50 protein-coding genes (1 of these 50 cut by a window edge) are annotated in these 56,938 nt (G+C 63.8%); 24 read left to right on the top strand and 26 right to left on the bottom strand.

Features of this window, described 5'->3' with window-relative positions; genetic code table 11:
* The 10 genes from ACV1FX_RS36385 to ACV1FX_RS36340 form a co-directional block, all read right to left on the bottom strand.
* Positions 1-854 carry the 5' portion of an HlyD family type I secretion periplasmic adaptor subunit gene (locus ACV1FX_RS36385; protein ID WP_473122353.1) on the bottom strand. 484 nt of this gene lie to the left of the window's left edge, so the window shows 854 of its 1,338 coding nt (coding positions 1-854); the start codon lies at positions 852-854; its stop codon lies beyond the left edge, outside the window.
* Positions 851-2,602: a type I secretion system permease/ATPase gene (locus tag ACV1FX_RS36380; protein ID WP_473122352.1), complete on the bottom strand. Its 1,752-nt coding sequence runs from the start codon at positions 2,600-2,602 to the stop codon at positions 851-853. The genes ACV1FX_RS36385 and ACV1FX_RS36380 overlap by 4 nt, the downstream gene beginning before the upstream one ends.
* Positions 2,603-2,837: 235 nt before the next feature.
* Complete coding sequence (locus ACV1FX_RS36375; protein ID WP_027521372.1) at positions 2,838-3,107, bottom strand: GlsB/YeaQ/YmgE family stress response membrane protein; 270 nt, start codon at positions 3,105-3,107, stop codon at positions 2,838-2,840.
* 340 nt (positions 3,108-3,447) lie between these two features.
* Entirely contained in the window at positions 3,448-4,425 is a 978-nt protein-coding gene (locus tag ACV1FX_RS36370) for an ABC transporter ATP-binding protein (RefSeq protein ID WP_473122351.1), read from the bottom strand.
* On the bottom strand, positions 4,422-5,837 hold the full coding sequence (locus ACV1FX_RS36365) for an amidase (protein WP_473122350.1): 1,416 nt from the start codon (positions 5,835-5,837) through the stop codon (positions 4,422-4,424). Before ACV1FX_RS36365 ends, ACV1FX_RS36370 begins: the two co-directional genes overlap by 4 nt.
* Positions 5,834-6,031, bottom strand: coding sequence for a hypothetical protein (locus ACV1FX_RS36360; RefSeq protein WP_473122349.1), 198 nt, complete (start codon positions 6,029-6,031; stop codon positions 5,834-5,836). Before ACV1FX_RS36360 ends, ACV1FX_RS36365 begins: the two co-directional genes overlap by 4 nt.
* Positions 6,028-7,089 (bottom strand): ABC transporter ATP-binding protein, encoded by a 1,062-nt coding sequence (locus ACV1FX_RS36355; RefSeq protein WP_473122348.1) that lies wholly within the window; start codon positions 7,087-7,089, stop codon positions 6,028-6,030. Before ACV1FX_RS36355 ends, ACV1FX_RS36360 begins: the two co-directional genes overlap by 4 nt.
* A gap of 3 nt (positions 7,090-7,092) precedes the next feature.
* The gene (locus ACV1FX_RS36350) at positions 7,093-7,995 is read right to left on the bottom strand and encodes an ABC transporter permease (RefSeq protein ID WP_473122347.1); all 903 of its coding nucleotides are present in this window, start codon (positions 7,993-7,995) and stop codon (positions 7,093-7,095) included.
* 216 nt (positions 7,996-8,211) lie between these two features.
* Positions 8,212-9,165, bottom strand: coding sequence for an ABC transporter permease (locus tag ACV1FX_RS36345; protein WP_473122346.1), 954 nt, complete (start codon positions 9,163-9,165; stop codon positions 8,212-8,214).
* A 197-nt stretch (positions 9,166-9,362) separates the two neighbouring features.
* Positions 9,363-11,021: an ABC transporter substrate-binding protein gene (locus tag ACV1FX_RS36340; RefSeq protein WP_473122345.1), complete on the bottom strand. Its 1,659-nt coding sequence runs from the start codon at positions 11,019-11,021 to the stop codon at positions 9,363-9,365.
* Positions 11,022-11,221: 200 nt separating this feature from the next.
* Between ACV1FX_RS36340 and ACV1FX_RS36335 the strand changes: the two genes are divergently transcribed.
* On the top strand, positions 11,222-12,817 hold the full coding sequence (locus tag ACV1FX_RS36335; protein ID WP_473122344.1) for an ABC transporter substrate-binding protein: 1,596 nt from the start codon (positions 11,222-11,224) through the stop codon (positions 12,815-12,817).
* Between the two features lie 216 nt (positions 12,818-13,033).
* Here ACV1FX_RS36335 and ACV1FX_RS36330 read toward each other — a convergent pair whose 3' ends face one another.
* Both ACV1FX_RS36330 and ACV1FX_RS36325 read right to left on the bottom strand, forming a co-directional pair.
* Positions 13,034-15,262, bottom strand: coding sequence for a CHASE2 domain-containing protein (locus tag ACV1FX_RS36330; RefSeq protein ID WP_473122343.1), 2,229 nt, complete (start codon positions 15,260-15,262; stop codon positions 13,034-13,036).
* 124 nt (positions 15,263-15,386) lie between these two features.
* Positions 15,387-22,475, bottom strand: coding sequence for a FecR domain-containing protein (locus ACV1FX_RS36325; protein WP_473122342.1), 7,089 nt, complete (start codon positions 22,473-22,475; stop codon positions 15,387-15,389).
* Between the two features lie 626 nt (positions 22,476-23,101).
* Between ACV1FX_RS36325 and ACV1FX_RS36320 the strand changes: the two genes are divergently transcribed.
* From ACV1FX_RS36320 to ACV1FX_RS36310, 3 genes are all read left to right on the top strand, one after another.
* Positions 23,102-23,854 (top strand): transglutaminase-like cysteine peptidase, encoded by a 753-nt coding sequence (locus ACV1FX_RS36320; protein ID WP_473122341.1) that lies wholly within the window; start codon positions 23,102-23,104, stop codon positions 23,852-23,854.
* Between the two features lie 87 nt (positions 23,855-23,941).
* On the top strand, positions 23,942-25,072 hold the full coding sequence (locus tag ACV1FX_RS36315) for a lysozyme inhibitor LprI family protein (protein WP_473122340.1): 1,131 nt from the start codon (positions 23,942-23,944) through the stop codon (positions 25,070-25,072).
* A gap of 201 nt (positions 25,073-25,273) precedes the next feature.
* Positions 25,274-25,564 carry a hypothetical protein gene (locus ACV1FX_RS36310; RefSeq protein ID WP_473122339.1) on the top strand — a complete coding sequence of 97 codons (291 nt, stop codon included), beginning with the start codon at positions 25,274-25,276 and terminating at the stop codon, positions 25,562-25,564.
* A gap of 31 nt (positions 25,565-25,595) precedes the next feature.
* Here the strand turns inward: ACV1FX_RS36310 and ACV1FX_RS36305 are convergent, their stop codons facing one another.
* The gene (locus tag ACV1FX_RS36305) at positions 25,596-25,817 is read right to left on the bottom strand and encodes a hypothetical protein (RefSeq protein ID WP_473122338.1); all 222 of its coding nucleotides are present in this window, start codon (positions 25,815-25,817) and stop codon (positions 25,596-25,598) included.
* A 211-nt stretch (positions 25,818-26,028) separates the two neighbouring features.
* On the opposite strand from ACV1FX_RS36305, the gene ACV1FX_RS36300 reads away from it, so the two are divergent.
* Genes ACV1FX_RS36300 through ACV1FX_RS36285 form a run of 4 tightly spaced genes read left to right on the top strand, consistent with a single transcriptional unit; the run spans position 26,029 to position 28,194 of the window.
* A complete protein-coding gene (locus ACV1FX_RS36300) occupies positions 26,029-26,508 on the top strand; it encodes a hypothetical protein (RefSeq protein ID WP_473122337.1) in 480 nt (159 codons plus the stop codon).
* Positions 26,505-27,227 (top strand): hypothetical protein, encoded by a 723-nt coding sequence (locus ACV1FX_RS36295; protein ID WP_473122336.1) that lies wholly within the window; start codon positions 26,505-26,507, stop codon positions 27,225-27,227. The genes ACV1FX_RS36300 and ACV1FX_RS36295 overlap by 4 nt, the downstream gene beginning before the upstream one ends.
* Positions 27,228-27,273: 46 nt before the next feature.
* Positions 27,274-27,711 carry a hypothetical protein gene (locus ACV1FX_RS36290; RefSeq protein ID WP_473122335.1) on the top strand — a complete coding sequence of 146 codons (438 nt, stop codon included), beginning with the start codon at positions 27,274-27,276 and terminating at the stop codon, positions 27,709-27,711.
* A gap of 48 nt (positions 27,712-27,759) precedes the next feature.
* Positions 27,760-28,194 carry a hypothetical protein gene (locus ACV1FX_RS36285; protein WP_473122334.1) on the top strand — a complete coding sequence of 145 codons (435 nt, stop codon included), beginning with the start codon at positions 27,760-27,762 and terminating at the stop codon, positions 28,192-28,194.
* On the opposite strand, the gene ACV1FX_RS36280 is transcribed toward ACV1FX_RS36285, so the two are convergent.
* Positions 28,181-28,507 carry a hypothetical protein gene (locus ACV1FX_RS36280; RefSeq protein ID WP_473122333.1) on the bottom strand — a complete coding sequence of 109 codons (327 nt, stop codon included), beginning with the start codon at positions 28,505-28,507 and terminating at the stop codon, positions 28,181-28,183. The genes ACV1FX_RS36285 and ACV1FX_RS36280 overlap by 14 nt on opposite strands.
* Before the next feature lie 61 nt (positions 28,508-28,568).
* Here ACV1FX_RS36280 and ACV1FX_RS36275 point away from each other — a divergent pair, with 61 nt between their 5' ends.
* Positions 28,569-28,751 carry a hypothetical protein gene (locus ACV1FX_RS36275; RefSeq protein ID WP_473122332.1) on the top strand — a complete coding sequence of 61 codons (183 nt, stop codon included), beginning with the start codon at positions 28,569-28,571 and terminating at the stop codon, positions 28,749-28,751.
* A gap of 287 nt (positions 28,752-29,038) precedes the next feature.
* Here ACV1FX_RS36275 and ACV1FX_RS36270 read toward each other — a convergent pair whose 3' ends face one another.
* The 6 genes from ACV1FX_RS36270 to ACV1FX_RS36245 form a co-directional block, all read right to left on the bottom strand.
* Positions 29,039-30,238 carry an ABC transporter substrate-binding protein gene (locus ACV1FX_RS36270; RefSeq protein WP_473122331.1) on the bottom strand — a complete coding sequence of 400 codons (1,200 nt, stop codon included), beginning with the start codon at positions 30,236-30,238 and terminating at the stop codon, positions 29,039-29,041.
* Positions 30,239-30,363: 125 nt separating this feature from the next.
* Positions 30,364-32,202: an AMP-dependent synthetase/ligase gene (locus tag ACV1FX_RS36265; protein WP_473122330.1), complete on the bottom strand. Its 1,839-nt coding sequence runs from the start codon at positions 32,200-32,202 to the stop codon at positions 30,364-30,366.
* A gap of 80 nt (positions 32,203-32,282) precedes the next feature.
* Complete coding sequence (locus tag ACV1FX_RS36260) at positions 32,283-33,071, bottom strand: ABC transporter ATP-binding protein (protein WP_473122329.1); 789 nt, start codon at positions 33,069-33,071, stop codon at positions 32,283-32,285.
* Positions 33,072-33,075: 4 nt separating this feature from the next.
* Positions 33,076-33,834 carry an ABC transporter ATP-binding protein gene (locus ACV1FX_RS36255; RefSeq protein WP_473122328.1) on the bottom strand — a complete coding sequence of 253 codons (759 nt, stop codon included), beginning with the start codon at positions 33,832-33,834 and terminating at the stop codon, positions 33,076-33,078.
* On the bottom strand, positions 33,831-34,982 hold the full coding sequence (locus ACV1FX_RS36250; RefSeq protein WP_473122327.1) for a branched-chain amino acid ABC transporter permease: 1,152 nt from the start codon (positions 34,980-34,982) through the stop codon (positions 33,831-33,833). Before ACV1FX_RS36250 ends, ACV1FX_RS36255 begins: the two co-directional genes overlap by 4 nt.
* Positions 34,983-34,987: 5 nt before the next feature.
* Positions 34,988-35,863, bottom strand: coding sequence for a branched-chain amino acid ABC transporter permease (locus ACV1FX_RS36245; protein ID WP_473122326.1), 876 nt, complete (start codon positions 35,861-35,863; stop codon positions 34,988-34,990).
* A gap of 265 nt (positions 35,864-36,128) precedes the next feature.
* Here ACV1FX_RS36245 and ACV1FX_RS36240 point away from each other — a divergent pair, with 265 nt between their 5' ends.
* The 5 genes from ACV1FX_RS36240 (at position 36,129) to ACV1FX_RS36220 (ending at position 40,911) form a co-directional block, all read left to right on the top strand.
* Positions 36,129-36,881: an ABC transporter ATP-binding protein gene (locus ACV1FX_RS36240; RefSeq protein WP_473122356.1), complete on the top strand. Its 753-nt coding sequence runs from the start codon at positions 36,129-36,131 to the stop codon at positions 36,879-36,881.
* Entirely contained in the window at positions 36,878-38,401 is a 1,524-nt protein-coding gene (locus ACV1FX_RS36235) for a permease (protein ID WP_473122325.1), read from the top strand. Before ACV1FX_RS36240 ends, ACV1FX_RS36235 begins: the two co-directional genes overlap by 4 nt.
* A gap of 92 nt (positions 38,402-38,493) precedes the next feature.
* Positions 38,494-39,306, top strand: a complete 813-nt coding sequence (locus tag ACV1FX_RS36230; protein ID WP_473122324.1) for an MBL fold metallo-hydrolase — start codon at positions 38,494-38,496, stop codon at positions 39,304-39,306.
* A 72-nt stretch (positions 39,307-39,378) separates the two neighbouring features.
* Positions 39,379-40,323 carry an EamA family transporter gene (locus ACV1FX_RS36225; RefSeq protein WP_473122323.1) on the top strand — a complete coding sequence of 315 codons (945 nt, stop codon included), beginning with the start codon at positions 39,379-39,381 and terminating at the stop codon, positions 40,321-40,323.
* A 72-nt stretch (positions 40,324-40,395) separates the two neighbouring features.
* Positions 40,396-40,911 carry a hypothetical protein gene (locus ACV1FX_RS36220; protein ID WP_473122322.1) on the top strand — a complete coding sequence of 172 codons (516 nt, stop codon included), beginning with the start codon at positions 40,396-40,398 and terminating at the stop codon, positions 40,909-40,911.
* Between the two features lie 148 nt (positions 40,912-41,059).
* On the opposite strand, the gene ACV1FX_RS36215 is transcribed toward ACV1FX_RS36220, so the two are convergent.
* Positions 41,060-41,515, bottom strand: coding sequence for a cupin domain-containing protein (locus tag ACV1FX_RS36215; protein WP_473122321.1), 456 nt, complete (start codon positions 41,513-41,515; stop codon positions 41,060-41,062).
* A gap of 239 nt (positions 41,516-41,754) precedes the next feature.
* On the opposite strand from ACV1FX_RS36215, the gene ACV1FX_RS36210 reads away from it, so the two are divergent.
* Positions 41,755-42,315, top strand: coding sequence for a hypothetical protein (locus ACV1FX_RS36210; RefSeq protein WP_473122320.1), 561 nt, complete (start codon positions 41,755-41,757; stop codon positions 42,313-42,315).
* Positions 42,316-42,408: 93 nt separating this feature from the next.
* Here ACV1FX_RS36210 and ACV1FX_RS36205 read toward each other — a convergent pair whose 3' ends face one another.
* Positions 42,409-43,665 carry an aminopeptidase gene (locus ACV1FX_RS36205; protein ID WP_473122319.1) on the bottom strand — a complete coding sequence of 419 codons (1,257 nt, stop codon included), beginning with the start codon at positions 43,663-43,665 and terminating at the stop codon, positions 42,409-42,411.
* Positions 43,666-43,982: 317 nt separating this feature from the next.
* Between ACV1FX_RS36205 and ACV1FX_RS36200 the strand changes: the two genes are divergently transcribed.
* Positions 43,983-44,372: a BA14K family protein gene (locus ACV1FX_RS36200; RefSeq protein WP_473122318.1), complete on the top strand. Its 390-nt coding sequence runs from the start codon at positions 43,983-43,985 to the stop codon at positions 44,370-44,372.
* 257 nt (positions 44,373-44,629) lie between these two features.
* Positions 44,630-46,192 (top strand): winged helix-turn-helix domain-containing tetratricopeptide repeat protein, encoded by a 1,563-nt coding sequence (locus ACV1FX_RS36195; RefSeq protein WP_473122317.1) that lies wholly within the window; start codon positions 44,630-44,632, stop codon positions 46,190-46,192.
* Between the two features lie 228 nt (positions 46,193-46,420).
* On the opposite strand, the gene ACV1FX_RS36190 is transcribed toward ACV1FX_RS36195, so the two are convergent.
* Entirely contained in the window at positions 46,421-46,843 is a 423-nt protein-coding gene (locus ACV1FX_RS36190) for a GFA family protein (protein WP_473122316.1), read from the bottom strand.
* A gap of 47 nt (positions 46,844-46,890) precedes the next feature.
* Positions 46,891-47,679: a methanethiol S-methyltransferase gene (gene mddA, locus ACV1FX_RS36185; protein ID WP_473122315.1), complete on the bottom strand. Its 789-nt coding sequence runs from the start codon at positions 47,677-47,679 to the stop codon at positions 46,891-46,893.
* Between the two features lie 133 nt (positions 47,680-47,812).
* Here mddA and ACV1FX_RS36180 point away from each other — a divergent pair, with 133 nt between their 5' ends.
* Entirely contained in the window at positions 47,813-49,354 is a 1,542-nt protein-coding gene (locus tag ACV1FX_RS36180; RefSeq protein WP_473122314.1) for a winged helix-turn-helix domain-containing tetratricopeptide repeat protein, read from the top strand.
* A gap of 25 nt (positions 49,355-49,379) precedes the next feature.
* Here ACV1FX_RS36180 and ACV1FX_RS36175 read toward each other — a convergent pair whose 3' ends face one another.
* Complete coding sequence (locus tag ACV1FX_RS36175) at positions 49,380-49,721, bottom strand: hypothetical protein (protein WP_473122313.1); 342 nt, start codon at positions 49,719-49,721, stop codon at positions 49,380-49,382.
* A gap of 52 nt (positions 49,722-49,773) precedes the next feature.
* A complete protein-coding gene (locus tag ACV1FX_RS36170) occupies positions 49,774-50,499 on the bottom strand; it encodes an ArsR/SmtB family transcription factor (RefSeq protein WP_473122312.1) in 726 nt (241 codons plus the stop codon).
* Between the two features lie 116 nt (positions 50,500-50,615).
* Here ACV1FX_RS36170 and ACV1FX_RS36165 point away from each other — a divergent pair, with 116 nt between their 5' ends.
* The 6 genes from ACV1FX_RS36165 to ACV1FX_RS36140 all read left to right on the top strand — a co-directional run.
* On the top strand, positions 50,616-51,020 hold the full coding sequence (locus tag ACV1FX_RS36165) for a RidA family protein (protein ID WP_473122311.1): 405 nt from the start codon (positions 50,616-50,618) through the stop codon (positions 51,018-51,020).
* Between the two features lie 75 nt (positions 51,021-51,095).
* Positions 51,096-51,416, top strand: a complete 321-nt coding sequence (locus ACV1FX_RS36160; protein ID WP_473122310.1) for a hypothetical protein — start codon at positions 51,096-51,098, stop codon at positions 51,414-51,416.
* Positions 51,417-51,640: 224 nt separating this feature from the next.
* The gene (locus tag ACV1FX_RS36155) at positions 51,641-52,372 is read left to right on the top strand and encodes an outer membrane protein (protein ID WP_473122309.1); all 732 of its coding nucleotides are present in this window, start codon (positions 51,641-51,643) and stop codon (positions 52,370-52,372) included.
* A gap of 165 nt (positions 52,373-52,537) precedes the next feature.
* On the top strand, positions 52,538-54,679 hold the full coding sequence (locus tag ACV1FX_RS36150) for a methyl-accepting chemotaxis protein (protein WP_473122308.1): 2,142 nt from the start codon (positions 52,538-52,540) through the stop codon (positions 54,677-54,679).
* 200 nt (positions 54,680-54,879) lie between these two features.
* Positions 54,880-55,941 carry an MBL fold metallo-hydrolase gene (locus ACV1FX_RS36145; RefSeq protein WP_473122307.1) on the top strand — a complete coding sequence of 354 codons (1,062 nt, stop codon included), beginning with the start codon at positions 54,880-54,882 and terminating at the stop codon, positions 55,939-55,941.
* 279 nt (positions 55,942-56,220) lie between these two features.
* Positions 56,221-56,938: aminotransferase class I/II-fold pyridoxal phosphate-dependent enzyme (locus ACV1FX_RS36140; RefSeq protein WP_473122306.1), on the top strand; the 718-nt coding region annotated here is incomplete at its 3' end.

Here is a 56,938-nt window from a genome sequence, read left to right as displayed (position 1 = left end):
TTGCGCTCGATCAGCTCGCCGATCTTGTCGTTGGTCTCGCGCAAATCCTTGGAGACCTCGCTCACCATGTCCTTGTCGACCTGGATGATCTGCAACTCGGTCTCGGTGATCTTGCCCTTGGCCTGCGCGCGTGAGGCGATGTATTGCGCGCGCTCGCCGTTGAGGCGGGCCGAGTCGCGCTCCAGCGTGGTCAGGCGCGAGAGCTGCACCAGGTGCTTGTCATAGAGATCGCGGACGCCGGTGAGCTCCTGCTGTACCAGCGCGATCTCCTTGTCCTTGGCGGTCTCCTGCGCCTTCAAACCCTCGATCTCCTCGTTGAGCTGCTGGATGCGCTCACGAAGCTGCGCCTTCTGTCCGGCGCGGCCATTGACGCGGACGTCGAACAATTTGCCTTCACTGGCGAGCAGCGTCGCCGCGTCGGCGTCGTTGGCGCGGTCGACCAGCCCCTGCGGGAATTCGATCTTTGCAAGACCGCGCTGCTCGGCCTGGAGCCGCGCCGCGCGCGCCTGGGCGGCGTCGAGGTTCTTGGTGACGATGGCGAGGTTCGCCTTGGTGACGGTGTCGTCAAGCCGCACGACGATATCGCCGGCCTTGACCAGGTCGCCGTCGCGGGCACGCACCTCGCCGACCACGCCGCCGGTCGGATGCTGCACCTTCTTGACGTTGGATTCGACGACGATCTGCCCCGGCGCGATCAGCGCACCGGAGATCAGCACGGTCGAAGCCCAGCCGCCGAGCCCGCCGCCGAGCAGCAGCACGATCCCAAGACCGAGCAGCAGGTGAAACCTGATCGACTGCCGCACGCTTCGCTTCTTTGCCGCGGGCTTGGCACCCGCCATCGTCATCGTGCTCATGGTTTGGCCACTCCGCCTTCGCTGACGATCTTGATCGGCGGCGCCGGCGGGGCGACGCGCGGCTGGAGCACCTGCGCGAGCACCTGCTCCTTCGGTCCGAAGGCCTGCATGCGGCCATCGCGCAGCACCAGGATCTGGTCGACCGCCTCGACGCCGATCGGTCGATGCGCCACGACAACGACGATCGCCCCGCGCTCGCGCGCGGCGCGGATCGCGCGCGTCAAGGCCTCGTCGCCTTCGGTGTCGAGGTTGGAGTTGGGCTCGTCGAGCACGATCAGGAACGGATTGCCGTAGAGCGCGCGCGCCAGCGCCACGCGCTGCGCCTGGCCGGCGGACAACGCCGCACCCTGCTCGCCGACCTGGGTGTTGTAACCCTCGCGCATCTTGATGATCATCTCGTGCACGCCGGCCTCTTTGGCCGCGGCGATGATGGCATCAGAGGTCGCGTCGGGATCAAACCGGCTGATGTTCTGCGCGATGCTGCCCGCGAACAGCTCGACGTCCTGCGGCAAATAGCCGATGTGGCGGCCGAGCACGTCGGAGGCCCACTGATCGAGCGCCGCGCCGTCGAGCCGCACCTTGCCGCGCACCGGCTGCCAGACGCCGACCAGCGCGCGGATAAGCGACGACTTGCCGGAACCGCTCGGGCCGATCACGCCGAGGCCCATCCCGGCACTGACCACGAATGTCACGTCCTGCACGATGATGCGCTGATCGCCCGGCGGCACGATGCTGACGCCTTCGACCGCGAGGCGGCTCGAGGGCGCCTGCAACTGGGTCGGCAACGACTGGGCCGGAATCTGCTCCATCAGTCGGCTGAGCCGGTGCCAGCTCTGCCGTGCGGCGACAAAGGACTTCCAGTGGGCGATCGCCAGATCGACCGGCGCGAGCGCGCGCGCCGAGAGAATCGAGCCCGCGATGATGATGCCGGCGGTCGCCTCCTGATGAATGACGAGAGAGGCGCCGACCGCGAGCACGGCCGATTGCAGCATCATGCGCAGAACTTTTGCAATGGCACCGAGACCGCCGGCGACATCGCTGGCGCGCTGATTGCCGGCGAGATATTTTTCGTTGGCCTCGCTCCAGCGCTGGTTGAGCCGGCCGGCCATGCCCATCGCGACCAGCACCTCGGCATTGCGGCGGCTGGAAGTGGCGAGATCGTTGCGCTGTGCGGCGAGGCTCGTCGCCTCGCGCGCGGGGCGGCGGGACATGAACTCCGTCACCAGCGTGAGACCAACCAGAATGATCGCACCGACCAAAGCCGTGACGCCGATCAGCCAATGGAAAGCAAAGCAGATGGCGAGATAGAGCGGCAGCCACGGCAGGTCGAAGAACGCGCTCGGTCCCATGCTGCCGAGGAAGGAACGGACGTTGTCGAGGTCGCGCAGCGGCTGGAGGCCTTCGTTGCGGCTGCCGACCAGAAGAGGCAGGCGCACGATCGTGTCGAACACGCGCTTGTTGAGGGCCTCGTCGAGCGACGTGCCGATACGGCCGAGGATGCGGCCGCGAATCAGGTCCAGAACGCCTTGCGCGATGTAGAGACCGCCGGCCAGGATGATCAGGCCGACCAGCGTCGGGATGCTGCGGCTCGGCAGCACCCGGTCGTAGACCTCCAGCATGAAAATCGACCCGGTCAGATAGAGCAGGTTGATCATGCAGCTCATCAAGCCGACGCCGAGGAACGCAGCGCGGCAGGCGCGCAAGGCGTCGCCGAGCTCGGAACGGCGTAAGCCGGGAACCGCTGCCATCAGTCGCTTCTCATCGGATGAGGGGAAAAACCCCTGATTTCAAAAGCTGAATTTCGGGTACTCGCCCCGGATTAATATCGCGTTTGTGGCTATCGTCCAATGCACGACAGTCAATCAACAATCTGGCTCAAAACCTCCAGCGGCCGCGCTGCGGCGCAAATCCACAAATTCCACAGCTTTTCCGGCTGCCGCGCTGAATTTGTCATCGCGGCAGCCGGTTTTTCGGAGCGAACCGCTAGAGCCGCCCGCCGCCGCGCACCAGGCGGACCACCAGAAGCAGAATGATAGCGCCGATCGCGGAGTAGATGATCTCCGAGACCAGTCCGACGCCGAGATGGATGCCGAGCCTCGGGAACAGGAAGCTCGCGACAAACGCGCCGGCGATGCCGATCACGATGTCGCCGATAATGCCGAACCCGCTTCCGCGTACCACCTTGCCAGCAAGCCAGCCGGCAACCAGGCCGACGAACAGGATGACGATGAGGCTTTGGCCAGAAATGTACATAAGTTGAAGTCCCTCTCCGTGAATGGGGGCGCATGGAACCCTGCGGGGGATGAATGGGAACTGAATGCCCTTTCGCCTCTCCCCAGGAGGCAACACCCCGCCAAAAGGTCGAAAACACCCCAATGCAAAGTAGAATTGGCCCGGCGGGGCGTCGCCCGGTGGATCGCGGCAACTGCCTGCTGACATAGAGGGTTTTTGAAGTGAGGGCGCACCCCTCTCTCATTTCCCCCTTGCGGGGAGAGGGGTCGCGGGCGCCGGCGTTCGTGGCTCCCCCTTCCCCCGCAAGGAGGGAGCGCAGTATGCATGTGGCTGCTCGTCAACTCACACCGGCAGCGGCTAGCTACGAAGGAACCGTCGCTGATTCGGCCAGCACGCACCGCGCCGCCCTGCCCGGTCCTACTTCCACATTCGCAGGCAACTGCGCCAGGCATTGCGGCTGGGCGACGGCGCAGCGGGGGGCGAAGGAGCAGTTGTGCGGCTTCTCTGCGAGCGAGGGCGGGGTGCCGGGGATGGTCTCGAGGCGCTGCCCCCGCTTGGCGCCGTGGATGGTCGAGGCGAGCAGGCCCTTGGCATAGGGGTGCATCGGCGCGCGTACGATGTCGCGCAAGGCCCCCTGCTCCACGATCTGGCCGGCATACATCACCGCGACACGGTCGCAGATCTCGATCGCCACGCCGATGTCGTGGGTGACGAAAATGACGGACATGCCGAACTCGCGTTGCAGCTCGCGCAGCAGCAAGAGAATCTGGATCTGCACGGTGGCATCAAGCGCGGTGGTCGGCTCGTCCGCCAGCAGGATTTTCGGCCGGCAGGCGAGCGCCAGCGCGATCATCGCGCGCTGGCGCATGCCGCCGGACATCTCATGCGGATAGGCGTCCAACCGGCGCTTTGCGGAGGGGATGCGCACGACCTCGAGCATCTCAAGCGCGCGCGCCCTGCCCTCCGCATAGCTTTTGCCTTCGTGACGCACCACGCTCTCGGCGATCTGGGCCCCGATGGTGTAGACCGGATCGAGCGCCAGCGCTGGCTCCTGGAAAATCATCGACACCGTCTGGCCGCGGAACGCGGAAAGCTCCTCGTCGCTCATCGCGAGCACGTCGCGGCCCATGACGTTGACGGCGCCCGAGATCTGCGTGCGCTTTCTCGGCAACAGCCGCATCAGCGCTCGCAGCGTCACGCTCTTGCCCGAGCCGGACTCGCCGAGCAGGCCCAGCACCTCACCGTCACCGAGCGAGAGATCGAGATCGTTCACGGCAAAGACCGTGCGCTCACCGGTGAAGCGGATGTTGAGGCCTGATATCTCGACGAGCTTTGTCATGACGGCAGCTTCGGCACCCTGGCGTGATAGTCGGTCGCGCGCTGGAACGCGGCGCCGATGGTGAGAAGGGTCGCTTCATCAAAGGCGCGGCCGATGAGCTGCATGCCGACCGGCAAGCCGCTGCTGGTAAAGCCCGATGGCACGACCAGCGACGGCAGGCCGAGATAGTTCACCGGACGGGTGAACAGCGTCACGCGCTGCAACAGCACCGGCGCATTTGCGCCGCCACCGACATCGCTCTCCGCGATCGTCGGCGCCGATATCGGCGATACCGGCGCGATCACCGCATCGACGCCGGCGGTTGCCGCATGATGGGCAGCCAGCGCAGGCCCGCGCCAGCGCATCGCTTCGAGATAGGTGATGGCGGGAACCGCAAGCCCGTTCTGGAGCCGCATCAACACCTGCGCACCATAGTCCTGCGGACGCTCGATCAGCCAGCGCTTGTGGAAGGCTGCGGCCTCGACCGCCAGAACGAGCTGGCTCGCTGCCGACAATTGGCGCTGATCCGGCAACTCGACCTTGACGATGTCGGCGCCCTCGCGCTTGAGCACAGCGATGGTCTCGTCGAGCACGCGCGCCACTTCGCCGTCGAGATCGTCGACATAGAAGGATGCGGGCACGCCGATCTTGAGGCCCTTCAGCGAGCCTTTTGTCGCGGCAACGTAATCCGTCACCGGCTCGGCGCTCGCGGTCGGATCCTCAGGATCAGGTCCCGCCATCAGCGCGAGCAGCAGCGCGCAATCTTCCGCTGTCTGCGCCAGCGGGCCGACTGTGTCGAGCGATTGCGACAACGGCATCGCGCCGGCGCGGCTGATGCGGCCCCAGGTCACCTTCAAGCCGGTAACGCCGCAGAAATTCGCGGGCATGCGGATCGAGCCGCCGGTGTCGGAGCCGAGCGCGGCGAAGGTCAGCCGCGCCGCGACCGCCGAGCCCGAGCCCGACGAGGAGCCGCCGGTGATGTGCGCGACGTTCCAGGGATTGCGCACCGGACCATAATGGCTGTTGTGGCCGGTCGGCCCATAGGCGAACTCGGCCATCTGCAGCGTACCGAGCCGGACCTGGCCGGCATCCTTCAGGCGCTGCAGCGCCGTCGATGTCGTGGTGGCGACATAGTCGCGGCGGATCAGCGAGCCGCAGGTCGCGATCTTGCCCGCGTCGTAATACATGTCCTTGTGCGCGAGCGGTACGCCGTGCAGGGGACCGCGCACCTCGCCTTTGGCAAGCGACGCATCGGCCTCTTCCGCCGCCTTCAGCGCGGCCTCGGCTTCGACAGCCATGAAGGCGTTGAGATGCGGTTGCCACTGCGCGATGCGATGCAACAGCGCGCGCGTCACCTCATGCGAGGACACCTGCTTCATCGCGATCGCGCGCGCGATCTCGGTCAGCGACATCAATGCGGGTTCGGTGCTCATGCCGGAACCTTGATGGTTTGCGCAATCACGAAAAGCGCAGGCTCCAGGTCCATCGGCAGCGTGCCGGCGATGGTCGCAAAGCCGTCGAATACCGGACCCATCGAGTTGGCGATGCGGGTTGCGGTCTCCTCGTCCACCGGCACTCCGGCCGTGTCCGCCATGGCCTTGATGTCTTTTGCAGTCGGTTTTGTCATGCTGCTCCCTCTTGCGGCGCGCGGCTGTGGCCCGATCGCGGGATCGCCATATAGCACGCGGCCTCGTGGCCCATTGTATCGAGCGCAGTGAGCTTTGGCGTGGCTTTTGCGCAGAGCGGCTCCGCGAACGGACAGCGGGTGTGGAAACGGCAGCCGGACGGCGGATCGATCGGGTTGGGCGGATCGCCCGAGATCGGCGGCGTCACGGTGCGCTGGTCGGGATCGGAGGACGGCATCGCCGCCAGCAGCGCGCGCGTATAGGGATGGGCGGGCGCGTCCCAGACCGCATCGACCGGGCCGAGCTCGACGACCTCGCCGAGATACATCACCAGCACGCGATCCGAGATGTACCGCACCACGTTGAGGTCGTGGCTGATGAACAGATAGGTCAGGCCGAACTCGCGCTTGAGGTCGGCAAGCAGGTTGAGCACCTGCGCCTCGACCGACTTGTCGAGCGCAGAAACGGCTTCATCGAGGATCACCAGCCGCGGCGACAGCGCCAGCGCCCGCGCGATGTTGACGCGCTGGCGCTGGCCGCCGGAGATCTCGTGCGGATAGCGGTTGGCGAAATTCTCCGGACGTAGCCCGACCTTGCCGAGCAGCTCGCGCGCCAGCGCCCGCGCCGCGCCGTCGGCCATGCCGTGGACCTTGGGGCCGAAGGCGATCGATTCCTCGATCGTCAGGCGCGGATTGAGCGAGGCATAGGAGTCCTGGAATACCATCTGCATGCCGCGGCGGAGCTCGCGCAAGCTGAGCGCCTGGCCGACGGTCATGCCGTCATAGATGATGTCGCCGGCATCGCGCGGCATCAGATGCATCAGGAGCCGCGCGGTGGTCGACTTGCCGCAGCCGGACTCGCCGACGATGCCGACGGTCTCGCCCTTGGCAACGGAAAAGGACACGTTGTCGACGGCCCGCACCGTGCGCTTCGCACTGAACAGCTCGCCGCGCACAGGAAAATGCTTGGTCAGGCCGGTGACCCTCAACAGCGGCTGCGCGACGCCGCCGCGATCCTCGACCGGCGCGAGCGTCTCGACGGAAAGATTCGTCTCGCTCATGTCCTAGTTCCTGATGTCCATGGCGCTACGCAGGCCGTCCGAGAGCAGGTTGAAGCAGATCGAGACCGCGAAGATCATCGCGCCCGGCAATGCCGCGACCCAGGGGTTGACGTAGATCGCGGTGCGCAGGGTGTTCAGCATCAGTCCCCACTCCGGCTCCGGCGGTTTTGTGCCGAGCCCCAGGAAGGACAGGCCGGCGGCAAGGATCATCGACACCGAGATCAGGCTGGTCGCATAGACGAAGATCGCGCCGAGCACGTTGCCGAGGATGTGCACGCGCATGATGGTGAAGGGCCCGGCACCGGACGCCCGCGCAGCTTCCACAAAGTCCATGTTGCGCACGCCGGTGGTGACGCTTTCGGCGACGCGGGTGATCTGCGGCACGAACACGATGGTCAGCGCCACGATGGAGTTGAGGATGCCGGCTCCGAGAGCGCCGGATATGGCGATCGCCAGCAGCACCGAAGGGAAGGCGTAGAATACGTCGACCGTGCGCATGATCGCGGTGTTGAGCTTGCCGCCGACATAGCCGGCAATGATGCCGAGCGAGGTGCCGATGCCGAAGGCGAGGATCACGGGCAGAATGCCGATGACGAGGGAGAGTCGGCCGCCATAGACCAGCCGCGCCAGCATGTCGCGACCGAGCTCGTCGGTGCCGAGCGGATAGCCGGTCGTGCCGATGTGGCGCAGGCGGCGGATCATCGAGCCCTTGTAGGGGTCCTCGAGACCCAGCCATGGCGCAAGGATCGCCGACAGGAAGATCAGGATCAGCACCAGCGCGCAGGCCATGCTGACCTTGTCGCGGGTAATGCGGCGACCAACGGTCGCCCAATAGCCGCGCGCCCTCGTGGCGGGCGCAGCCTGCAGCGCGGCGTCATTGGTGGCGTGAAGTGGGAGCTCGCTCATCGGCTAGCTCCCGACGGCTGTTGGTCGGCTCGATGCAAGCCGCGGGCTCGCTTAACCTCTCCCGCTTGCGGGAGAGGTCGGCGCGAAGCGCCGGGTGAGGGCTCTCTCCTCTTGGGGGCCCTCGATTGAGGAGACACCCTCTCCCCAACCCTCCCCCGCAAGCGGGGGAGGGAGCGCACCGCCTTCGCGGCCATAGCTGGGCTCGATCTCATCCCCTTAGCCCCGCTTGATGCGCGGATCGATCGCGGCTTGCGCGATATCGACCAGCAGGTTGAGGAAGACGAAGAACAGCGCCAACACCAGGATCGTGCCCTGCAACAGCGGCAGGTCGCGCTGGAAGATCGCGGAATTCAGCAGGAAGCCCGAGCCCGGCCAGGAGAACACCGTCTCGATCAGGATCGAGCCGCCGAGCATGTAGCCGAGCTGGAGACCCATCACCGCAAGCGCGGTGGGCGCGGCGTTCTTGATGACGTGGCGGAATACGCCGGTTTCGCGCAGGCCTTTGGCGCGCAACGCTTCGACGAAATCCTGGCTGAGGATGTCGCCGGTCAACGCGCGAACGGTACGGGTGACGATGCCCATGGGAATCACCGATGTCGTGATCGCCGGCAGCACCAAATATTGCAGGTGTGCCCAATCCCAGGCCCAGGCGCCGGAGCCACCGGGGCCGGCGCCGACCGCGGGCAGCCAGTTCAGCTCGACCGAGAAGATGATGACGAGCAGCATGCCGAGCCAGTAATGCGGCACCGAGACGCCGGCGATGGCAAAGGATGTCGCCAGCTTGTCGACCCAGGTCTCGCGGAAATAGCCGGCGATCAGGCCAAGCAGGATCCCCATTGTGAAGCCGATGATGGCGGCCGCAATCGCCAGCGTCACGGTGTTGCCGACCGCGCGCATCACCTCGGCAAGCACGGGACGCCCCGTCGCGATGGAATTGCCGAGATCGCCATGCAGCGCGCGCAACAGCCAGAGGCCGAACTGCACCGGCAGCGGCCGGTCAAAGCCGTAGGCAGCGCGGAGCTGCGCGGCGAGGTCCTGGGACGCATCGGCGGGCAAAACGGCGACGAGCGGATCGCCCGGCGTGATGTGCACGAGCAGAAAGCACACCAGCGCGACGCTGATGACGATCGGGATGACATAGACGATGCGTCTGGCGATATAGGCGAGCACGTTGTCTCTCTTCTTCCTTCTCCCCTTGTGGGAGAAGGTGGCGCGCGAGAAGCGCGCAGGATGAGGGGTTCTATCCGCGGATACTGTCGTTTCAATGCGAGAGGAGTATCCGCGGAGAGAACCCCTCACCCGGCTTCGCTTTCGCGAAGCCACCCTCTCCCGCAAGGGGAGAGGGTGCAGCGAGCGTGTTGCGCGAACTACGGCGTCATCGACACCGGCGAGAAGTCGACGAACCAGCTTTTCGGCTGCACGAAGCCCTTCACTTTCGGGCTCATGGCGCGCGGGGCGACGTCGTGGGCGACATAGAGGAAGGCGGCGTCGTCGACGGACGCGGCGTGCAGCTCCGCGAGCGCCGCATCACGCGCGGCGGGATCGAACGTCTGCCGTGCCTTCTTCACGAGCTCATCGAATTTGGGATTGTTGATGAAGCCCCAGTTGTTCGAGACCGGCGGCGCCATGCCGGATTGCAGGAAGCGCACCAGCGCGAAGAACGGATCCATCGCCGCATAGGTGACGTTGGTTGCATTCGAGCCGTTGGCGCTGGGATCCTTGGCACCGCGCCGCCAGTTCGTGAACAGCGTATTCCACTCGATGACGTCGAGCTGCACGTCGAAATAACATTCGGCGAGCGCCTGCTGGAGATATTCGTTCATCGGCAGCGGCAGCATCTGGCCTGAGCCGGACGCCGAGGTCTGCACCTTCACCGTCAACTTCTTGTTCGGACCGTAACCGGCCTCCTGCATCAGCTTCTGCGCAGCCGGCTTGTCGTATTTGATCTGGAAGCTCGGATTGCCGCGCCAGGGATGGCCGGGCTCGAAGGTGCCGCTCGCCGGCACCATCAGGCCCGCGAGCAGGCCGTCCTTGAGGCCTTCGCGATCGACGCAGAGGTTGGCGGCCTTGCGCACGCGGATGTCGTTCCACGGCGAACCCTCGACGCGCGAGAACTGCCAGGGCCAGACATGCGGCTCTTCATTGGTATAGAGCACGAAGCCGCGCTGCTTGATCTCGGGCAGCGCGTCCGGCGCGGGCGCCTCCACCCAATCGACCTGGCCGGACAACAGCGCCGCGGTGCGCGCGTTGGCTTCCGGCATCGGCAGCAGTACCATCTTGTCGGCCTTGGGCACGCGGGCCTTGTCCCAATAATTGGCGTTCTTGACGAGTTCGAGCCGCTCACGCGGCGTGAAGCTCGACATCTTCCACGGGCCGGTGCCCGACGCGTCCTTGGCGAACGCCCCCCAGGCTGCTTGCGACTTCGCCTTGGCGTCAGCGCCTTCCGCCTTGTCATACAGAGCCTGCCACTTCGCCGGGCTCGCCATGAAGAGGTTGGTGAGGTTGATCGGCAGGAAGCTGTCGGGCTCCTTGGTCGTCAGCTCCACCGTCATGTCGTCGATCTTCTTCGCGGCGGCGAGCGTCGGCATGCGCGAGGCGGTGACGCCGACCTGGCTGGCATCGAACTGCGGAGCGTCCTGCTTCAAGACCTTCTCGACGTTCCACACCACGGCATCGGCGTTGAACGGCGCGCCGTCATGGAAGGTGACACCGGGGCGCAGCTTGAAGGTCCATTTGGTCTTGTCGGCGTCATCGACCTTCCACTCGGTCGCAAGCCCCGGGATCACCACGCTTGCCTTCTCGGCGGACGAGAGGTCCCACATGGTCAGCGCGTCGTACATGGTGAGGCCGGTGAAGCGGTTGCCTTCGAAGCCCTGGTCGGGCTGGCCGAGCGTGCGCGGAATATCGGCAGCGGTCATGCCGATGCGCAGCACCGTTTCGGCACTCACCGCACGCGGCCAGGCCGCGGCAGTCGTGAGCGCCAGCGCCGCAATCAATGCCGCGCGCGTGGTTTTTTCGATAAGCATCGCCTCAATCCTTTTCCGGCTTTCGATGATTATTTTTGATGCAAACGTATGCAATGGCTATGCCAATGGGGAAACCTATTCTGCAAATTGCCCCTGCGACGACAAGTCCTTGTGATGCTGCGCGGGCGAAGGCGCTGCGCTGCCTATTCTGGCATCAAGATTGCAAGTTCGGCTCCGGATTTTTCGTTGGGAGCTTGCTCATGCGCAATCGAATCTCGACTTGTCTTGCCGTGCTTGCGCTGGCTTGCTCCGCAATTGCGGCGCGTGCCGAGACCGTGGTGCGTTACGGTATCTCGATGGCGGATATTCCGCTGACCACCGGCCAGCCCGATCGCGGCGCCGGCGCCTATCAGTTCACGGCCTACACGATCTACGACCCGCTGGTTGCGTGGGAGATGGACGTCGCGGACCGTCCGGGCAAGCTGGTGCCGGGGCTCGCCACCGAATGGAAGGTCAATGAGCAAGACCAGACCAAATGGCGCTTCACCTTGCGCAAGGGCGTGAAGTTTCACGACGGCAGCGACTTCAACGCCGACGCGGTGATCTGGAATCTCGACAAGGTGCTCAACGACAAGGCGCCGCAATTCGACAAGCGGCAGAGCGCGCAGGTGAAGACGCGGCTTCCTTCCGTCGCGAGCTACGCCAAGATCGACGACGATACGATCGAGATTACGACCAAGACGGTCGATTCTTTCTTTCCCTACCAGATGCTCTGGTTCCTGGTGTCGAGCCCGGCGCAATATGAGAAGCTGGGCAGGGATTGGGACAAGTTCGCAAGCCAGCCCTCCGGCACCGGCCCCTTCAAGCTCACCAAACTCGTGCCGCGCGAGCTCGCCGAGCTCAGCAAGAATCCGGACTACTGGAACAAGAAGCGGATTCCGAAGGTCGACAGGCTCGTGCTGGTGCCGATGCCGGAGGCGCTGACGCGCACCAACGCGCTGCTCGCCGGACAAGTCGACCTGATCGAGACGCCCGCACCCGATGCCGTGCCGCAACTGAAAGCAGCGGGCATGAGGATCGTCGACAACGTCACGCCGCATGTGTGGAATTATCACCTCAGCGTGCTGCCGGGTTCGCCCTGGGCCGACATCCGCCTGCGCAAGGCGCTCAACCTCGCGATCGACCGCGACGCCGTGGTCGGCCTGATGAACGGACTTGCGAAGCCCGCGAAGGGGCAGGTCGATCCGTCGAGCCCGTGGTTCGGCAAGCCGACGTTTGAACTGAAGTACGACCTCGCTGCCGCGAAGAAGCTGGTCGAGGAGGCCGGCTACAGCAAGGACAAGCCGCTGAAGACCACCTTCATCATCGCACAGGGCGGCACCGGCCAGATGCTGTCGCTGCCGATGAACGAGTTCCTGCAGCAGAGCTTCAAGGAGATCGGCATCGACATCGACTTCAAGGTGGTCGAGCTCGAGACGCTCTACAACCATTGGCGCAAGGGTGCGGCCGACGAGATCAACACGGGCATTACCGCCAACAACATCGCCTACGTCACCTCAGACCCGCTCTACGCCATCGTACGCTTCTTCCATTCGGGGCAGATCGCGCCGGTCGGCGTCAACTGGGGTGGCTACAAGAACCCCAAGGTTGACGCGCTGATCGACGAGGCCAAGCAGACGTTCGACACCGCCAGGCAGGATGAGCTGCTGGCGCAGGCGCACGCGGAGATCGTCGACGACGCCGCGCTGGTCTGGGTCGTCCACGACACCAACCCGCATGCGCTGTCGCCGAAGATCAAGCAATTCGTGCAGGCGCAGCACTGGTTCCAGGACCTGACGACGATCGGGGTTGAGTGAGGCTCGGGTAACTCCCGCCAAACATTCCGTCGTCGTCCTGGCGAAAGCCAGGACGACACTGAGATATGCTGCCGCACCTCGCCACTCGTCAGAAGCATTGTAGGACAGACAAAGCGAAGCGTGCCACCTCTTGTATCAACGATGCTGAACGATGGTGGCACGGCGCAAGTGCGCCTTTGCCCACCCTACGAAATCCGAATTCGCTGCCGCGCCCCGCTACTTCGTCAGCAGCGCATAGGCGCCGTTCCAGTCGGCCGGCGGCGGGTTGGTCTGGAAATGCCTGATGCGTGCCTCGTAGAGGCGGAATAGCTTTTCCAGCGTGTCGGCGTCCTCGCTTTTGCGGCCGCGCTCGATCGCGTCCAGCGCGCCCTGCCAGTCGCGGCTGCGGTAGCAGGCGAGCATCTCGATCGTGATGTTGCGCAGGCGCTGGAAGGCGGCCGAATGCATCACGTCCTCGCGGCCGGCGACCGCATAGATCACCTCAGGCTCGGTCTTGCCCTTCACCATGATGAAGTCGAGCTCGAGGATCGCGAACTTGTCCTTGGCGGCGAGCGCCGTCTTGGAGCCGACGATGATCGGGAAGCCGTAGTCCTTGGTCTGCCCTTCCAGGCGCGAGGCCAGGTTCACGCTGTCGCCCAGCACCGTATAGTTCTTCCTCAGATCGGAGCCCATGTTACCGACCACGCCGGCGCCGGTGTTGAGGCCGATGCCGACGCTGAGCGGGATGTAGACATGGCCGCCGTCGGCGGCCTCCTGCTCGCGCTCCTTGTTGACCGCGTCGATCTGCTCGAGCATCTGGATGGCGGCCTCGCAGGCGTTGATTTCATGCTGCGCATCGTCGAGCGGCGCGTTCCAGAACGCCATGATGGCGTCGCCCATGTATTTGTCGACGTAGCCCTTCCGATCAGCGATCACGTTGGTCAACGGGGTTAGAAAGCGGTTCATCAGGGCGATCAAGCCTTGCGGATCGTGCTTGTAGCTTTCCGAAATCGTGGTGAAGCCACGCACGTCGGAAAACATGATCGTCATCTCACGCTCCTCGCCGCCGAGCACGACCTTTTCTGGCGACTGCGCCATCTGCTCGACCAGAACGGGCGACAAGTATTGCGCGAAATGGCCGCGGATCTGTTTGCGCTGCTGCTGCTCGCGCACGAAGCTTGCAAAGATCAGCGTCAGATAGATCGCGGTGGTCGAGAACAGCGGATAGGTGGCATCGATCAACAGCCGATAGCGCGCATAATAGTATGCGGAGAAGCCGATCAGCACCGAAGCGAACAGCGCGCCGACGCCGACCAGCGTGACGGGCCCGAACTTCGGAGCGAAGATGATCACCAGGATGCCCATGATCATGGCGGCAAAGAACTCGATCGCGGTGGCGTAGTTCGGCCGCGAGATGATCGAGCCGGTCAATGCGCTTTCCAGCACCTGGGCGTGGATTTCGACGCCCGGCACGGCGGGATCGACAGGCGTCGTCTTGATATCGTTCAGTCCCGCCGCCGAGGTGCCGATCAGCACCAGCCGCTGCGCGATCCTGTCCGGCGCGACCCGTCCTTCCAGCACGTCAATCGCCGGAATGTAGATCGAGGGATCATGGTGGGCGAAATGCACCCAGAGCAGGCCGTTCTTGTCGGTCGGGATCGAGAAGCGCGGCACACCGACGCTGACGATGCCCTCGCGATCGGCCTTGACCAGCATGGTGTTGGAGCCGGACACCACCCGCAGCATCTCGAAGCTCAGCGATGGAAGGATCACGCCCTGGGCCTGCGCGATCATCGGCGGCCGCCGGACGATGCCGTCGCGCTCGGGCTTGATGGTCAGCAAACCGCGGCCGGCGGAAGCACCTTCGAGAATGGCAATATTGCGCAGCAAGCCGGGGAACTCGAACAGAAAGGGATGCGGATCCTCACCAAGCGTCGCGAGGCCGGTCTGCGGCAGCTTCTTGTCGAGTTCCGCGTTGCTGACGGGAAGGCCTGCCTCGCCGAGCACGACGCGCGAGCCCTTGATCGCTTCGGCAAACGCCTGGTCGTTGCTCGGCAGCGCTCTCAGCTTCTCGCGTGTCGCCTCGTCCAGATCGCGGAAGGTCTCGACGGCAAGATCGGGATTGAGCCGATCCGGCTCGGGGAACATCACGTCGAAGCCGATGGCGGCGGCGCCGAGCCGCGTCAGATTGGCGGTGAGCTCGGCGAGCTTGGTTCGCGGCCATGGCCACTGGCCAACCGCCTTCAACGTGCGATCGTCGATATCGACGATGACGACGGGCTTTTGGGTCTTCTGACGGGCATCGAGGCGCTGGTACCAGTCGAAGGCACGGACGCGAACCTCCTCGACCAGCGCCGGATCGGCGAGACGCAGGGCGGCGAAGCCGACGAGCAGCGCAAGACAGACCAGCCGCGCATAGCCGAACCTGCGCGCGAACCACCGCCGCCATATCCTGAGCCGCTTCATGCCTGTTGGACTTCCCGTGATCCACTCAGGTTCGATCTTGGATCGTCAGGACGCAAATGGCCATGGCCGCAAGCGACGATCTGAAGATTTTTTGCCGCAACGCAACGGCAAGACGAGGCCCGCGCTACGTCGTGCCGTGGTGCGAGACGATGAAATCGCTGGCGTGCAGATTGCCGGCGGCCACGTTCTTCAGCAGGATCGTCTCGTGATCGTCCAGCGTGATCAGCGTGTCGGCGTTCTGCTGCGTGATGGTGAGGTCGGCGACCGAATTGATGGTATCGAACTGCCGCAGGTCGATCTTGTCCTGGGTCGTATCGAAGCCATAGACCGTGTGCTGGACGGCGTCCGTCGTCGACGCCGGGCCGAACACGAACTGGTCCTGCCCGCCGCCGCTGATCAGCGTGTCGCTGGACTCGGTGGCAAAGATGACGTCCTTGCCGCTGGTGCCGGTCAGCGTGGCCGGGTTCGAGCCGCCTTCGTCGAAGATGAAGTTGACGGTGTCGCTGGCGCCAAGGCTGTCGGTCACCGTGAAGGTGATCATGTCGGTACCGGGCGGGGTGGCGCCCGGATCATAGGTCACGCTGTGGACAGCCGTATTGACCTGGTCGAGCGAGACGCCGTCGATGGAGGACGGCGTTACGCCGGTGCCTTCCTTCGCGCCCTCGGTCTCCGCCGTCACCGTGTAGGTTTCGGTCGACGACCCCGCGACCGACAGGCCCGTGATGGTGTCGGTATTCGTCGCCTCGTCGTGGACATGGGTGAAATGCGTGGTGTCGATCACCGGCGACTGGTGGCTCCAGACGAGCTCGGTGCCGCCGCTGCCGTCGCTGCTCGTGCTGAAGCCGGTTTCGTCGTAATTGCCGGTGATGGTGAAGTAGTCGCCGTCGCCCGAGCCGTAATGGACCTGGAGCCCGCCTTCGGTCGAGACCAGCGACACGCTCTTGGGGTCGATGCCGGCGAGATCGATATTGTCGCCATAGCTGAAGCCGGTCACGGTGCCCGTGAAGTGCGACGTCGAGTCCAGATGCAACGTGCCGACGCCGGAGCCGACGAACTGGATCGCGGAATCAGAGGTGCCGCCGAGCTCGAGGCTCGCGCCCAGGATCTGCACTTTGCCTGAGCCGGTGAGATCGCCGAGGATGCTGGTCAGTCCGGTCTCGACGACGATCGTACCCGCATTATCGACGTCGCCCGAATCGTTGACGAAGCCATCGAGCACGAGCTTGCCGTAGCCATTGATGTTGATCTGGGCGTCGATGGCCATCGCATGGTCGGTGCCATTGAAGGTCGTCGTCGCCCCGACCTCGAAATACGAGCTGCCGTCGCTGTTGAGGCTGGTGCCATTGAGGATCGATTGGGAAAGAAAGACGAGAGACCCTTCGCCGAGGGCATCGACCTCGCCGCCATTGACCGTAGACGAGGTAAAATCAACCTCGCCGCCGTTGGTCGCTTCGATCTTGCCGCCGGTGTTGTCGATCGTATTGCCCTGCCCGAGACCGAACCAGAGCAGTCCGTTCGAACCGTCCGCTTCGAGGATCCCGGTGTTTGTGACGTCGTGGGCTTCGTAGAGGGCAACTCCCTGAACATTGATCAGGCCGTCATTCGCCAGCTTGCCGTTCAGCAGCAGGTAGCCGAAGCCTTCTGATTCCGGAGAGAAGGCGGTACCGGTGACGTCGAGCTCGGTCACGCTGCTGAGTGTCAGCCCACCGATCGTGGTGCCGTGGTTGCCGAGGTCCAGATAGACCGTGCTGTCGGTATCGACCGATGCGGTCTCGGTTTCGGTGGGCGCATGACCGAGCGACCAGTTGCCGTCATTGTTCCAGCTCTGGTCGACGCTTCCCGTCCACACATCGACGTTCGACGCCGTGTCGTCAGTGGCGTTCAGCGTGATCAGCGTGTGGCCGGTCCCGTCGTCGCTGCCGGCGAAATGCGCGTTGCTGTAGTCGCCGACCAGCTTCACGGCGATGCTGTGGCCATAGGCATCGCTCACGACGAGATTGCCGGTCTCCGCATCGTAGGTCGCGGTGGTACCGCCGTCGAAGGTGATCGTCGACAGGTCCAGCTTGTCGGTCGCCGCGAAGCCCGCGACCGAACCGGCGAAACTCGCGGTATCGATCTGAAGCTCGGCGCCGCTCCCCGAGAAGGTGATGGTCTGCGAGACCGTGGCGTTGACCTCGAGCGTCGCGTTGGCGTCGATGGTGACGGTGCCGGAGCCGGACAGCGAGCCGAACAGCGTCATGGTGCCGCTGTCGATCTCGATGCTGCCGGTGTTGGTGATGGCGCCGGTGATGGAGGTCGTGCCCCAGCTTTCGATCTCGCCGGAATTGGTGATGGCGAAGGCCGAACCGTCCGCGCCGAAGATCGACGCGCCGTCGTGCAGATCGATCTCGCCGGCATTGCCGATCGTGGACAGGGCGCCGAACACGCTGGTCCCCGAAACCGTCCAGGTGCCGCCGGCCTCATTGTTGAAGGTCGCGCTGGCGACCAGGATATTGCCGTTGATATCGCCGGTGTTATCGATCGTGACGTGGCCGCCGGTCTCCACGATGGCATAGGTCGTGGAGGTCACCGCGTCCGAATTGGCGGGCCCGATGGTGCCGGAATTGTCGATCAGCGCCGAACCGGTGGCGTTCTCCTGGATGAAGATCGCGGCATGGCCGTCCGCGCCGACGACCGAGCCGGTGTTGATAATGTCGGTCGAGCCGGTCGCGCCGTCACTGTTCTGCGTGACGATGATGCCGACCGCACCGGTGCCGGTGAGATCGCCATCATTGACGATGGTGACGTGGCCGGCGCCGGTGGCAACGGCCGAGAGGCCGACAAAGCCGGTAGCAAGGCCGTCATTGGTGACGCTGACATTGCCGCCGCCATGATCGAAGGCGCCGATCGCCGCGCCGGCGGCCGTGATCGACGATCCCTTGTCGGCCGTCACCGTGACGTCGCCGACACCCCAGGTGAAGGCCTCGATGCCGTAGCCGGCATCCGCCGTGATCGTGGCGTCGCTCTCGATGGTGACGTCGCCATGGACGGCACCGCTGAACTGGCTGGTGCTGCCGGGCACGTAACCGGCCAGAATACCGGCAGGCAGAGAGCCGCTCGAGGTCTTCGTCGACCCGGAATGGATCGTTCCGTGTGCGCTGACGAAGATCGAGCTTTGCGCGTCGCTGCTGATCGCACTCGCCTCATTGACGGCGACGATGCCGGAGCTGCCCGAATTGATGACAGTGCCCGCATCCGTGGTGACGGTCTCGCTGCCGCTGCCGTAGCTACGCGCACGGATGCCGTAGACCGTGCCTCCGGTGATGTTGCCGCCGGCTTCGATGGCGATGTCGCCATCGCCATGGGTCGTAGCGTCGATGCCGTAGGCGCCGCCCGCCGCGCCACCGAGCTGCTTGATCGTGATGTCGCCGTCGTTGGCCGCGTTGAGATTTTCAACGAGCAGACCAGCCGAATTGGCGCCCGTTCCGGTCGCCTTGCCGGTGAGATTGGTCACGGTGATGTTGCCGGACCCGGTCGCGCTGTCGCGCAGCCAGATGCCGTTGCCGCCCTGGCCCGTGATGTCCTTTGTCGCCGTCAGCGAAATGTCGCCGACGCCGTTCTGGGTCACAAGGATGCCATTGGCCGCGCCCGTCAGCACGCCGGTCGGCGTGAGCACGATGTCGGCGGGAGCGTCGATCGTGCCGCCGGTCGCGGTGAAGTCGAGCGCGTCGCCGCTCGTCGCGGTGACGTTGCCGGCGCCGGTGACGTTGAACGTGCCGCCGGTCGAGGACTGGCCGGCGATGGTGCCGGTAAAACTCTGGCCCGCGACATTGTCGAGCTGGAGCGTATCGGTGCCGCCGGCAAAAGTGACGGTCTGCGCCGTAGCACCGGCGAGCTCCAGCGTCGCGCCGTCGTCGATGATCAGCGAGCCGACGCCGCTAAGGCCGCCGGCCAGGTCCAGCGTGCCGGCCTGGACTTCGATCGTGCCGGTGTTGGTGACCGCGGCCGTGATGCTGTTGCTGCCGGTGACGGCGTAGATGTTGCCGGCATTGCCGAGGCTTCCGCCGTTGATCGTGACGTCGGACAGATACAGCTTCGATGTACCGTCGACCGTCATCGTCCCGTTGGTGTTGGTGACAGTGACCTTGTCGAGCTTGAGCGCGCCGCCCTTGATTGCCTCGAGCGTCCCGGTGTTGATGATCAGGTCGCCGGTGATGTCGATCTCGCCACCATTCGCCTCGATGAGGCTTTGATTGGTGAGGATGTGCTGCACCGCCGGGTCGATCGTCAGCGTTCCGGCGGTGACGTCGATGGTGCCGGTGTTGGTGATGTCGGCGCCGTTGATGGCGTTGATGCCGGTCGAGACCAGCGTACCGGACAGTGTCAGCGTGCCGCCGGTGATCTCGGCATAGTTGAGGACCAGCACGCCATGGTCGTCGACGGTGATGGTCCCGGACGAATTGTCGACCGTGGTCTCCTGGTCAAGCGTCAGCGTCGCACCGGCCTGGATTTCGATCGTCGAATCGTTGTCGACGGTCTCATTGTCGAACGCGGCCGTCCCCGCAACGGTCACGGCGCCGGAATTGTCCAGCTTGCCGTTGGCCAGGACGCTCGTCCCCTCCAGCACCAACGTGCCGCCGATGATCAGCTTGCCGCTATCGATGGTGCCGCCGTCGACGTCCAGCGTTGCACCGGCATCAACCTTGAGCGTGCCCCCGGCATTGTGGATGTCGGCCAGCATCTTGAGCGTGCCGCCGGTGAGTTCGATCGTGCCGGCATTGATGATCGAGGTGCCCGCGGCGAAGTCGCCGCCACCCGCGAGCGTCAGGGTGCCGGAATTGCTCAGCACGCTGGTGTCCAGGATGTCCGCCTTGCCGCCCACGGAAATCGTGGCGCCTACGGAATTGGTCAGGATCGAGTCGGCGCTGAGATTGAGCGCTCCGGCGATCGTCAGCGTGCTCTGGTTGATGACCTCCGGAGCCCTATGCCCCTTGGACGTGTCGAAATCGTTCATGGTCAGCGACTTGGCGAACGCCGCCTCGTCGATCGTGACCGGATAGGATGGCGTCAGGCCGTGCAGCTGATCGGTGATGACGATGACGTCGTCGCTGATCGTCGGCACGGTGCCGGTTTCCCAGTTCGCGGCGTCCTTCCAGAACCCGCCAGGCGGAGAGCCAGCCTCTGATGTCGCAACCCACACCACTGCCGGGCTGTCGGTGCCCTTGATGGTGACGGTGATGGTTTTGGTGGCGGTCGCGCCCTGCGAATCCGTGACCGTCACGGTGTAGGTCAGCGTCAGGATCTCGCCCTTCGGAATGAAGTCGGCGAGGTAGACGGGCAGATCGGCGAGCGACCAGTCGATGACGCCGTCGCCCGTCCCGGTGCTGTCGGTATCGATCGCAACCGACATCGCCTTTTCGAAGATCGCGAGCGGTCCCGGCGGCACGGTGCTGCCGTCCGGCAGGGTCGCGCCGGTCAGTTTCACGGACACCTTGTGGGTGTCGGTAAGATCGACATCGGTAAAGGTCAGCTTTCCCGAGGTCGGCACCTCTGAGGTGAGCGGACCACCCGGCACGCTGGTGCCGCCCTCGAAGGTGATGGTCGGCACGCTCGAGGTGATCACCGGCGTGTCGTTGGTGCCGGTCACCGTGATGGTGATGTTGATGAAGGCGGTTTCGTTGAGGGCCGCGAAATTGTTATCGACGCGGACCCGATAGGTCAGCGTCAGCGTTTCGCCGGCAGCCAGGAAATCGAAGGCGCCGTCCGGAACGCTGTAGGTCCAGGTCGCAGAGCCCGTGTTGGTGTTGTCCGAGGCGGCAACGACGCTGATCTTGGCCTCGGTCGCGGCGATGTCGGCCTTTTGCAGGTCCGACAACCCCGCCGTGACGTCGTCGTGATTGGCGTTCTGGTAGGTGAAGGAATCGAAATTCGCCTTCACTGTCGGCCTGTCGCCGAGATTGTAATCGAAGAAGGTGATCTTGCCGCTGACGGCATCGGGCGTCGTCACACCGGTCTTGCCGTCGAGTTCGGACAGCGCGAACGTCGTTTTCACGTTGCCGTGGAGATCGAGGCTGCGTGCATCCGGCGCGCCGGGAACACGGCTGTAGGTCGTCGGCTTGTCGGAAGTGCCGGTCGACTGCCCGTTGTTGCCGTTGTTGACCGTGACGAAAGTCGCTTGCGCGGTCGCACCGCTCGCCGTCTTGATCAGCAACAGGTTGCCGTCCTGCGTGATCGAATCGGTCGAGTTGTTCGTCAGCTTGGTGTTGGTGTTGTTGTCCGTGAACTTCAGCGAGAACACGTCCGTGATCAGCTTCTGCACGTCCGGCGACAGCAGCGCGTTGGTGACCGAGACGTTGCCGCCACTGATCTGGATCATCTGCCCCGCCTGGTTGACGGTGGCGATCGGCAGCAGCGTGACCTTGTCGAACAGGATGTAGGAGCCGGTGGTGCCGTCCGGCTCGACCAGCACCTGGAAGTTGGCCTGCGGTTGCGGGTCGCCGCCGCCCGACGGAACCGAAAAGCTGATCTCCGTCAGCACGGCGGTGCCGCGGATGCCCATGGTCGCAACCGGCGTGTCGATCTTCATGTCGCCATGCTTGGCGGTTTCGCCGGCGACGAAGGTGATGGTGCCCGCGACCAGGCTCAACAGCGAAGAGTTGTTCGACCCGTTGGGGTCGTAGACCATCTCGTTCAGCACCATCCGCGCATTGGAGGAGAGGCCGAACACGGTGCCGTCGATAAAGGTGACGCCGAGGGTCGAGTCCGACCCGGTCGAGAGCACGTCGCCCTTCTCGACATTGTCGCCGTTGTTCAGGATGATCGAGACGCCGTTACGGATCGCGGTCGCGCTGCCGGTCAGCTTGGTGATGTGGCCGATGACCTGCGCGGCGGCCGCGCCGGACGCCGCCTGCGCATACTGGACGTTGCCGGCGAGCGCGTTGACGATGTCGCCGGTGAGATGGGCGCCATCGGACGAAGCGACCGCGCCGCGCTTCTCGCCCTTGAAGTAATCGTGAATGACGAACTCGTGCCCGTCATGGGACAGCACGAGATCGACGCCGGCGCGTTTGAAGTCGCCATGGAACAGAAGGTTCGCATCGGGAACCACGAACGCGCCCTGCGGCGCGTTCCCATGACCCGTCACGGAAACCGAATCGACATGGCCATTGGCAGGCGCGTGAAAACCCTGGCCGTCCAAGGAGAGCGCGGCGTCAAATTTGCCAGCGTAATTCAACGGGGAAGCACCGCGAGAAAGGTTAATATTTTTAAAGAAGTATTGGCTGCCTAAGCTTGTATATCATTACCAAGTCCTTAGCGAAACTGTCTATTGCTTATTATTGTTTGGTGAATCCATGTGGCCGGTGCCGCTGAGACAATGGGCACATCCGGTCGCTAAAGTAACTTATTGAATTTTTATAAGTATAGTCTCAATAAGATGGCGTCATATGCTACCGCTTCAAGTATTCTTACGTATAAACTTACGAACAGATACTCGTGTTATCTGCTCTTTGCAGTTCCCGGCGCCGCACCGCGGCAAATACGGAGTTCTAACGGCGATCTTGGCTAACAAGAATGTCGCAATATGCCCGTCATTAGTCATAGGCGGCAGATTCGGCAGCCGACTCAAGCCAAGCCCTGAAATTGGTTCCGCCCGGCAACGGACCCGCCTTCCCCGACTCGACGCGTAGAGTTTTACACAAACCGGCGAGACCGGTTTCAGCATGTTGCGCGGTTCTCGGCCCTCTGACGGCTGCGTTAAGCTGAACAGAACGGCCCTCCCCTCAGTATCTCCGCACCAGAAACAAAGCCGGCACGTGCGGGTCAGGGGTGTCCCTGCCGATGCTGGACAGGGGAAGTCAGATGGAGACCGTTGCTCACTCGCGCGCCTGGCGCGCAGTCCTGCTCTTGTGCGGGTTGATCCTGTTTGAATCGGCCGGCAACCTTCGCGCCGGCACGCTGCTGTCGCCCGGGGCCGCCGTCCTCGTGCGGAAATCCGCAGAACCGTTCGGCGTGTTTACCTTCGCGATCTCCGCAGGCCGCGTTCGCGACAAGTGGTTTCACCTGAAAGACAAGCTCGACGACGAGATGGTGCAGCTCGCGCTGTGCGACGGCGATCGCGACAATTGCGTCTCGCCCGCCGCATTGAAGCTGCTTGCCATCGTCGACCAGGCGCGTAGCCGCGAAGGCCGTGCCCGGCTCGGTGAAGCCAACCGCGCCATCAATCTCGCGATCAAGGCGACCAACGACGGCTCCGATGATGTCTGGAGCTCGCCTCTCGCCACCTTCCACCGCGGCGCCGGCGATTGCGAGGACTACGCCATCGCCAAGCTCGCCGCACTCCGCCTCGCGGGCGTCGCGGCTGAAGACCTGCGCATCGTTTTCGTGCGCGACACGCAACTTGGTGAAGAGCACGCGGTCGCGGCCGCCAGGCTCGACGGCCACTGGCTGATGCTCGACAACCGCCGCATGGCCATGGTCGAGGATGAGGCGGCGCGGACCTATCAGCCGCTGTTCGTGCTTTATCAGTCCGCGGTGCTGAAATATGTCGACGAGCCGGCTTTCGTGCCGGTGAGCAGCCGGACGGCGCAGGTCGCCGCCAACGAGACGCGCTGACGCGGCGAGCCGCGGTCACAAAGCCATTTCGTCGCGCCGCCCGGGAAGCTAGCATGACGCATCATGCGGGCTTCGGGGATAAGCGGAATGCGGGCGTTCGTGCTGGCGATCATTGCGGTGTCGCTGATGTCGCCTGCCCGTGCGCAGGCAGCCAATCCAGACCCAGCGATCGCCGACAAGCTGCCGCTGTTTGCAAAAAATCACTGCGAGCAGCAGCGCGATCCTGCCGGTCAGCTGTTTTGCGGCGACGGCGAGCTTGCCGTCGCGGCCGGGAAACTCGGTGAGGCCATCGAGGCGCGGCTCTCCCGCCTGCCGGATCGTCTGCCGGCGATCGAGGAAAACGCGCTGTGGATTCGGCAGCGCAATCTGAGCTGCGGCATCTTCGGCCAGACCGCGGTCCGCGCCGACGACATCGATCGCGTCAAGACCTGCCTGCTCCGGGAGACCGAGGAGCGCGCCGCGATCCTGCGCGACCCCGGTTTCGATTGCCTCGCGGCGAACACGGCGGCCAGCACACTGATCTGTAGCGACCCGGAACTGGCACTGGCGGAGGAGGAGCTCAACGGCCAGGTCCTCGGCTTGATCGGTAAGCTGCCTCCGACAGAAGCCCGCTTTGCCTTCGCCGAATACGGCCGCTGGACAAGGGAGCGCGATCGCAGATGCGACCTGGTCGGCAAGGAGAACGTGCCGCTCGCCGAGCTGTCATCCGCGCAAGGCTGTCTCGCCGAATATTTCAGCCGGAAGACCGCCGATATCCTTGGTGCCAAGGGCGATCCAAAGCGGGTGTTCGGCCGCCAGATCGCTGCACAGCTGCCCGATACCGACGCCGCCGATTTCTGCGTCGCCAAGATCCATGCGGCCAATTCCTGCGGCGACTTCGTCCGCATCAGTCGCGTGTCCGCGACCGGCAGCGACGTCGGGGAGCAGGAGGCGAAGGTCACCGCCGATGTCGACATGGTCGTGCTGTCGCCCTTCACCGCCTGCAGCCCAGTCGCATCGACCTGCACCGGCACCTGCTGGGACCCGAGGTCCGGCAAGGCGCAGCCGGCCGCAGCGGCCAAGCAAGGCTCCAAGGAAAGTTTCAAGGAGAGTTTCAACGCGACGCGCCGGCTGAGAATCCAGCGCACCTTCGCGTTCCAGAAAGCCGCCGATGGCTGGCGCTGCCGGGAAGACGAGCTGGCGCCGGTGGAATCCGGCGTCGCGGGTGGAGGATCGTAGGTGCAGCGCTTTCTCTTCCTTCTCACCTTGCGGGAAAGTCAATAGCGGGAATTGCCGAATGAAATCAATCGGCAATCGCGCGGGTGTATGGCCAGTGTAAAAAGTAGAAATTCCGCTGACACTGGCGGGGCAACGCCGCTCGATTTAACCTGCTATGGTTGGGCCGGCGGACGCCCTGATGGGGGCGCTCGGGGGCAAGCAATGGGCATCACATCGCTACAGATCGGCGCGAAGGTCGTTGCAGTTCGGAATTTTGGGCCTGTGACAGAGGGGCAGCCGGGCATTGTCACCGGCATCGCTGAAGAACGCTGGTTCTGGAAGTCGAAGCGGATTTATCTCTGCACCTTCGCCGACAACTTAAAAGTTGCCGCTCGCCCAAAGGAAGTGGAAGGCTATGACCACGGTTACAGCCTTGCCGATCTGGAGAACCCCAATTTTCCTTCGGTGCTGGCCACACGTGCTCGCGACGAATTGAAAGCGAGAGGACGATGACCGTCTGCGACTCAGTTGGAAAGGCCGATCATTACTCGGGGTTCAGCTTGTCCATCTCGGCCTTCGCCAGCGCCGTGGCCTTCTCGATGGCCTCTTGTCGCGTGACGGTGCTGCCGCTCAACCGGCGCGAGACGAGGTTGTCCCAGTAGAACCTGACCGATTTCCGTCCGTCCGCAAACCACACCTCAAAGCTTCCGCAGTCGTCATCGACGCCACGGTGAGGGATGATGCGGACGGGGTCGCCTTCGGCCATTGGTGAATTGGTACCATTTCCAGCGGGATGGGGACAACGGCAGCAGGTTTGCTTTGGCCAGTATCTGTTAGCGCCGCAGCCGGAAAACCGCATAGGCGGGCCAGAATCTACGCGGATTGCTGGGGAATGTGGGGATTAGTCAGGAGGCCGCCTCCCGAATCGCTATTGCAAGTTGTGTATTGGCACGATTCGCGAATCGAAGGGGCAGATCGTGTCGGCAAAATTGCGCATCAAAGCAAAAGGCATTGAGATTGAGTGGGAAGGCGAAGTCGAGTTTCTGAAGTCCGAGGTACCGGACCTGATCGCCTCAATTATCGCAGCGATCGGCAGCGCGCTACCAGAGGAGCCAGAGGGGAGCGGTGAGGACGCAATCGACTTAAACGGAGGGTTGGCATCGAGCCCGTTCACCACCGCGTCGGCTGCGGCAAAGCTGCAGGCCCGAACTGCCAACGACTTGTTCAAAGCCGCATTGTTGAAGCTGATGAGTGATGGCGTCGAACCGGCTTCGCGGGCACAGATTCATGACGAGATGAAATCGGCCCGTCGCGTCTACAAACCGGCGATGGGAAAAAACCTGACTAAAACCATCGACAGTCTGACGGACCAAGGCGAGATAAACGAGCCCTCCACAGGCAACTTCGTTTTGTCCCACTCGACCTACGAACAACTTGAGCAACGGCTTAAATCGTGACACTGCTCCGCGAAAGCCTCGCCCGTCGCGACGTCTCCAAGACCGACAAGTACCTGCTGATCGTCGCCATGCACGACGGCCCGATGAAGGCCAGCGACATCAGAGCCGTCGCGCGGCAAAACGGCTGGAGAGACGGGGCCGCGAGCGCTCCCGGCAATTTCCTCAAGCAGACCAAGAACGCGATCTATCTGCCGAACGGCTGGACGGTCACGAAGGCTTGCAAGGAAAGCCTTGCCGACCGCGGACTGATGAACTCGGCTGGCGTGTTGACGCCTGTTACGGAGGCTCTCGAACGCTACCTAACTGATGTGCATGACCCGGAGAACGCCCGCTTTGTCGAGGAGGCAATCCAGTGCGTGAAGAACAAGGCCTATCGGTCAGCCATCGTGCTGACTTGGGTTGGCGCAGTGCATTTGCTGTACAAACACGTCCTGAAGAACAAGCTCACCGAGTTTAACCAAGAGGGACACAGACGTTTTCAAAAGAACGGCTGGAGTAATGTTGTCGATGTGGACGATCTTGCCAACGCTGTGAAGGAATCCGTTTTCCTAAATATGCTTGAGCACATCAGCGTACTGACGAAAGCAGAGGCAAAGGAACTGCAGAATTGTCTCGATCGGCGAAATACCGCTGGCCATCCAAACTCCGCGTCCTTCGAGGAAGTGACAGTCGGCGCTCACATCCACGAGTTGATTACGAAGGTCTACGCCAAGTACTGACGGCGATAATAAATCGCTCATTCTTCGCTCGCGGGGGCATGATGCTATGTGCGCGGTTGTATTGATTGGGTTGATCTGCGGGGCACCGTCCGCCGCCTGTGCTGGCTGGTTTGGCTACGACAATTACGAGGACTGCATGCTTGGCCGAATGAAAGGTCAAGCTTCCAGCATGTACGTGACGGCTGACAAGGCTTGCAAGAAGGAGTTCAAGGTCGAGTTCGAGATATTGAGCCGGATAGACTGGAAGTATGTCGCGTCTCCGGCGGGTGTTGTCATTCGCTTGGAAAACACGCCAGAAGAATACGTGATCACCTCGGGCAAATTCCGTTTCGCGGATGGCGATTGTGCCGGGAACAAGGACTCGGATTTCGGCAAGCCCATCACGATCGAGTTCAAAGACAACAGCGGTGTCGCCTTCGATCCAATCTTCGACAAGCCCCTCTACTGCGGCCAGTCCGTCTCGTTTCGTGCGCGGTACAAGTAGCCTTTCGTGAGGGCAACCTAAGGGTGGGCATCGGAAAACATGGAGCGAATGGAAGATATCGGAAAGTTCGGTCACGGCGTGAGCTACGTATTCCGGTGGTTTCTCCGTTTTTTCTGGCTGGGCCTCGTTGGGATTGCGATTTGGTCGTATTGGGCGGAACAGCACCGTCCGCCTCTCTCTGAAGCCGACCAAGCACGTCAAGCACTTGCCGCGAATCTACGCGAGCAGCAGGACCAAGAAGCAAAACAGAAACTAGAAATCGAGAAGTATCTTTGCCGCAAGGCGGCGGCGTGCAAGAGGTACGATAAGGTGCGGCTTGAATGCGCAACCGCAGGCAATTTCAAAACATGCCTGCGTATCAAGATGGGCGAAAACGTCTCTTACATTGACGTTTGCAGTGGATATGAGGAGGGCGCACCCACCCGACCCCTCGACCCCAAGACTCCAGACGCCGTTCGCTGCTTCTTTCTCAACAATTTTTAGGTGGGCGACGGCGACCCTCCAGATGCTGCGGGATGTCCTGCGCATCAAGCGCGGCCTGCAAGGCCCGTCGCCACGCCTGCGCCAGCGGCCAGTCGATGTACTGCGCGTGCGCTGGCGTCAGATACGGCGGCCCGTCAAGCTCCGGATCGGTGACGCTACAGGCGTGCAGCGGCAACTTTAGCAGACGCCAGTTGAGACGTTTTTCCCATTGGGTCAGTTCGACGTCATGGGACCGTCCGCGCGCTTCCAGGTCCGCGCGGCGCTCGATGCAACGGGCCAACAGCTCGACCATCTCAACTGTGACGGTCGGCAAACGCTCGCGCCATCGGAGTCCTGCTCGTGGGCATCAGTACGCGCTTCCCGGCGGTCGGCCGATGTTCTTGACCGGCTCGAGCGTGACGCCGAGCGCACGCAAGGTCCTCGTGACGAAGCCCCGGTTCGCGGCCTCGGCGGGCAACAACGGATGCGCCGTCGGCGGTCTCGATCATCTCGCCGTCACGGTTGATCCGCTCGCGCAGGCTCTCCACGCGATCCAAGGCCTCGCAAGCCTGGCATAGCAGTTCCTGAGCGGGCCGATCATCGAAGCGAAATTCGGCCGCGATGCCGTCCCACAGCGCGCGGCCACGGGAACCGAGCGCGCTCGGCGGTTCCGATATGGTTCCGGCGGCTTTCGGCACCGGAAAGGGTGGCGCGAAGTGCCGGATGAGGGGTTCTTTCCGCGAACTCAATCGCGAGAAGGTCATTTGCGGAAAGAACCCGTCACCCGGCTTCGATGCTTCGCATCGAATCCACCCTCTCCCGCAAGGGGAGAGGGTGCACCAACCGTATGGCGAGAACCATCGCATCAGAACATCAGATTGTCCTTCACGAGCACCCAGCGGCCGCCCTTGACCTGCTGCACCTGGGTGACGGTGTTGGCGAGATGATCGGTCTTCGAGAACTTGGTCGGCGGCGAGTTGAAGATGTCGAGATATTTGTCGCCCGACTCCAGGGAATCCAGCATCTTCTGACCGGTCAGATCCTTGCCAGCCTTCTGCGCGTAGAAGGCAAAGGTCATCACCGTGTTGTAGCCGATGATCGCCTGCGTATTGGCATCCGAGTTGAACATCTTCTTGTAGTTGGCAAGCCACTCCTTCACCGGCCCCTTGGCGCTGTCCTCATAGGGGATCTCAAATTGGGACGCGGCATAAAGCCCTTCCACGGCATCCTTGCCCAGCGTCGGCACTTCCAGCACGTTGGTCGGCGTTGCCCCCAGGAAGGTCACGTCCCAGCCGAGCTTCTTCGCCTCGCTCATCGCGCCGATCGTCTCGCGAATCACGGTGCCGAGCACCACGAGATCGCAACCGTCCGACTTCATCTTGGCGACCTGCGCGCTGAAATCGGAGGCGCCGCGCTTGTAGCTGGTGATCGAAGCCGGCTGCACCTTCATCACGGCGAGCTGCTGATTGAAGCCGTCGAGCACGTTTTTGCCGTACTCGTCGTCCTGGTGCATGATGCAGGGCTTCTGGAAGTTCTTCCACTCCATCATGTATTTCAGCGCGGCACGCGTGCTCTCGACGTAAGGCAGGAGGTTGTTGAACTTCAGCCGCTCCTGCGGCTTGGCCGGATCGAACTTGAAGGTGAACTCGGCTGCGGTCAGCGGAAACAGCTGGAACACGCCGGCGTCGAACAGCGTGTCCTGCGCCGCCAACACCGTCGGCGAGCCCATCGGACCGATCATCGCAAAGATCTTGTCGCGCTCGATCATCTTCTGCGTGGCGAGCACGGCCTTCTTGGGGTCGTAGCCGTTGTCCTCCAGGATCATCTTGATCTTGCGGCCGTTGATGCCGCCGGCCGCGTTGATCTCCTCGACTGCCATCTTCATGCCGTTGGAGACCGGCACGCCCCAGACCTTGATCGGACCCGACAGATCCTGATGCGTGCCGATAACGATCTCGCTTGCCGAGATGCCTTCATTGGTGACCTTGGTTTGCGCCGCAGCCGGAACACACGTGAACGCCACTACGCCCACCGCAAGGCCGACCGCCCGGAACGATTTCGACATCGACGTCTCCTCTCTCTTTAAGGCCGGTATTGTGCGAAGGGCGTGGCCATCGCTGCTTCGCTTCTCTCTTTTACGCATGCCCTCGCCGGAAAGCCGGCTTGCACTTTTCCGCGGGCTTGCGCGCCTCAGGCCACCGCGCGCTCGCGATACATCGCATCGATCTCGGCGGCATAACGCCTGTTCACGTAGCTGCGCTTCAGCTTCATGGTCGGCGTCAACTCCTCGTCCTCCGGCGTGAGTTGGCGTTCGATCAGATGGAATTTCTTGATGGTCTCGACGCGGGCGAAATTGCCGTTGACCTCTTCGATCTCGCGCCAGATCAGATCCTGGATCTCGATCGCCCGGCACAGGCTCGCATAATTGGTGAAGGGAATGTCGTTGTCCTGCGCGAACTTCTCGACGTTCTCCTGATCGATCATGACGAGGCAGGTGAGATATGGCCGCTTGTCGCCGACCACCATGGCGTCGGAAATGTAGGGCGAGAATTTGAGCTGGTTCTCGATCTCCGACGGCGTGATGTTCTTGCCGCCGGAGGTGATGATGATGTCCTTCATCCGGTCGGTGATCCTGACGAAGCCATCGCTGTCCATGCTGCCGACATCGCCGGTGTGCAGCCAGCCGCGCGGATCGATGGCCTCGGCCGTCTTCTGGGGCTGGTTTAAATAACCCATGAACAGGAAGTCGCCCTTGATCAGGATCTCGCCATCCGGCGAGACGCTGACCTCGCCCCAGGACACGGCCTTGCCGACCGAGCCGAGCCGGATGCGCTCGGACGGCATCATGGTCGCGACCCCGCAATTCTCGGTCTGGCCGTAGACCTCGTGCATGTCGATGCCGAGCGCGAGATACCAGCGGATCAGGTCCGGCGCGATTGGCGCCGCGCCGGTGAAGGCGATGCGGCAACGATCGAGCCCGATCATGCGGCGGATGTTGCGGAACACCAGCCGGTAAGCCAAGCGGTTCGCGATCCTGAGCAGGATCGAGGGCATTCTGCCCTCGACCCGGCAATCGGCCATGCGCAGGCCGACGTCGATGGCGCGGCGATAGGCCCATTGCTGGATCGGCGTCGCATCCTTGAGCGTGATGGTGATCGCAGAATAGAATTTTTCCCAGATCCGCGGCACCGCGAAGAAGATGGTCGGCTGCACCTCGCGCAGATTGTCCGGCACGGTTTCCGGGCTTTCGGCGAAATTCATCACCGAGCCGAGCGCGACCGAGATGTAGTAGCCGGCGACCCGCTCGGCGACGTGACAGAGCGGCAGGAAGATCAGCCGGTCCTCATCCTCCCTCGCCGGGATGAAATCGCAGGCGTGCCGCATCTGGTGCGTCACGCTGCGGTGGGAATGCATGGCGCCCTTGGGCGGGCCGGTGGTGCCCGACGTGTAGACGAGAATCGCGAGATCGCCTGGGCCGCGGCTGTCGATCATCTCCTGCCAGAGCTGCTCGCGGCCGGCCATGTGATTGCGCCCGAGCGCGCGAAACGCATCGAGCGACATCACCATGTCGTCGGAAAAGCCGCTCAGGCCCTCCATGTCGAACACGATGATTCTCTCGAGCGTCGGGCATCGCCCGCGGCAGGCGAGGACCTTGTCGAGTTGTTCTTCGTCCTCGGCAAAGATCACGCGTGTAGCGGAGTCGTTGACGAGATATTCGACCTGTGCCGAGGAATCGGTTGGATAGATGCCGGACGAGACGCCGCCCGCGCACAAGATGCCCATGTCGGCATGGATCCATTCCGGCACGGCATTGGCGATGATGGAGGCGACGTCGCCAGGCTTGAAGCCCGAGGCATGCAGTGCGTAGGCGACCTCCCTGGAGATCTCCAGCCACGCGCGCCAGCTCGTCGGCTGCCAGATGCCGAACCGCTTCTCGCGGATCGCCGGCCTGTCGCCGCGCGTCTCCACCGCGCGCAGAAAACTCTTCGCGATCGTGTCTGCGACGGTCAGCACCGCCGGTCGGGCCATGCCATAGCCTCCTTGCCGCATCATCCCCTCGCGCTGCCTGCCTTGCTGGCGGTCGGTTCTCTAACGAGGAGAGGCCATATTTAACGCCACGTTTTCTTCTTTTTCCAGCGCCGTTCGCCCCTGGCGCCGGCTTCCTTGGCGCCAAGGTAGAATTCCTGGATGTCCTGGGAATGCATCAAGCGATCGCAGGTGTCGTTCATCACGACGCGGCCGATCTCCAGCACATAGCCATAATGCGCCGTTTCCAGCGCCACCTTCGCATTCTGCTCGACGAGCAGGATCGACATGCCCTGCTCCTCGTTGACGCGGCGGATGATCGTGAAAATCTCCTTCACAAGGATCGGCGAGAGCCCAAGCGACGGCTCGTCGAGCAGCAGCAGCGTCGGCCGGTTCATCAGCGCGCGGCCGATCGCCAGCATCTGCTGCTCGCCGCCCGAGAGCTGTCCGGCCGGCTGGTTGATGCGCTCCTTCAGCCGCGGGAAATAGCCATAGACGCGCTCGAGATCCTCCGCGACACCGTCGCGATCATGCCGCGGATAGGCGCCCATCATCAGGTTCTCGCGCACGGAGAGGAACGGGAACACCTCGCGCCCCTCCGGCACGTGGCTGATTCCGAGCCGGACGATCTTGTCGGCCTCCAAGCGCTGGATCGGCTTGCCCATGAACTCGATCGTGCCCTTCTGCGGATCGAGGATGCCGGAGATGGTCTTCAGCACCGTGGTCTTGCCCGCGCCATTGGCGCCCAGCAGCGTCACGATGCGGCCGCGCGGCACCTCGAGCGAGATGCCGCGGATCGCCATGATCGGCCCGTAATAGCTCTCGATATTGCTGAGCTTCAGGATCGTGTCGGGCGAAACGGCGGTGTCCATCGCGTCAGGCTCCGAGATAGGCGGCGATGACGTCGGGATGCTGCTGTACCTCGGCGGGCGAGCCCATCGCCAGCACCCGGCCGTAGTTGAGCGCGATCACGCGATCGGAGACGCGGTTGACCAGCGTCATGTCGTGCTCGACCATCAGCACGGTGATGCCGAGTTCGCTTTTCATGTCGCGGATCCAGAACGACATGTCGTCGGTCTCCTCGACATTCAAACCCGACGACGGTTCGTCGAGCAGGATCAGCTTCGGCTCCGAGCAGAGCGCGCGGGCGAGCTCGATCACCTTGCGCACGCCGTAGGGCAGGCCCGAGATCAGCTTGTCGCGGTACGGTTCGAGATCGAGGAACTCGATCACCTGCTCGACACGGCGCCGGTGCAGCTTCTCGTTCGCGCGCACGCTCGGCAGGAACAGCAGCTCCTGCCAGAGCTGCGTGGTCGAGTGACGGTGACGCCCGACCAGGAGGTTCGCGAGCACGGTCGCATTCTCGAACAGCTCGATATTCTGGAAGGTGCGGGCGATACCGAGCCTTGCGATGTCGTAAGGCGGCTGTTCCGTGATGTCCTGGTCCTCGAAGTAGATGCGGCCCGAGGTCGGACGGTAGATCCGCGAGATCAGGTTGAAGATCGAGCTTTTTCCGGCGCCGTTCGGCCCGATGATCGAGAGGATCTCGCCCTTCTCGACCGCGAACGAGACCGCGTCGACCGCCTTGAGGCCACCGAAATGCAGCGACAGGTTCTCGGCGCGGAAATAGCTCATCGGTTCCGCTCCGACTTCACGTAGATCTTCTGCCGCTTGAAGGTGGCGCGCTTGTAGAGCGGGAAGAGCTGGAAGAAGAGCTTTATCTTGAGCCAGCGCCCGTAGAGGCCGAGCGGCTCGAACAGAACGAACAGCACGATGATGATGCCGTAGATCGCGCCCTTCAGGCCGTTGAGCGAGGCGAAGGCCGCGACCTTGGACTGGATGGTTCCCGCGGTTGCCGCGCTCGCCCCGAAGGTCGCGGCAACGCCGGCAATGATGCCCGGCATGTCGTCCTTCAGATACGTCAGGAACGGATCGATCATCACGATGAAGATCGCTCCCAGCACCGCACCGTGCAGGCTGAACGTGCCGCCGATCAGGATCACGATGATGAACTCGATCGAGAGCTGGAGCGTGAACATCTCCGGCGAGATGAAGGAGAGCTTGTGCGCGAACAGCACGCCGGCAAAGCCGGTGATCGCCGCCGATATCGCAAAGGATTTGACCTTGTAGAGCGCGACATTGATGCCCATGCTGCGCGCCGCCGTCTCGGAGTCGCGAATTGCAACGAAGGCGCGACCGGTCGGCGAGCGCAAGAGATTGAGCGTGCCGACGATAGTCAGGGTCAGAACGGCAAGGCAAAGAAAATAGAACGTCGGACTGTCGCGCGGCACGGCGACGCCGAGCAGCGACAGCGTCTTGATGCGCATACCCTCATTGCCGTTGGTGACGCTTTCCCAGCGCGCCAGAATCTCCTCGACGATGTAGGCAAAGGAAATCGTCGCGATGACGAGGTAGATGCCTTGAAGGCGCAGCGCGGGGAAGCCGACCAGCGCGCCGATCAATCCGGTCAAAACGCCGGCGGCGAGGAAGTAGACGGGAAACGGCACGTTGTATTTTTGCAAATACGCGGCCGTGTAGGCCCCGATTGCGAGGAACGCGGCATGGCCGAGCGAAGCCTGCCCGGTGAAGCCGGTGAGGATCAGAAGCGCCACGCCGACGGTCGCATAGATGCAGACGAAGACGAGCTGGCTCATCAGATAGCTGGAGAGCACGTAGGGCGCGATCAGGAGCACCGCGATCAGGAGCCCGTAGGAGATCAAATAGCCCGAATGCGGGAACAGGCGGATGTCGTCATCATAGTCGGTCTTGAACAGGAAGCGCATGGCGTTCAGACCTTCTTGCGCAAGTGAAGGCCGAACAGGCCTTCGGGCTTGAGCAGCAGCACCGCCAGCAGCACGATATAGGGCGCGACGTCCTTCCAGCCTTCCGGCAGATAGAACCCGGCCATGCTCTCGATCACGCCGATCAAGACGCCGCCGACGACCGCACCGGGTATCGAGCCGAAGCCGCCGAGCACGGCGGCGGGAAAGGCTTTCAGCCCGAGCACGAGCCCGACATTGGAATGAATGAAGGTGATCGGCGCCAGCAGCACGCCGGCGCAGGTCGCGACCGCCGCACTGATCGCCCACACGATCGACACCACGCGCTTCACGGGAATGCCCATGTAGTAGGCCGCGAGCATGTTCTCGGAGCTGGCACGCATCGCGGTGCCGAGCGTGGTCTTGTTGAAGAACAGATAGAGCAGCGCGCAGAGGATGACCGTCGCCGCGATCACGGAGAGCTTGTCATAGGCGAGCACCAATGCGCCGATGCGCAGCACACCCTGGCTGAACGGCGTCTCGATCTTGAAGTCGTCGGTGCCCCAGATCATGCCGGCGACAGAGCGCAGGAAGTAGCCGAGCCCGATGGTTGCCATGATGATGGAGAATTGCGGATAGCCGAGGATCGGCCGCACCACGATGCGCTCGGCGAGCATGCCGAACAGCGCCATGGCCGCGACTGCACCCGCGAAACCGACCCAGTAGTTCAGGCCCATCATGCCGATGAAGGTGAAGGCGAAGAAGCCGCCCAGCATCATCAGATCGCCCTGGGCGAAGTTGACGACCTCGGTGGCCTTGTAGACAAGCACGAAGCCAAGCGCGATCAGGCCGTAGACGCAGCCGAGCGCAATGCCACTGACCAGCTGCTGAACGAAGTCCAGCATCGCCGAACATCCTCCCCGATGCTTCCCTGCGGCTCTTGGCGGCCGTCTCGTCGCATCTTGTGCCCAGCCGCCATGCGATCATGTGAGTCGCGGTAAAGCGCCATTTGCCCGGCACGATTCAGCCTGAACCGCCAAGCGCTGTCAATAAAACGAGAGGCGAATGCAACCGTGTCCGATGACGGAATTTGTGGCAGGATGATTCACCGTGCCGAAACATCTTCAGATCAAGGTCGCAAGCGATGCGAAACCATATGGTGTGGCCGTCATGAAACCGGACAGCTCGGCGCTGAGCGTACGAGGGTTAACGAAGCGTTTTGACCGTCCGGCGGTCGATTCCCTCGATCTCACCGTTCACGCCGGTGAATTCTACGCGCTGGTCGGCCCCAACGGTGCCGGCAAGACCACCACCTTGCGCATGGTCGCAGGGCTGCTGCGGCCCGATTCTGGCGCGGTGTCGATCTTCGGCATCGACGCCCTCGCCGATCCCGTGGCCGCCAAGCAGGTCATGGCCTGGGTGTCGGACGAGCCCATGATTTATGACAAGCTGACGCCGCTCGAATATCTCGAATTCGTCGCCGGCCTCTGGGGCATCGCGCCCGCGGTCTCCGAACCTGTGGCGCAGGAGCTGTTGAGCTCGCTCGGCCTTGCGCCGCACCGGCACGAGCGCTGCGAGGGATTTTCCAAAGGCATGCGCCAGAAGGTGGCGCTCGCCGGCGCGCTGGTCCACGCACCCCGCCTCATCATTCTCGACGAGCCGCTCACGGGCCTCGATGCGGTCTCCGCCCGCCACGTGAAGGGCCTTTTGGCCGAGCGCGTCCGCGCCGGCTGCACCGTCATCATGACCACGCATATTCTCGAGGTCGCCGAGCGCATGGCCGACCGGATCGGCGTGATCGCGTCAGGCAGCCTCGTTGCCGAAGGCACGCTCGACGAGCTGCGCCGGCAGAACGGCCATACGGACACCAGCCTCGAGGATCTCTTCATCGCGCTGGTTACGCTTGAGGCTGCCGCCGCATGAGCTCGGCGACTGCATTATCGTGGTTTGCCCGCCACGAGCTGCGCCTCGCCTGGCGCGAATGGCTCGCCATGATGACGGGCCAGCGCAAGCGGAAGCGCGCCGCCGTGGTCGGCCTGATCGCCTTTGCGGCGCTGCTGCACCTGCCGGCCTGGGCAGTGATCGGCCGCTTCGCCGGGCTTCAATTGCCGCTCGACAAGCCGTCGCTGATCGTGATCTCGGCGACGATCGCGCTCGCCTGGTCGCTGATGCTGTCGCAGGCGATCGAATCCGTCACGCGGGTGTTCTACGCCCGCGCCGATCTCGATCTCATCATGTCGTCACCGGCAACGCTCACCAACCTGTTCTCCGTGCGCATTGCCGCGATTGCGCTCGCGATCACGGTGATGGCGCTGTTGTTCTCCACGCCCTTCATCGACGTGCTGGTGATCGGCGGCGGACCGCGATGGCTCGCGGCGTTCGGCGTGGTCATCGCCATGGGGCTTTCGGCCGCGGCCATCGCGATCGCGATCACGATCCTGCTGTTCCGGCTGATCGGCCCGGCACGGACGCGCTTCATCGCACAGATCCTGGCTGCGATCATCGGCGCCGGTTTCGTCATCGCGCTCCAGATCGCCGCGATCATCTCCTACGGCACTCTGTCACGCTTTGCGGTGCTGACCTCTGATGCCACGGCCGTCTATGTGCCCGATGTGGACAGCATCATCTGGTGGCCAGCGCGCGCCGTGATGGGCGATAGCGAGGCGCTGACGCTGCTGCTCGCGCTCGGTCTCGTCATGCTGGGCGGTGTGATGGCGCTGTTCTCGGGGCGCTTCGCCCACACCGCGATCGATGCCGCCGCCCACGGGACATCCGGCCGCCGCGCCACGCGCGAGCGGAAGTTTCGCCCAGGCACACGATCGCAGGCACTGCGGCGCAAGGAGTTCATGCTGCTGTGGCGGGATCCCTGGCTGATCTCGCAAACCTTGATGCAACTGCTCTATCTGGTGCCGCCCGCGCTTCTGCTGTGGCGGAGCTTTGCCGACAGTTCCGCGGCGCTGGTGCTGATCACGCCCGTCATCGTGATGGCGGCAGGACAGCTTGCCGGCGGTCTTGCCTGGCTGACGATATCAGGCGAGGACGCTCCCGATCTCGTCGCGACCGCCCCGCTGCCGCCCTCGCGCGTCATCCACGCCAAGATCGAGGTCGTGCTGATCGCGATCGCCGTGATCTTCGCTCCGCTGATCGCAGGGCTCGCCTTTGCCTCGCCGCCCCAGGCGGCTATCACGGCGGGCGCGATCATCGTCAGCGCGGCGTCCGCCACCGCGATCCAGCTCTGGTTCCGCGTGCAGGCGCGGCGCAGCCAATTCCGCCGGCGCCAGACCTCGTCGCGCCTTGCAACCTTCGCCGAGGCATTCTCTTCGATCGGCTGGGCAGCCACGGCCGCGCTGCTGCTCGCACTTCCCGTAGCCGGCCTCATCAGCGGCCTGATCACCGCGAGCCTCGTCGCCGTCACATGGAAGTTCAGTCCGCGGCGTGAGTGAGGCCTGCGACACTGACGCGCTGTTGATCGCGGCCCATTGGCCGCCGGCGGGATTGCAAGCTAGACTTCCCTGACGTCATTGGGGACGGATCTATGTGGCGACTCCTTTCCGCGATCCTTGCGCTGCTCGGCGCCTCCCTCACGCCTGCCCTCGCCCAACAGCCACAGCGCAGCGAATGCCTGGCCATGGCGAATGCTGCGCCGCGCGCGCTGCCGGTCGCCTTTCGCAAGGCGGCGAATACGTCTGAGGTCGAGATCACCTATGCCGGCCATTCCACCTATTTCATCGACACGCCGGGCGGCCTGCGTATCGCGACCGACTATAGCGGCGCCTATCAGGTCGGCCGGCTGCCCGACGTCGTCACCATGAACCGGGCGCACAGCACGCATTACTCGCTATATCCCGACAAGCGAATTCCCCATGTGCTGCATGGCTGGGGCGAGGACGGCAAGCCGGCGGTGATTTCCGAGCGCATCGGCGACACCTTCATCCGCAACGTCACCACCGACATCCGCCGCTACTTCGGTGACGATTCCGGCACCGACATGATCCGCGACGGCAATTCGATCTTCATCTTCGAGGTCGCGGGCCTCTGCATCGGCCACCTCGGCCATCTCCATCACAAGCTCGACGACAGCCATTTTGCCCAGATCGGACGGCTCGACATCGTCATGGTGCCGATCGACGGCACCTACACCATGTCGCTCGACGGCATCTCGGAGATCACGAAACGCCTGCGAGCCTCCGTCGTGCTGCCGATGCACCGCTTCGCCACGCCGCTCGACGACTTCATGCGCCGCATCGGCCGCGACTTCGAGATCGATCGCCGCCCGGAACGCTCCTTGCGCATCTCACGGGATTCGCTGCCGGCCACGCCGACGGTGATCATCCTCGACGGCGTGTGAGGCGCGCGAAGCCGGAACGCACGCCCCTCCTCCGACTTGGTTGCTTCGAGATCATCTTCGATCGGAGCAATCATGAGCAGAAGGTTCCTGGTCATCGGCTCGTTCGCGGCCATTTATCTGCTGTGGGGTTCCACCTACTTCGCCATCACGCTGGGCCTGCAATCGATTCCGCCATTTCTGCTGATGGCGCTTCGTTCATTCTGTGGCGGCATCGTGCTGCTCGCCTTGAGCGGCCGAGAGGTCGCGAGCGCGTCCCTGCAGACGTGGTTGCAGGCGTGCCTGTGCGGACTCCTCTTCTTTGTCGGCTGTCACGGCGTGCTCGCCTTCGCGCAGCAATCGGTTCCTTCGGGCGTGGCAGCCATCGTGCTTGCCACGATCCCGTTCTGGCTCCTGCTGATCGATGTCTTGTTCCCGGGCGATCAGCGCCCGCGGCCGGTTGCCTTGCTTGCACTCGTGCCCGGCTTCGTGGGCGTTGGCCTCGTGGCATGGCAGAACGTCGAGCAGGCCGGCATCAGCATCCTTCCCATCGTCTGGCTGCTTGCTGCGGCCCTGTCATGGTCGATCGGCACCGTCCTGTCGCGAAGCATGGCGAGCCAGGCATCTGCGATCCTGCTTTCGGGCATGCAGCTATCGATCGGCGGCGTGGTGTTGTCCGCGATCAGCTGGCTGACGGGCGAGATCGGGAGCTTGACGCCGAGCGACATCTCACTGACCTCGGTTGCAGCGGCGCTCTGGCTGATCATCTCCGGCAGCGTGATCGGATTCGCCGCCTACAATTGGCTGCTGGAGCACGTCTCGACGTCGCTGGTGTCGACCTACACATTCGTCAATCCGGTCATCGCTGTGCTGCTCGGTACCGTCGTGCTCGGCGAGCCGTTTTCGCCCATGATGCTGGTCGGCGCGAGCCTCGTGATTGTCTCCGTCATCGTCATTTGGCGGGCGGAACGTTCGGGCAGCCACCGAACGAGCGACGAGGGCGATCGGGCCATGCGGCAATTGTCGCTGCGCAAGACCTGACAGCCGACGGCAATTTTCTCCAAGTGGCCTGCGGTCGGATCGTGCTGATCTTCCGCGAAACTGGAGATCGACATGAGCGATTTTGCGAGACTCTTGCATGCAAGCGGCCCCAACCCCGAACACGCGGCGGCACTGCAGCTCTACGGCCAGTTCGTCGGCGATTGGGATGCCGAAATCGCCGCGCATGGACCCGACGGCACCACCCACCACGCTCCCGGCGAGATCCATTTCGGCTGGGTGCTGGAGGGACGCGCCGTCCAGGACGTCTGGATGATCCCTCGCCCCACCGGCGCATCGTCATTCCCAATCGCCGGCAACTGGTACGGCACGACGCTGCGCGTGTACGATCCAGCCATCGCCGCCTGGCGGATTTTCTGGCTCGACCCCGGCCGCAGCGTGTTCCGTCAGCAGATCGGGCGAGCGCGCGGCGCCGATATCGTACAGGAAGGCACTACCGACAGCGGCGACCAGTCACGCTGGAGCTTTACGGAAATCACCGAGAACACGTTCCACTGGCTCGGCGAAGCCAAGCCGGCCAAGACACCGCAGTGGCAGCTGGTGGTGGAGGTGAAGGCCCGGCGCCGCTGAGCGAAACCGGGAAGACGGTTCTGTTCTTGCAAACGACAACCGATTTCTACCGGCTCGAACGGCCCTCATGACATGAGAAGGGGCCGGGACGTCAGTCCCGACCCCTTCTCGACGCTATTTGCTGGGAAGCGCCTTGGTAGAACTCGAGTTAGCCGGCACTGATGAGCGTCGCGGGGCGACGCTCGCCGTGCGAGAGAAACATCCGCTTCAGCTTGTTGACGACGCGGACCATGAAGCCGATGAGAGCCGGATTCGTCTTGCGGCAGAAGGCGATCTTCTTGACGTGGCCCTCGACATGCCACTTGGCATGTGCACCGTCGCGGAAGAAGATCACGTCGCCGACGCCGTAGCGCTTCGGGGGCATGCCTTCGCTCTCGAGCACGATCGATCCTTCAAGGATCATGATGGTCTCGTCGAAATCGTAGTACCAGTTGAAGCGCCCTTCGGTACAGGACCAGATGATGGTCGATGCGGTGCCGTCGGCGCTGGTCGACAGGATATGCGACCGCGACACCGGATTGCCTTCAATGATCCAGGACGGCTCGATCGGCCGCAGCTCCAGATCGACGGCACAACTTCCGGTCTCAATAAACGCGCGCGACATCGGCTTCCTCTAGAGATAGAATATAATCGGTTGGGCCCAGGCTCCGGGCCATTTCAAACAGTGCGTGGGACGCTAGTAGCCGTATTTTAATTCTTCCTTACGCGGGCCCGGACAATCAGCCGCAAGTTGCATGAGCGGCGCGGCTAGCGCCCCGATTTGCCTTTGGATTCGTGCATTTGAACCCGCTTTTGGCGGGGTGCGACAAAATGCGCGAAATTCGATCTGGAAGGAGCCGTCCGATGCCCCTCTTCCCCGAAACCGTCAGCGCCGATAGCGAGGTTGCCGAGCAGCTCGCGTCGCTCGACGTCTTTCTTGAGGCCGACGACGGGCCGCCCGACTGGTTTTCCATCGACGGCATCGAGGCATCCCGGCAGGTCGGCAGCGACGGCGCGGGCGGCACGTTCGTGCTTCTGCCGTCAAACCATGTGCTTTACGCGTCGTCGGAGGGCCGCGCCGGGATCATCGCAGCGACATTCGAGGACTTCATCCGGATCATCGTCGCCTGTCCCTATTGGCTCGACATCCTCAAATTCTCGGCCGGCGGCGATCTCGAACAGATGCGGCGCGCGGCGGTTGCGCTGGAGGCGACGCTCGACGACGAAGACGACGTCAACGGCGCCCGCGATGCGATCCGTGACGCGTTCGACCTTCCCGCGTTGGAGGATCCGGTCGGCGCGCTCTATGAAGCGGTCGCCGCGTCCGACGCCATCGTGCGCGCGACCGACGGCAGTCCGTTCACCACGCTGTTCAACCGCTTCACGATCGATCGCAACCCTCTGCTGCGCAGCGCGGCAACGTAGCTTTTTTGACTGAGCATGATCTCCGCGCAAACGCGTTTCGCGTTTGTCGCGAAGGAAAACCGGACCCCGCCGTCCCGGATACTGCTCGCGCGACTATTTCGCCCACTCACCCTTGCGGAACACCGGCTCTTTGCTGCCGTCCGCCAAAATGCCGTCGATGTCGGTCTCGGCCGAACCGATCATCCAGTCGATGTGGATCAGGCTCTGGTTGCCGCCCTGCGCCGCGATCTGCTGCGGCGTCAGCTTGGCGCCGTTGATGAAGCACTTCGAATAGCACTGGCCGAGCGCGATGTGCGATGCGGCGTTCTCGTCGAACAGCGTGTTGAAGAACAACAGCCCGCTCTGCGAGATCGGCGAGGAATGCGGCACGAGCGCCACCTCGCCGAGCCGCCGCGCGCCCTCGTCGGTGTCGAGCACCTTGTTCAAGACCTCCTCACCGCGCGAGGCCTTTGCGTCGACAATCTTGCCGTCCTCAAAGCGCACGGCGATGTTGTCGATCAGCGTGCCCTGATAAGACAGCGGCTTCGAGCTGACGACGTGACCGTAGACCCGCCGGCAATGCGGCGTGGTGAAGACCTCCTCGGTCGGGATATTGGCGTTGCAGCTGATGCCGTTCTTGGAGAGCGAGGCGCCGCCTTCCCATTCGTGGCCATCGGCAAGGCCGATGGTGAGATCGATACCGGGACCGGAGTATTGCAGCGCGCGGAAACGCTTGCCGTTCAGCCAGTCCGTGCGCTCGCGCAGCGCCGCGTTGTGCTGCGCCCAGTTCGCCATCGCATCCTCGCGATCGACGCGGGACGCGGCAAAAATCGCGTCCGCGAGCTTGCCGATCGCGATTTCCTCGGGATCATCGGGAAACACCTGCTTCGCCCAGGACGCGCTCGGATAGGCGATGATGTTCCAATTGGTGTCGAAATTGACGATCTTTTCCAGCGCAGGCTGGTAGGCCATGGAATTGGCCTTGCTGGCGCGCGCCACCTTGGCGGGATCCTCGCCCGACAGCAGCATCGGATTGTCGCCGACGATGGCCAGCCGCGCGGTATTCTCCGAGAACGCCTTCGCCATTCCCTCGTAGAGCCAGCCGGCAGCACGATCAAAACTGTCGTCGTGACCGTGGCGGTAACGCGCCAGCGTCATCTCCTCATCGGAGAGGATCGGCGTGACGATGCCCGCGCCGGCCTTGTAGGCATGCACGGCGATACGCCGCACCAGGGGCAGCGCGATCGCCGGTGCGGTCAGCAGCAGATCCTGGCCCGGCCGCAAGCCCAGGCCCACCTTCACCGCCACCTCGGCCAGCCGGTCGAGCTTTGCGGGATCGATGGGAGTGGAGGTGTTGCGCTGATCGGTCATGCCGGGTCCTCTGCCGAAATCTCTATTGCATCTAAGTCTAGCATCGCATGGCGCAAGTGCGCGAGCCAATTGCGCGCTTTGAGCCGAGATACGCAATTTCACGCATCTTGGTTTTCAACACGTTGCCGCGGCGGCGGCCCGATTGAGCAATGCGGAGGTCATATTTCGGTGAGATGGGCGCCGCGATCGTGGCGCGGCTGGTTCGGCGCCGTCGCTGCGAGGCGTCATCCTGTCGAAACTTTAATCCATCGCGACCGGCGAGGTGCTCTATCACTGTCGCGAGGCGTCGATCGCCTCTGCATGACGAGGAGACCTTGATGTTGAAATCGTTTCGTTCCGTTGCCGGAGCCGTGCTGCTTGCAAGTCTCGCAGCGGGCGCGCTGTCACCGGCGTCCGCCGCGCCGATCGGCCATCCGCTCGCAGTCGCGCCATCGCAATCGGCAAGAGTCGAGCAGGTCCGCTGGTACGGACACCGCGGCTGGGGCGGCGGCGCATTCGTGGGCGGCCTCGCCGCCGGCGCGCTGATCGGCGGTGCGCTCGCGTCACCTTACTATTATGGCCCGGGCTATCCGCCTCCGCCGCCCGCCTACTATGCAGCACCGCCTGCCGACGATGCGGTCGCCTATTGCATGCAGCGCTACCGGTCTTACGATCCGAACAGCGGCACCTTCCTCGGCAATGACGGCCGGCGGCATCCGTGTCCGTGATCACTTCGCCGTAACCGCCCCGGGGGTGGGCACGGCAATTGCGCCTTTGCCCACCCTTGCGCAAATCTCAGGATATCCTTTCCCCGGTTCCATCGCCCGCGCGCCCATCGGCGACATAGCTGGCATCTCGTCAGTTCAGGGCAATCATCGGGTTTGCGATGAACCAGGAATGCGTCTCGATTGACTCACAGAATCAAAGCCCAATTCATGTTGCCGTTTCAGATGCTTGATTTTGTTGTGAGGCCAGAGACGTCGCAGTGCAGTTTCTGTTTAGCGATCATCTACTTGACACCGACAGGCGGGAGCTGAGCCGCGATCGGGTTCCGGTCGCGGTCGAGCCGCAGGTCTTCGATCTCGTCGTCCACCTGATGCGGAATCGCGACCGCGTGGTGACCAAGGACGAATTGATCGACAAGATCTGGCTTGGGCGATCTGTCTCGGAGTCGACCCTGACCAGCCGGATCAATGCCGCGCGCAAGGCGATCGGCGATTCCGGCGCAAGCCAGGCGCTGATCCGCACCGTCGCGCGCAAAGGATTTCGCTTCGTCGGCGACGTCGAGATGCGGAACGGCCATGGCAGCCCGGCCGAGCCCGCCGCCCAGGCCAGGGAGACCCCGGCGGCGCTGCCGCTGCCCGATCGTCCCGCAATCGCCGTGCTGCCCTTCACCAATATGAGCGGCGACCGCGAGCAGGATTACTTTTCCGACGGGATCAGCGAGGACATCATCACCGCGCTGTCGAAGCTGCGCTGGTTCTTCGTCATCGCGCGCAACTCTTCCTTCGTCTACAAGGGCCGCGCGGTGCATCTCGGCGAGATCGCCCGCGAGCTCGGCGTGCGCTATGTCGTCGAAGGCAGCGTGCGGCGGAGCGGTGACCGGGTGCGCATCTCCGCGCAGCTCAACGACGCCACGACCGGCAGCCATCTGTGGGCGGAGCGCTACGACCGCAGCATCGCCGACGTCTTCGCCGTACAGGACGAAATCACCGACGCCATCGTCGCGGCGATCGAGCCCCAGCTCTACGCCGCCGAAAGCTTTCGCGCCCAGCAGAAGCCGCCGGGAAGCCTGGATGCCTGGGATCTGGTGATGCGCGCGCTGTCGCATTACTGGCGCATCACGCGGGGCGACAATGTCGCAGCCCAGGGGCTGCTCGAAAAGGCGATCGCGATCGATCCGGCCTATGGCAAGGCGCTCGGCCTGCTCGCGACCAGCCATATGTTCGGTGCCCATATGGGCTGGTCCGACATGGCGGCCACGCTGCCGATCGCGGAGCGCGCCGCATTCGCCGCGGTCGAGGCCGACCGCGACGACGCCTGGGCCCATCACGGGCTCGGCTACACCTATCTGTTCCGGCGGCGCTTCGACGACGCCATCGCCGCATTCGAGCTGGCGCTGCGGCTCAATCCCAATTTTGCGATGACGCACGCCTTCTACGGCGTGACGCTGTGCTATGCGGGGCGCTGGCAGGACGGCGATGCCGCCGCGCGCCGGGCCCTGCGGCTCAGTCCGCGCGATCCCTTCTCGGCGATCTATTGCGGGGTCGCCGCATACGCCCAGTTCATCGGCCATCGTTACGAGGAAGCGATCCAGTTCGCGCGCGAATCGCTCAGGCAGCGCAGCGATTTCGTCGGCGCACATCGCGCGCTGACCGCTGCCGCCGGCATGCTCGGCAATCGCGAGCTGGCGGCTTCCGCACTCGAGGGCCTGCGTCGCGCCCAGCCCAACGTGTCGCTCGCCTGGATCACCAGCGAACTGCCGATGCAGCGCGCCGAGGACCGGGAGCATTACCTCGAGGGCCTGCGGCGGGCGGGGCTGAGGTAGAGAAGCGGGGAAAGAAGCATCGCGCTACAGCGTTGCTGCACTCTCTCGCCTTGCGGGAGAGGGTGGATTCGATGCGAAGCATCGAAGCCGGGTGAGGGGTCCCTCTCCGCGAGTCGTCTGCTTCCGATCGGGTGGACAGAACCCCTCATCCGGCGCTTCGCGCCACCTTCTCCCGCAAGGGGAGAAGGGAAAGCAGCGTGCGCTTGGCTAGTTTCGCTCCGCCCTCACCTACTCCTGCATCATCTCGCCACTGCCGCCAAACTCGGCCGGAAAATCCTTCAGCTTCGGCAGGCCGTCGCGCATCGGCAGCACGGTGTCGGCGTAGTTGACGTGGACGGCGGGCGTGAACGCCAGCGTCGGGATGGCGGCGGTGAAGACGTCGATCAGGCCGAGCGGCGGATGGCTGGTCATGAGATGGCCGCCGCACTTGCGGCAATATTTGCGCTGGCTGAGCGGCGTCTTGGCGTAGGTTGCAACGTGATCGGCGCCGTCCGTGATGCGCACGGCCTCCGGCTTCCAAAGGCTGAACGCATTGACCGGGCCGCCCGACCACGAGCGGCAGGACCGGCAATGGCAGTAGCCCATCGCCTCCGGCTCGCCCGCCACTTCGATCGCCACCGCGCCGCAGAAGCAGTTTCCGACGTGTTTCATTGAAATGTTCTCCTTGGATGATGCTGAAGATCTGGTCGAGGCGGAGATCAAGCTGACCGGCGCCATGGAATAAGCATCGACACGCGCTGTTTGTATTGGCGGTACTCATCGCCAAACAGTCCGACGAGGTCGCGCTCCTCGAGCGTGATGCCGAGCAGGATGTAGAGCGTGATCACGGATGCAAACAGCAGGTGGCCTACGGTCATGGTCGGCGCGGCCCAGACCGCGATGATGAAGCCGAGATAGAGCGGATGCCGGACGAATTTGTAGAACAGCGGCGTCCTGAAACGCGGCGCCGACGGCTGCTTGTCGACCAGTTGCTGGGTCACCTGCTGCAGACCGAACAGCTCGAAATGATTGATCAGGAAAGTCGAGGTGAAAACCAGCACCCAGCCGGCAACGGATAGCGTGACGATCGTCACGGCGACATCCGGGTCCTGGACGTCCCATATGATCGCCGGCAGCGGCCGCCACTGCCAGAACAGAAGCAGCAGCGACAGGCTGGCCAGCAGCACATAGGTGCTGCGCTCGACATGCTTTGGCACAAACTGCGTCCACCACGCCTTGAAGCGCTGCCGTGCCATCACGCTGTGTTGAACGGCAAACAGTGCCATCAGGAGCAGATTGATGACGACGGCCTCGACCGCGGAGGAATCGGTTCCGGTGTCGATGCTCTTCGGCACCACCAGGCCCATGACGAAACCGATGGCGTAGAGGATGGTCACGAGAAATACGAGATAGGCCGCAATTCCGTACAGAAAGGCGATGAACCTGAAGACTTTGGAGCCCGCGACATCCGGGCTGATAGAATGAACTTGGTGATCCAGTTGGGTCATAGACAGCTCCGTTGTGCCGAACGACCGGCACTGATTAGGTCGCTGCACCCTGCCGGATCGGATGTGCCTAAATTTTTCCGGACGATTGATTTTCGCCTGAGACGCCGCTGATTTTTGCTTGAGACGATGAGACGTGCGATTTCGCTTTGAAAATCATGTGCTGGACAGCGACCTGCGCGAGCTGACGCGTGACGGCGCTCCGGTTCCATTGCAGCCGCAGGTCTTCGATCTGCTGGTGCACCTCGTCACGCAGCGCGGCCGCGTCGTCACCAAGGACGACCTGATCAGCGAGGTCTGGGACAACCGCATCGTTTCGGACTCTGCGCTAAATAGTCGCATCAACGCGGCTCGAAAAGCGCTCGGCGATGACGGCGCGGCGCAGCGGCTGATCAAGACCATCCCGCGCAAGGGTTTTCGCTTCGTCGGCGAGGTTCTGGACGAGACGTTTGCGCCGCCCGCGGCCGAGACGAAGGCCCAGCGCGGCGCGCCAGAGCGCCCGGCGATCGCGGTGCTGGCGTTCGAGAACATGAGCGACGATCCCGAGCAGGAGTATTTTTGCGACGGGATCGCCGAAGACATCCTCACCGCGCTCTCGAAGGTGCGCTGGTTCCTGGTGATCGCCCGCAACTCGTCCTTCACCTACAAGGGACGCGCCGTCCATATCAGGGAGATCGCCGACGAACTCGGCGTCGGCTATGTCGTCGAGGGCAGCGTGCGCAAGGCAGGCGGCCGCGTGCGGATCACTGCGCAGCTCAATGACGCCGTCACCGGCAGCCACATCTGGGCCGAGCACTACGATCGCGAGCTCGGCGACGTCTTCGCGGTCCAGGACGAGATCACCAACGCGATCGTCGCGGCGATCGAGCCGCAGATCTACGCGGCGGAGAATTTTCATGCCCGGCGCAAGCAGCCGGCGAGCCTGGACGCCTGGGACCTCGTGATGCGAGGGCTGTCGCACTACTGGCGCGTGACGCGGCAGGATCATCTGACGGCACAGGCGCTGCTCGCCCAGGCGATCGCGATCGATCCCGACTACGGCCAGGCTCAGTCGGTCCTGGCGGCAAGCCACATGTTCGGCGTGCATCTCGGCTGGGCGGAGCTTGCGACCGCGGCCCCCATCGCCGAAGCTGCCGCCCTGGCGGCGGTCAAGTGCGACCATGAGGATGCTTGGGCACATACCGCGCTCGGCAGCGTCTACTTCTCGACGCGGCGGCTCGACGATGCGCTGTCGGAGTTCGAGCAGGCGCTCAGGCTCAACCCGAATTTCTCGCTGGCACAGGGCTATTACGCGCTGGCGCTATCCTATGCCGGCCGCTCGAGCTGCTCTTTCGAGGCGGCGCAAAAGGCCATCCGTCTCAGCCCGCGCGATCCGTCGCTCGCGATCTATTACGGCATCGCCGGCTATGCGCGCTTCACCGAACGTCGCTATGACGAGGCGATCGCACTTGCCCGGGAGGCGATCCGCCACCGCGGCGATCTCACCGGCGCCTATCGCGTCCTCGCGGTCTCGGCCGGAATGACCGGCGATCGGGAGCTCGCCGCGACCGCCCTGCAGGAGCTGCGCCGCACCCAGCCCAACATCTCACTCGCCTGGATCACGACGCAACTGCCCTGGCGGAGCGAAGCGGATCGCGAGCACTATCTCGAGGGATTTCGAAGGGCGGGGTTGAGGTAGAGCGCGGGCAAGCGGCCCGAGGTGGTCAACGCCGCTTCGGGCGGCACGGCTTGCGCCCGTGACGATCCTTCACGGTTGCGACCGAATTGAGCATCTCCTTGAACGCCTGGATCGCCTTGCCGTTCTCGAGCGCGGAGCCGTGATGTTCTTCAAGATGCTCGATGACGACGAGCAGCGCGTCTGCGATCTGGCCGATCTGCTTGCCGTAGCTGCCGACATCCGACAGCACATCCTTCTCGACCTCCGGTGCCGAGGATTGCCCGACCGTGATGTTGACGAGCCCGAACTGACCGCCGGCGGGACTGAAGAACGACGGATAGATCGACTGGACGACATCCCCCGACAGGGGCAGCTTGAACACAGGCATGCGATTTCCCCTCGCTGACGCGCAACCGGCAGGAAGAGACTAACATGGGAATTCACGAACGAGCACCGGACGAGTCGCGACGGCCCTCGCTCAAATCGATGCCAAATGTCTTGCGCAAGCCGATCTGCCCGGCCGGCGTGATGCGCACGATCCGCGTGTCGCGATCGCGCCTCAGCCAGCCGAGCTCCAGGCAGCACCGTTGAATTTCCGCGCCGACGTGACCGGCGACGTGATAGCGGCGCTCGCTCCAATCCAGGCACGGGCGGCAGAAAATCCGCCTGCCCCGGGCCGTCGGTGTCAGCACGGCACCAAACACGGAGAGGAAACGCGTCCCCGGCGCCGTCACCTCGCCACCGTCGTCAGTAAGGACGACGTACCCCCTGGCAATGAGGGCATCGGCAATGGCGACGCCGAGGTAACCGGCCAGATGATCATAGCAGGTGCGCGCAAAACGGAGCCGGTCATCTCCGATCGACCGCGGCTGGTGACGCTTCGGAACCTCGATGGCGGCAACGGCCTTGATGCTCTCCAGCATCCTGGCCACCATGGGTGACGCGATCCGGTAATAGCGGTTGCGGCGCTTCTGCGTCACGCTGAGCAGTCTTGCACCGACCAGCCTGCCAAGATGACCGCTCGCGGTGGATTTCGATACTCCGGCGCGCGCAGCGAGCTCGCTCGCAGTCAGCGCCTGTCCGCCCATCAGCGCGGCCAGCATGGTGGCACGAGCGGTGTCGCCGACCAACGCTGCCACTTCGACCATGTTTGCCGCCGCGACCATGGTTGATCCTATCGCGACCGCCCCCGCGCAACAACGCCGACAGTTCGGCAACGGCCGAACCATCCGCGGCGGGCGCGCGGTAGCGTGTGGCGCCCGCAGAGCCCCGGAGGAACGACATGAAACGAATCCGCGTAGAGCCGATCTCGACCTATCTGGAGCGGCGCCGCCCAGGCCCGGTCTATCCGGTGGTCGTCGCCAACGGTCTGGTCTATCTGTCCGGACTGCCGCCGTTCGATCCCGACACCGGCGAGGTCAAGCCGCTGCCGTTCGAGCGACAGGCCGAAATCGTGCTCGACCAGATGAAGCGCTGCCTGGAGACGGCGGGGTCCTCGTTGACAGAGGTCATCAAGTGCAATGTCTATTGCACACCCGACCCCTCGCACTTCGCCGCATTCAACGAGGTCTATGCCCGCTACTTCAAGAACGAATCCCCGGCGCGCATCTTCCTGCACGTCCCGTCGTGGCCCGGACCGTTCGACGTGGAGGTGGACTGCGTCGCTTTGGCAGGTCCCGGCGGATGAGACGGGTGCGCCTTCGGATCGACCCGAATCAGCGCTAGTGCATTCACCTCGGCGACTTCGCTTAACTGAGGTGACATGACCGGCCCCGAACTGAAGCAATTGCGCGCCGACCTGTCCGAGGCGATCGGCCGGGAGCTCACGGTCGCAGACATGGCGAGGCTGTGCGGCCTGCCGGCCGCGAGCGGGACCGTGACAATCAGGCGCTGGGAGGTGCGCGGCCCGAGCGCGTCGGCAGCCAAGGTGCTCGGCGTGCTCGCTATGGCAAGCGAGCGTTATCCGATCCTCGACAAGTTCGACATCTTCGATCGCCACACCATCGCAGAGAAGGACCGTCCCGCGCAGCGCGAAAAATTTCGCGAGCAGATGCGCGAGGAAGTGCGCAGGCGTCTGGCCTGACGAAGAGCGGCCGATGGTCTCCACACGCACTGCGCGTTAAGCCTTCCTTCACCGTTCGTTAAAGCGCTGTTAAGCACGAACAGCATTTGCCCGCCGATACTTTGGGTTGGCGGCGACTGTGCCACGCATGTGACAGCATTTTAGTCAAAAGCCCGCTATCTGCGAAAGCAACGACGGCGCGAAAAAGCGCGCCTGCCGGGAATGAAGTGTTGGAGTTTGAGACGATGAAGAAGATCCTGTTCGCGACCGTTGCGCTGCTCTCGTTGAGCGCGGCCGCGCCCGCCCTCGGTGCCGATCTCGGCGCCCGCCCCTATTACAGCAAGGCGCCTGCGCCGGCTTATGTCGCGCCGATCTACAACTGGACCGGCTTCTATCTCGGTGCGCATCTCGGCGGCGCGTTCTCGAGCGACAACAATTTCAACGGCCTCTCCACCGGCAACAACGGCAACGGCCGCTTCCTCGGCGGTCTGCAGGTCGGCGCGGATTGGCAGTTCCATCCGAACTTCGTGCTCGGCGTCGAAGGCCAGTATTCCTGGCTGTCCGGCAGCGTCGGCGCGGTGTTCCCGAGCGGCTACGTCTACACCAACGATCAGCGCGGGCTCGGCTCGATCACCGGCCGCGTCGGTTACACCTGGGGGCCGGGCCTGATCTACGTGAAGGGCGGCTACGCCTATTCGGACAACAACGAGAACGTGACGCTGGGCGGCGCGCCGGTCGCGTTCGCGATCTCGGGCGATCATCGCAACGGCTACACCGTCGGCGCCGGTCTCGAATACATGTTCGCGCCGAGCTGGTCGGCCAAGGCCGAGTATCAGTACTACAATTTCGGCAGCGCCAGCTTCACCACTCCGGCCGCGCTGGTGCCGGCCGGCAGCTTCACCACCGACGATCACACCGTGAAGGCGGGCGTCAACTACCGCTTCAACTGGGGTGCCCCGGTGGCCGCGCGTTACTGATCGCTAACCACAACCGATCTTGCGGAAGGGCCGGCAAACTTGCCGGCCCTTCTTTTTTCGCCGCGTGGAAAGAGCGCAAGCAATTGCGCCACTTGCGATTTTTTAACTCGCGCCCCCGATACTGCCGCCCGCAAAATATAAAGTAATCGGCGTGGGGGAATTCTGATGGCGATCCGTGTGAGCCTGGGCAAATCCAGGCCTCGTATCTCGTTGCCGAAGTGGGGCGTGCGCGGCAGCCTGTTCTCCGCCTTCGCGGTCATCGCGGGAATGGGCCTCGTGATCTCGGCGGGCGCCGGCTACGTGCTGCAAAATCTCGGCGAACGCATGGTCGATCTGAGCGGGCGGGACATTCCGCGCCTCACCGCAAGCCTGCAATTGTCGGCACTGAGCGCGAGCCTTGCGGCACAGGGACCGGCACTGCTCGCCGCGCCGAGCGAGGATGCGCTGAACGAGCGCACCAGCAAGCTCAAGGAATTGCAGCAGCAGGTCCAGCAGAAGCTCGGCGAGATCATCGAGCTCGGCGCCGACAAGACCATCGTCACGGGACTCAACGACACCATCAAGAATCTCAATGAGGCGGCGCAAAGCCTGACCTCGGCCGCGCGCGAGCGGCTCGACGTCGCGGCCCTTCACGACAAGCAATACGACGCGCTGCGCAAGGCGCAGGGCGATTTCGTCGGCGCGGCGAGCCCCGCGATGCTCAACGCCCAGACCCAGGTGAACGCGATTCTCGGCTCGGCGAACCTGTCGGCGGAAGACGCCAGCGAAGCCGCGCAGACCGTCGGCCAGCTCGGCAATGTCGTCGCCAGCGGCAATCTCGCCGCCGCCGACATGAGCGCGGCGCTCTCGGCCAACACCGCCGACAAGCTCGACGACATCCAGAAGGAATTCAAGACGGCGCAGGGACGCCTGCGCTCCAACCTCGACCTGCTGCCGGACAATCAGGGCAGCAAGATGCTGCGCGAGACGGCCGAAAAGCTGCTTGCGCTCGGCACCGGAAAGACCGGCGTGTTCAACCTGCGCGAAAAGGAGCTCGACGCCACCGACTATGGCCAGACCGTGCTCGACGAAACCCGCAAGCTCAATGTCGGGCTCGGCATCAGCGTGCAGCAACTGGTCGAGGGCGTGCAGAAGGAGACCAACGAATCGACCTTCCAGGCGCGCAGGCAGATTTCGTTCGCCACCCTGGTCATGCTGGCGCTGGGCGCGCTGACCCTGGTCGGCTCGGCGCTGTTCGTCTGGCTCTATGTCGGTCGCAACATCCTGCGGCGCATCGGCGGCTTGCAGCGCGCAATGCAGCTGCTCTCGGCCGGCGATCTCGATGCGGAGATCGTCCGCACCAGACACAATGACGAGATCGGCGCCATGACCGACACGCTTCAGGTGTTCCGCCAGAGCATGATCGAGGCCCGTGCGCTCTCCAGCGAGCAGGACAAGGACCGCGCCGCCAAGGCGGAGCGTGCCGCGCGCATGGAAGCACAGATCGGATCGTTCGAAGGCACGGTGCGCTCTGCGCTCGACGGCCTCGCCCAATCGGCCAATTCGATGCAGACAACCGCGCAGAGCATGTCGTCGACGGCCGACCAGTCGAATGCGCTGGTCAACGCCGTGGCGTCGGCGGCCGAGGAGACCTCGGTCAACGTGCAAACGGTGTCGGCCGGCACCGAGCAATTGTCGTCCTCGATTGCCGAGATGAGCCGCCAGGTGGTCACCTCGTCCGAGATCGCCAAGAAGGCGGTCCACGAGGCCGGAGCGACCGACGCGACCGTGCAGAGCCTCGCCGACAGCGCGAGCCGCATCAGCGTGGTCGTCGATCTCATCCAGACCATCGCCTCGCAGACCAATCTGCTCGCGCTCAACGCCACGATCGAAGCGGCGCGCGCGGGCGAGGCCGGCCGCGGCTTCGCGGTGGTCGCCTCCGAAGTGAAGAGCCTCGCGAGCCAGACCGCGAAGGCCACGGACGAGATCCGCACCCAGATCGCCAGCATGCAACAGGTCACGACCTCTGCGGTCGGCGCGATCAGGGGCATCGGCCAGATCATCGGCGAGATCGACGACGTGACCACGTCGATCGCCGCCGCCGTCGAGGAACAGGGTGCCGCAACGCGCGAGATCGCCCGCAACATCCAGCACGCCGCGGGAGGCACCAGCGAGGTCTCCAGCAACATCGTCGGCGTCTCCACGGCCTCGGCCGAGGCCGGCGCGGCGGCGACGGAGGTGCTGAGCGCCTCCGATGCGCTGCGCCGCGAGGCCGACGTGCTGCGCGGGGAAATCGACACGTTCCTCAGCAATATCCGCGCGGCCTAAGACTTCCCTTCCGTCATTCCGGGGCGCCTCGAAGAGGCGAACCCGGAATCTTGCGGCACAACCTCCGGATTCCGGGTTCGCGGCTTTGCCGCGCCCCGGAAATGACATCGTGTCCGCCCGCAGGAATGACGGCCATGCGAACGCTACCCCACGTGGTTTTTCGGCTGGCGTCCCGCCCGATGTGCGGGTACCGATAGTCCATGCATTTGAAGAGCGACAGCGTGCAGTCCTCGGCCGAGGCGCTGCGCTACCCCTGGGAACAGCACCCCGGCCCCGAAGAGGTCGTGGAGGTGCGGCCCGGCGTGCTGTGGGTGCGGCTCAAGCTGCCGTTCCGCCTCAACCACGTGAACATCTATCTGCTCGCCGACGGCGACGGCTATGCGATGATCGACTCCGGCTTCGGCAACGAGGAGACGATCGAGGCCTGGACGAAGCTGTTCGAGGGACCGCTGAACGGCGTCCACATCACGCGGCTTATCGTCACTCACTCTCATCCCGACCACGTCGGGCTCGCGGGTTGGATTATCGATCGCTTCAACTGCCCGCTCGAGATGTCGCAGGTCGAATATCTGCAGTCGGTCTATCACCAGAATCGTGGAACCGAGGAGCGGCGCAATGCGCAACGGCTGTTCTTCCGCCGCCACGGCATGGACGAGACGCTGACCGACAAGCTGCTCGGCCGCGGCCAGGACTACCTGAAGCGCGTCTCGGTGCTGCCTCCCGCCTACCGTCGCATCTCGCATGGTGACGAGGTCGTGATCGGCACGCGCCGCTTCAAGGTGATCACCGGCGGCGGCCACGCGCTCGATCAGGTGATGCTCTATTGCGCCGACGACAAGCTGTTCCTCTCCGCCGACCAGGTGCTGAGCAAGATCTCGCCGAACGTCAGCGTCTGGGCAGTCGAGCCCGACCAGAACTCGCTCGGCGAATATCTGGCCTCGCTGGCAAGCCTCACCACCACCCTGCCCTATGACGTGCTGGTGCTGCCCGGCCACGGCGTGCCGTTCTACGGCTTGAAGACCCGCATCAAGCAACTCGCCGATCATCACGAGGAGCGCTGCCGCATGATCGCGGAAGCGTGCCGCGAGGTGCCGCAGACCTCGTCCCAGCTCGTGCCTGTCGTGTTCCACAAGCACGTGCTCGATGCCCACCAGATGGGCTTTGCCGCGGGCGAGCTGATCGCCCACGTCAACTACATGCTGGTCGAGGGACGGCTGACAGCCGAAGAGAAGGACGGCGTGCTCCAGTTCAGGACGACCTGAGCTTCAGAAACGAACGCAGCCATACCTCGCCCGGCTTGCGCCATGGACAAAATGTCCATGCCGGGACGCGGCGCTGCCGCGCATCTCGGGGCGTCCACCGCACCCGGGACACCACGGCGCTAGCTGGTTGATCCACATCAATAATTGCTGATGGCCGACGGCTATGAATGGTCCTGTCGGCCGCATTTCCAAATGTGGGCTGGCGCATAGACATTAGAGCTGGAAAAGCTCTAAGAAGATTGGCCGCTTGGGCCGTCAAGTTCCGCTGCAGGTCTGCCGATGGATTACAACGCGTACTTCAATTCCGCCCTCGACCGCCTCCATGCCGAGCGGCGCTATCGCGTCTTCGCCGATCTGGAGCGCATGGCCGGCAGGTTTCCGCACGCGGTGTGGCATTCGCCCAAGGGCAAGCGCGACGTCGTGATCTGGTGCTCCAACGATTATCTCGGCATGGGCCAGCACCCGAAAGTGGTCGGCGCCATGGTCGAGACCGCGACCCGGGTCGGCACCGGCGCCGGCGGCACCCGCAACATCGCCGGCACGCATCATCCGCTGGTGCAGCTCGAAGCCGAGCTTGCCGATCTCCATGGCAAAGAGGCCGCTCTCCTCTTCACATCCGGCTACGTCTCGAACCAGACCGGCATCGCGACGATCGCCAAGCTCATCCCGAACTGCCTGATCCTGTCGGATGAGCTCAACCACAATTCGATGATCGAGGGCATCCGCCAGTCCGGCTGCGAGCGGATCGTGTTCCGCCACAACGATCTCGCCGATCTCGAGGCGCTCTTGAAGGCCGCCGGCCCGAACCGGCCAAAACTGATCGCCTGCGAGAGCCTCTATTCGATGGACGGCTGTCTCTTATACACATGGGTGTCGTTTTTTTTTTTGGGGGGGGGGGGGGGGGGGGGGGGGGGGGGGGGGGGGGGGGGGGGGGGGGGGGGGGGGGGGGGGGGGGGGGGGGGGGGGGGGGGGGGGGGGGGGGGGGGGGGGGGGGGGG

The organism is Bradyrhizobium ingae, assembly GCF_055791185.1.
Note: the sequence above shows the minus strand (reverse complement) of the source record. Positions and strands in the feature narration are given on the sequence as shown.

What these genes read in the sequence shown, in the direction of transcription:
- ACV1FX_RS36380 (WP_473122352.1), bottom strand. Translation starts at nt 2,602, where the DNA reads ATGGCAGCGGTTCCCGGCTTACGCCGTTCCGAGCTCGGCGACGCCTTG.
- ACV1FX_RS36375 (WP_027521372.1), bottom strand. Translation starts at nt 3,107, where the DNA reads ATGTACATTTCTGGCCAAAGCCTCATCGTCATCCTGTTCGTCGGCCTG.
- ACV1FX_RS36370 (WP_473122351.1), bottom strand. Translation starts at nt 4,425, where the DNA reads ATGACAAAGCTCGTCGAGATATCAGGCCTCAACATCCGCTTCACCGGT.
- ACV1FX_RS36365 (WP_473122350.1), bottom strand. Translation starts at nt 5,837, where the DNA reads ATGAGCACCGAACCCGCATTGATGTCGCTGACCGAGATCGCGCGCGCG.
- ACV1FX_RS36360 (WP_473122349.1), bottom strand. Translation starts at nt 6,031, where the DNA reads ATGACAAAACCGACTGCAAAAGACATCAAGGCCATGGCGGACACGGCC.
- ACV1FX_RS36355 (WP_473122348.1), bottom strand. Translation starts at nt 7,089, where the DNA reads ATGAGCGAGACGAATCTTTCCGTCGAGACGCTCGCGCCGGTCGAGGAT.
- ACV1FX_RS36350 (WP_473122347.1), bottom strand. Translation starts at nt 7,995, where the DNA reads ATGAGCGAGCTCCCACTTCACGCCACCAATGACGCCGCGCTGCAGGCT.
- ACV1FX_RS36340 (WP_473122345.1), bottom strand. Translation starts at nt 11,021, where the DNA reads ATGCTTATCGAAAAAACCACGCGCGCGGCATTGATTGCGGCGCTGGCG.
- ACV1FX_RS36335 (WP_473122344.1), top strand. Translation starts at nt 11,222, where the DNA reads ATGCGCAATCGAATCTCGACTTGTCTTGCCGTGCTTGCGCTGGCTTGC.
- ACV1FX_RS36330 (WP_473122343.1), bottom strand. Translation starts at nt 15,262, where the DNA reads ATGAAGCGGCTCAGGATATGGCGGCGGTGGTTCGCGCGCAGGTTCGGC.
- ACV1FX_RS36320 (WP_473122341.1), top strand. Translation starts at nt 23,102, where the DNA reads ATGGAGACCGTTGCTCACTCGCGCGCCTGGCGCGCAGTCCTGCTCTTG.
- ACV1FX_RS36315 (WP_473122340.1), top strand. Translation starts at nt 23,942, where the DNA reads ATGCGGGCGTTCGTGCTGGCGATCATTGCGGTGTCGCTGATGTCGCCT.
- ACV1FX_RS36310 (WP_473122339.1), top strand. Translation starts at nt 25,274, where the DNA reads ATGGGCATCACATCGCTACAGATCGGCGCGAAGGTCGTTGCAGTTCGG.
- ACV1FX_RS36305 (WP_473122338.1), bottom strand. Translation starts at nt 25,817, where the DNA reads ATGGCCGAAGGCGACCCCGTCCGCATCATCCCTCACCGTGGCGTCGAT.
- ACV1FX_RS36290 (WP_473122335.1), top strand. Translation starts at nt 27,274, where the DNA reads ATGTGCGCGGTTGTATTGATTGGGTTGATCTGCGGGGCACCGTCCGCC.
- ACV1FX_RS36285 (WP_473122334.1), top strand. Translation starts at nt 27,760, where the DNA reads ATGGAAGATATCGGAAAGTTCGGTCACGGCGTGAGCTACGTATTCCGG.
- ACV1FX_RS36275 (WP_473122332.1), top strand. Translation starts at nt 28,569, where the DNA reads ATGTTCTTGACCGGCTCGAGCGTGACGCCGAGCGCACGCAAGGTCCTC.
- ACV1FX_RS36270 (WP_473122331.1), bottom strand. Translation starts at nt 30,238, where the DNA reads ATGTCGAAATCGTTCCGGGCGGTCGGCCTTGCGGTGGGCGTAGTGGCG.
- ACV1FX_RS36265 (WP_473122330.1), bottom strand. Translation starts at nt 32,202, where the DNA reads ATGGCCCGACCGGCGGTGCTGACCGTCGCAGACACGATCGCGAAGAGT.
- ACV1FX_RS36260 (WP_473122329.1), bottom strand. Translation starts at nt 33,071, where the DNA reads ATGGACACCGCCGTTTCGCCCGACACGATCCTGAAGCTCAGCAATATC.
- ACV1FX_RS36255 (WP_473122328.1), bottom strand. Translation starts at nt 33,834, where the DNA reads ATGAGCTATTTCCGCGCCGAGAACCTGTCGCTGCATTTCGGTGGCCTC.
- ACV1FX_RS36250 (WP_473122327.1), bottom strand. Translation starts at nt 34,982, where the DNA reads ATGCGCTTCCTGTTCAAGACCGACTATGATGACGACATCCGCCTGTTC.
- ACV1FX_RS36245 (WP_473122326.1), bottom strand. Translation starts at nt 35,863, where the DNA reads ATGCTGGACTTCGTTCAGCAGCTGGTCAGTGGCATTGCGCTCGGCTGC.
- ACV1FX_RS36240 (WP_473122356.1), top strand. Translation starts at nt 36,129, where the DNA reads ATGAAACCGGACAGCTCGGCGCTGAGCGTACGAGGGTTAACGAAGCGT.
- ACV1FX_RS36235 (WP_473122325.1), top strand. Translation starts at nt 36,878, where the DNA reads ATGAGCTCGGCGACTGCATTATCGTGGTTTGCCCGCCACGAGCTGCGC.
- ACV1FX_RS36230 (WP_473122324.1), top strand. Translation starts at nt 38,494, where the DNA reads ATGTGGCGACTCCTTTCCGCGATCCTTGCGCTGCTCGGCGCCTCCCTC.
- ACV1FX_RS36225 (WP_473122323.1), top strand. Translation starts at nt 39,379, where the DNA reads ATGAGCAGAAGGTTCCTGGTCATCGGCTCGTTCGCGGCCATTTATCTG.
- ACV1FX_RS36220 (WP_473122322.1), top strand. Translation starts at nt 40,396, where the DNA reads ATGAGCGATTTTGCGAGACTCTTGCATGCAAGCGGCCCCAACCCCGAA.
- ACV1FX_RS36215 (WP_473122321.1), bottom strand. Translation starts at nt 41,515, where the DNA reads ATGTCGCGCGCGTTTATTGAGACCGGAAGTTGTGCCGTCGATCTGGAG.
- ACV1FX_RS36210 (WP_473122320.1), top strand. Translation starts at nt 41,755, where the DNA reads ATGCCCCTCTTCCCCGAAACCGTCAGCGCCGATAGCGAGGTTGCCGAG.
- ACV1FX_RS36205 (WP_473122319.1), bottom strand. Translation starts at nt 43,665, where the DNA reads ATGACCGATCAGCGCAACACCTCCACTCCCATCGATCCCGCAAAGCTC.
- ACV1FX_RS36200 (WP_473122318.1), top strand. Translation starts at nt 43,983, where the DNA reads ATGTTGAAATCGTTTCGTTCCGTTGCCGGAGCCGTGCTGCTTGCAAGT.
- ACV1FX_RS36190 (WP_473122316.1), bottom strand. Translation starts at nt 46,843, where the DNA reads ATGAAACACGTCGGAAACTGCTTCTGCGGCGCGGTGGCGATCGAAGTG.
- mddA (WP_473122315.1), bottom strand. Translation starts at nt 47,679, where the DNA reads ATGACCCAACTGGATCACCAAGTTCATTCTATCAGCCCGGATGTCGCG.
- ACV1FX_RS36175 (WP_473122313.1), bottom strand. Translation starts at nt 49,721, where the DNA reads ATGCCTGTGTTCAAGCTGCCCCTGTCGGGGGATGTCGTCCAGTCGATC.
- ACV1FX_RS36170 (WP_473122312.1), bottom strand. Translation starts at nt 50,499, where the DNA reads ATGGTCGCGGCGGCAAACATGGTCGAAGTGGCAGCGTTGGTCGGCGAC.
- ACV1FX_RS36165 (WP_473122311.1), top strand. Translation starts at nt 50,616, where the DNA reads ATGAAACGAATCCGCGTAGAGCCGATCTCGACCTATCTGGAGCGGCGC.
- ACV1FX_RS36160 (WP_473122310.1), top strand. Translation starts at nt 51,096, where the DNA reads ATGACCGGCCCCGAACTGAAGCAATTGCGCGCCGACCTGTCCGAGGCG.
- ACV1FX_RS36155 (WP_473122309.1), top strand. Translation starts at nt 51,641, where the DNA reads ATGAAGAAGATCCTGTTCGCGACCGTTGCGCTGCTCTCGTTGAGCGCG.
- ACV1FX_RS36150 (WP_473122308.1), top strand. Translation starts at nt 52,538, where the DNA reads ATGGCGATCCGTGTGAGCCTGGGCAAATCCAGGCCTCGTATCTCGTTG.
- ACV1FX_RS36145 (WP_473122307.1), top strand. Translation starts at nt 54,880, where the DNA reads ATGCATTTGAAGAGCGACAGCGTGCAGTCCTCGGCCGAGGCGCTGCGC.